This window comes from Lutibacter holmesii, from assembly GCF_042679665.1.
Lineage (GTDB): Bacteria > Bacteroidota > Bacteroidia > Flavobacteriales > Flavobacteriaceae > Lutibacter > Lutibacter holmesii.
In genome coordinates this window covers 1-57,671 of record NZ_JBHTMV010000002.1, presented here as the reverse complement: position 1 = coordinate 57,671, position 57,671 = coordinate 1, and the positions used below count along the sequence as shown (strand labels likewise).

The following is a 57,671-nucleotide window of genomic DNA, read 5'->3' as shown; positions in this document are numbered from 1 at the left end:
TAGAAAGTTCTAAGTATTTAAAAGCTGTAGAACGCGTAGAAGAAATAAAAGGATTTTATTCAAGCTTAATTGCATACTGTCTTGTAATACCTTTTTTAATGTATATTAATTTTACGTATGTACCACAATTTCATTGGTTTTATTTCCCAGCAATGGGATGGGGAATAGGTTTAATATTTCAAGGTTTTAAAGCCTTTGCATACAATCCTTTTTTGGGAAAAGGTTGGGAAGAGCGTAAAATTCAAGAATATATGAATGAAGATAAAAAACAATATTGGGAATAAACCAATTATATATTCATAAAGCCAAATAAAATAAAAGGTTATTCAAAATATAGAAATTTAACAAGCTAAAGGTATTTTCCTAAAGCAAAAAGAGATATAAAAATGAAAAAGTATTATACAGAAGAAGATAAATATATACGTGCAAAGAAAAAGGTTGATAACATTAAAGGATTTTATGCGAATTTATTAGCATATTGTTTAGTAATTCCTTTCTTATTTTTTATAAATTATATGACATCACCAGGTTATTATTGGTTTTATTGGCCAATGGCAGGTTGGGGAATAGGTCTTTGTTTTCATGCATTTGGTGTGTTTGGAAATAATTTAATCTTTGGAAAAGATTGGGAAGAGCGAAAAATTCAAGAGATAATGAATGAAGATAAAAACAGAAAACTTGATTAAGATGGAAAATTCAAATTTAGAAGAACAAAAATATATACGTGCAAAAAAACGTGTAAAAGCAATAAAAGGTTTTTATGTTCACTTAACGGTTTATATATTAGTGAACCTATTTTTAGTGGTTACAAAGTCATTCTCAAGTGGAGGATGGGAAACTTTTTGGCAATGGCAAACTTATAATACAGCCGTTTTTTGGGGAATAGGTATAGTTTTTCATGCTTTTAATGTTTTTGGAATGCGCTTTTTATTAGGAAAAGATTGGGAAGAGCGTAAAATAAAAGAAATAATGGATAGAGATAAAAAGGATTTTTGGGTTTAAATTTTACATTAAAACACAATATTCAAAAAAACACAATAGGAATGGAAGTAGTAATTATTGAAGATGAGAAGCCAGCAGCTCGCAGATTGGGTAGAATGTTAAATGAATTAGGTATTGAACCTTTAATTATGTTGCATTCTGTTGAAGAAGCTGTAAATTGGTTTAGCGCCAATGAGCATCCAGATTTATTGTTTTTAGATATTCAGTTATCTGATGGTTTGTCATTTGAAATATTTGAAGAGGTTGAAGTAAAAAGTGCTATAATTTTTACAACTGCTTATGATGAGTATGCGTTAAAAGCTTTTAAATTAAATAGTATTGATTATTTGTTAAAACCTATTGATAGTGATGAATTGGAAAATGCTGTAGCAAAATTTAAGAAATTACAAACCAATGATTCTCCACAAAATTTTGATTTAGAGCAATTAAAATTATTAGTGGCACCTTCTCAAAAAAATTATAAGAAAAGGTTTACCGTTAAAATAGGGCAACATTTAAAAATGATTTCTGTAGATGCAATAGAATGTTTTTACAGTGAAAATAAGGCAACTCATATTCATACAATAGATAATAGAAGTTACTTAATTGAAGCTACCTTAGATCAATTAGATAATAAGTTACAGCCAGAAACTTTTTTTAGAGTAAGTAGAAAGTTTGTAGTAAATGTAAATGCTATAAAAGATATTATAGCATATTCAAATAGTAGATTAAAATTACAGCTTCAAACTTACAATGAAAGTGATATCATTGTAAGTAGAGAGCGTGTAAAAGATTTTAAAAATTGGTTGGAATAAGCGCAATTTAGAATACGTTATTTAAACATATCCATTCCAGGAATATTTGGCATTCCATCCTTTGCAGCTGCAGCTAACTCAGCTTCATTTACCGTATTTGCTTTGTCCAAAGCTTTGTTTAAAGCAATAACCAAATAATCTTCAATTTCTTCGTTATCAGTTAAACTAGCGTCTATAGAAATATTTTTTACTGTTCTATTCGCAGTTACAGTTACTTTTACCAAACCATTACCGGCTTCGCCATCAATTAAAACAGTATTTAATCTAGCTTTTGTTTCTTCTATATTTTTTTGAGCATCTTTTAATTTGCTCATCATTCCAGATAAATCTCCAAACATTTTATTAAATTTTTAACAAGTTACGCTGACAAATATAGTATTTTTGCAGCTTAGCAAAATTTAAAAATGACTGGACATAAATTAGCAATGCCAAAGGCCGAAAAAATTGCAAAGAAGTTAGAAATTCATGGTGAAGAAAGAATTGACAATTATTATTGGTTGAATGAAAAGGAAAATCCTAAAGTAATAGATTATTTAAATGCTGAAAACGCTTATTTTGATGAGCAAACAAAGCATACTAAAAATTTTCAAGAAGACTTATTTCAGGAAATGAAGGCGAGAATTAAGGAAGATGATGAGTCTGTTCCGTATAAAAAAAACAATTATTTCTATATAACTCGTTTTAAAAAAGGAGATCAATACCCAGTTTATTCACGTAAATTTCAAAACTTAGAAGCTAAAGAAGAGGTTTTATTTAATGTAAATGAATTGGCAAAAGGGCATAATTATTTTCAGTTAGGCGGACTTTCAGTGAGTCCAAATAACAAATTAGCTGCTTTTGGAACCGATGTGGTTAGTAGAAGACAATACACCCTTCAATTTAAAAATTTAGAAACAGGTGAAATTTATCCTGAAAAGATTGAAAACACTACAGGAAGCGCTTCTTGGGCAAGTGATAATAAAACAGTTTTTTATACTTTAAAAAATCCAGAAACATTACGTAGTGAAAAAATAGTGCGTCATATTTTAGGTACAAATCCTTCTGAAGATGTTGTTGTTTTTGATGAAAAAGACGAAGCTTTTAGTGTATATGTGTATCGTTCTAAATCTGAAAAATTTATTGTAATTGGTTCATACAGCACTGTTTCAACAGAATATCAAATTTTAGAGGCTGAAAATCCTACAGGAGAATTTAGAGTTTTTCAACCTAGAGAGCGAGATTTAGAATATAGCATTGCGCATTATGGGAATGATTTTTACATTATGACCAATAAAGACAAAGCAATCAATTTTAAGTTAATGAAAACCGATGATACTGTTACATTAAAAGAAAATTGGGTTGATGTTATTCCGCATAGAGATGATGTGTTGTTAGAAGATATTTCTATATTCAAAGATTTTTTAGTGTTAGAAGAGCGTTCAAATGGTTTGAATAAAATTAGAATTATTCGATGGGATAAAACAGAAGATTTTTATTTGCCTTTTGATGAAGAAACATATTCTGCCGGAGTTTATTCAAATCCTGAATTTGATACAAATGTTATTCGTTATAGTTATAATTCTATGACAACACCTAGTTCGGTAATTGATTTTAATGTAGATAATAGATCTAAAGAAATTAAAAAAGAACAACAAGTTTTAGGAGGAAACTTTGATAAAGGAAATTATAAAAGTGAGCGTTTGTGGGCAACTGCTAAAGACGGAACTAAAGTAGCAATTTCTTTGGTGCACCATAAAAACACACAACTTTCAGAAAATACGCCAGTGTTGTTATACGGTTATGGATCTTATGGTCACACAATTGATGCTGGTTTTAGTTCTACACGTTTAAGTTTGCTAGACAGAGGTTTTGTTTATGCAATTGCCCACGTTAGAGGTAGCGAATATTTAGGTAGAAATTGGTACGAATCCGGAAAGTTATTAAACAAAAAAAATACTTTCACAGATTTTATAGACTGTGCAGAATACTTAATTGCTAAAAAATATACTTCAAGCAAACATTTATATGGTTATGGAGGTTCAGCTGGAGGTTTATTAATTGGAGCAGTTATTAATATGAAACCAACATTGTTTAATGGTGTTGTAGCTGCTGTTCCTTTTGTTGATGTAGTTACAACTATGTTAGATGATAGCATTCCATTAACTACAGGTGAGTATGACGAATGGGGAAATCCAAATGATAAAGAATACTACCAATACATGAAAGAGTATTCGCCTTATGACAATGTTTGTGAACAAAATTACCCAAATATGTTGGTAACAACAGGTTTGCATGATTCTCAAGTACAATATTTTGAACCTGCAAAATGGGTAGCCAAATTAAGAGAGTATAAAACAAATAACAATTCATTATTAATGCATATTGATATGGAAACTGGGCATGGTGGTGCTTCAGGTCGTTTTGATGCTTTAAAAGAAACAGCAAGAGATTATAGTTTTATTCTTGATTTAGAGATGAAATAAGCTTTAAAAAAAAAACGTTAAATTTGCACGTTGTAATAATTTGATGGAATTTAAGACTTTTTGAATTTTACACGTTATAATTAAATTATTAAAAATGACAAGAAATACTGGAATACATAACAATATTTTAGAACTTATTGGTAATACTCCACTTATTAAACTTAATAAAATCACAAAAGATCTTCCTGGTAATTTTTATGCAAAGTACGAAGGGTTTAACCCTGGACATTCTATGAAAGATAGAATTGCGTTGCATATTATTGAAACAGCTGAAAAACAAGGGATTTTAAAAGAAGGAAGTACAATTATTGAAACCACTTCTGGAAATACAGGTTTTAGTGTAGCTTTAGTTAGTATTTTAAAAGGTTATAAATGTATTTTGGCTGTAAGTTCTAAAGCGGCTTCAGGAAAAATAAATATGCTAAAAGCTATGGGAGCTAAAGTATACGTTTGCCCTGCACACGTAAAAGCTGATGACCCAAGATCTTATTATGAGGTTGCGAAGAGGTTGCATTCAGAAACTGCAAATTCAGTGTACATTAATCAGTATTTTAATAAATTAAATGCCGAAGCACATTATAGTTCAACAGGCCCTGAAATTTGGGAGCAAACCAATGGTGAAATTACACATGTAGTTGCTGCTAGTGGAACTGGAGGAACTATTTCTGGAGTAGCTAAGTATTTAAAAGAACAAAATCCGAATATAAAAATATTAGGTGTTGATGCTTTTGGATCTATTTTAAAGAAATTTCACGAAACAGGAGAATTTGATAAAAATGAAATTTACCCTTATAGAATTGAAGGTTTAGGTAAAAATTTAATACCATCTGCTACAGATTTTGAAGTTATTGATGTGTTTGAAAAGGTAACCGATGAGGCTTCAGCTCACAGAGCACGAGAATTAGCAGTAACCGAAGGTTTATTTACAGGATACACAAGTGGTGCTATTATTCAAGCAACAACACAATACGCTGATCAAGGGTATTTTAATAAAAATTCAAAAGTGGTACTAATATTACCCGATCACGGTTCAAGATATATGGAAAAAATATACTGTGATGATTGGATGAAAGAACAAGGTTTTTTTGATTCACAAAAGCAAGCCCACGAAGTTGTGGAATACGTAAAGTAACTATTTAAAAAAGTATAAAAAAAGGTTAAAATTAAATTTTTAACCTTTTTTTTTGTCACTTTAACATTTGATAGCATAAAAAAAATCACGTAATTTGCATGTTCGTAAGTATGTGTATTTTATGATACTTATGTTAAATATTTATATCAATGAAAGATTTATTTGAAAGAATAGTAAAAGATAAAGGTCCATTAGGTAAATGGGCAAAACAAGCGGAAGGATATTATGTGTTTCCTAAGTTAGAAGGGGAAATATCTAACAGAATGACGTTTAATGGTAAAAAAGTTATTACTTGGAGTATTAACGATTATTTAGGTTTAGCAAATCATCCAGATGTTAGAAAAGCTGATGCTGAAGCTGCAGCTGAATATGGAATGGCTTACCCAATGGGTGCTAGAATGATGTCTGGTCACACAAAATATCATGAACAATTAGAGAAAGAGTGTGCTGAGTTTGTAGATAAAGAGGCGGCGTATTTAGTGAATTTTGGTTATCAAGGTATGGTTTCTGCTATTGATGCTTTAGTTAGTAAAAATGACGTGATTGTTTATGACATTGATTCACACGCTTGTATTATTGATGGAGTAAGATTACATCACGGTAAAAGATTTACTTACCAACATAATGATATTGAAAGTCTTGAAAAGAATTTACAAAGAGCAACTAAAATTGCAGAAGATAACAATGGAGGTATTTTAGTAATATCTGAAGGTGTTTTTGGAATGCGAGGTCAACAAGGTAAATTAAAAGAAATTGTTGGTTTAAAAGACAAATATAACTTTAGATTATTAGTTGATGATGCTCATGGTTTTGGTACTTTAGGAGAAGGTGGTAGAGGTGCAGGTTTTGAACAAGGTGTTCAAGATGGTATTGATGTGTACTTTGCTACATTTGCAAAGTCTATGGCTAGTATTGGAGCCTTTTTTGCTGCTGATAAAGATATAATTCAATATTTACAGTACAATATGCGTTCTCAAATGTTTGCAAAATCTTTACCAATGACATTGGTGAAAGGTGCTTTAAAACGTTTGGATATGTTAAGAACAATGCCAGAGTTAAAAGAAAAACTTTGGGAGAATGTAAATGCACTTCAAAACGGATTAAAAGAAAACGGATTTAATATTGGTCAAACAAATACTTGCGTAACACCTGTATTTTTAGAAGGTGATATTCCTGAAGCTATGGCTATGGTGAATGATTTACGTGAAAACTATGGTATATTTTGTTCAATTGTTGTGTATCCAGTAATTCCAAAAGGATTAATTATTTTAAGATTAATTCCTACTGCTACTCATAATTTAGAAGATGTAAGAATTACTATAGAATCTTTCTCAGCAATTCGCGAGAAATTAGAAAAAGGAATTTATAGACGTATTGCAGCTTCTATGGTGTAATTGTTTAAAATAATAGTACTAAAAAAGCCTTTTAGAATTTAATTCTAAAAGGCTTTTTTTTATGATTTTTATGAAAGATTAATATCCTTCAGAAATATTTTTAAGTGCGCTTTTGCTTAAAATTTTAATTTTTTTACCAATTAAATCAATTACTCCATCTTTCTTTAAATTTGAAAGTAATCGAATGGCAGATTCTGTAGCTGTACCAATAGTATTGGCAATTTCTTCTCTTGTTAATACCACATCAATGCAACCTTCACTGTCAACACCAAAAATTTCATCTAAATGAATCAAAGTTTCAGCTAATCTATCTTTTACCGGTTTTTGAGCCATTTGAGAGATAGATGTATTTGCTTCATTTAATTGTTGCGATATATTTCTCATTAAATTTAGCGAGAAATTATTATTTTCTTTAATTGTATCAAGTATATCTCCTTTAGGAATAAAGCATACGTGCATATCTTCCAACGCAATAGCATTTAAACCAACTAGCTCTTCACTTAAAATAGAACGATGACCTAAAATATCACCACCTTTAACAAATTTTATAATTTGCTCTTTTCCATTTGTGTTAAGCTTGGTTAATTTTCCTTTTCCATCTTTTATACAATACAATCCATTTATAGAGTTTCCTTCGGTCATTAAATTTTCACCTTTTTTTATAACCAGTGAAGTTTTATGTCCAGAGAATTTCTCTAACTCATCATTTGTTAGTGTTTTTAGCGCGTTAAATCGCTTAATGATGCATTGTCTGCATTTTGAAGGCATATAAATTGTGTAGTTTTAGTAGAACAATGGCACAAATGTAATAAAAATAATGATATTTATCATACCTATAACCGATTAATTGAATAGATTTGTTGTTGAAATTTTAGATTTAATGAGTAAGACAAATTGTTTTCATTGCGGGTTAGATTGTGGGAATAAACCAATTGTTTTTGACAACAAAAATTTTTGTTGCAATGGTTGTAAAACAGTTTATGAAATACTGAATGCAAGTGAATTAAGTTGTTATTATGATTTTGAGGCAACGCCAGGAACAATTCCTTCAGAAATTAAAGGAAAATATAATTATTTAGAAAATGAAGAGATTGTTGAGAAATTATTGGAATTTAATGATGGAGAAACATCAGTTGTTGAGTTTTATATTCCAAGTATTCATTGTAGTTCCTGTATTTGGGTGCTCGAAAATTTAAGTAAATTAAATGATGGTGTAACCACATCAATGGTAAATTTTCCAAAGAAAATTTTACGTGTTACCTTTAAAAATAAAAGAACAACTATAAAACAAATAGTTGAACTTATTACTTCAATAGGTTATGAACCTTATATTAGTTTAGAAGACGCTGATTCAAAAAGTAAAAAGGTTGATAAAACATTAATTTACGAAGTCTCTATTGCGGCATTTTGTTTTGGAAACATTATGTTACTCTCTTTCCCTGAATATTTTCAAGTGGATGGGTTTTGGTTAGAAAAATACAAATACTTATTTAGGTATTTAATGTTTACAATGTCTGTTCCAGTGGTTTTATATTCGGCAAAAAGTTATTTTATATCGGCTTATAAAGGTATAAAGCACCAAGTTTTGAATATTGATGTGCCAATTGCAATAGGAATTACCGTACTTTTTGTAAGAAGCTCAATTGAAATATTTTTAGATATTGGAAGTGGTTTTTTTGACAGTTTAACTGGGTTGGTTTTCTTTTTACTATTAGGAAAGTTTTTTCAACAGAAAACATATAATTTTTTATCGTTTGAAAGAGATTATAAATCGTATTTTCCAATTGCAGTTACAAAAATTATTGAAGGTTTAGAAAAAAGCATTCCGGTAAAGGATATTGAAAAAGGAGATCGTTTATTAATTAGAAATGAAGAGTTGATCCCTGTTGATGGAATTTTAATAAATGGAACTGCTGAAATTGATTATAGTTTTGTAACTGGTGAATCTGTTCCCGTTACAAAACAATCTGGTGATAAGTTGTTTGCAGGTGGAAAACAAACTGCAGGAGCTATTGAGATGGAAGTAATTAATACGATGTCTCAGAGTTATTTAACTCAGCTTTGGAGTAATGATGTATTTAGTAAAACCAATGAAATTACTTTAAAAAACATAACAGATACGATAAGTAAATATTTTACCATTGCAATTTTAACCATTGCTTTTTTTGCAGGTATATTTTGGTATGTTTATGATGCTTCTATGGCTTTTAATGTGGTTACAGCTGTGTTAATAATCGCTTGTCCATGCGCGTTAGCTTTGTCTGCTCCATTTGCTATTGGAAATATGTTGCGAATTTTTGGGTATAAAAAATTCTACTTAAAGAATGCGGAAACAATTGAGAATATTTCTAAAATTAGTACTATTATTTTTGATAAAACAGGTACAATTACGTCTAGTGATAAAACACAAATTACGTTTTTAGGAGATAATGAATTAAGTATTGAAGAGTTAAGAATTATTAAAACTGTACTAAGAGCATCTAACCACCCTTTAAGCAGATCATTATATAATTTTATATCAGAAGATCCTTTTGATGAAAAACCTGAAGCTTTTGAAGAAGTTTTAGGAAAAGGAATTCAGGCAACAATAAACGGATATTCAGTTAAATTAGGTTCAGCCAGTTTTATAGGTTTAAATGCTGAGAGATTTAATGAAACAAGTATTAATATACGTATAAATAACTATTTAAAAGGAAGTTTTATATTCAAAAATAGTTATAGAGAAGGCATGAAAAATGTGTTTGAATCATTAGCTAAAACATATAAACTGGTAATTTTATCTGGTGATAATGACGGTGAAAAAATTCATTTAGAAAAAATATTACCAAAGAATACTCAATTTGAATTCAATCAAAAACCTAATGATAAATTAGAATTTATTAAAAAGAAACAAGAAATAGGAGAAAAGGTAATGATGATTGGTGATGGTTTAAATGATGCTGGTGCACTTGCGCAAAGTAACGTAGGTATTGCTATTTCTGAAGATGTAAATGTATTTTCACCTGCTTGTGATGCTATTTTAGACGCCAATTTATTTAGTAAATTACCTGAGTTTTTGCGTCTTTCAATTCAAACAATAGGTGTTATAAAAGCAAGCTTTGTGGTTTCTTTTTGTTATAATATTATTGGAATGTATTTTGCTTTAACTGGTCAATTAACTCCAGTTGTAGCTGCTATTTTAATGCCGTTAAGTTCAATATCTATTGTAATATTTGTAACAGTACTAACAAATTGGATTACTAAAAAGCTCTAAATTAGTTGATAAATGAGTGTAATTTTTGTTGTTTTTTAAATGTGATAATTATCATATTTTTTTAACAAATAAAAATTATATTTGTCTTAACTAACTATAGAACTATTAATTAAATATGGAAGTAGTCTACATAACAATAGGCGTAAGTATTATTGTTGCCGTATTTTTTTTCATTGCATTTATCAAATCCGTAAAGGCCGGGCAGTATGATGATACATATACGCCATCTGTTCGTATGCTTTTTGATGATGAATTAGTTACTACAGATAGCAAAACAGAGAACAAACAACAATCAATTAAATAATAATTAACAATTAATTAATCAAACAAGTATGGAAAAAGAACAGTTTTATTATGATAATAAAATCGTAAAAATGTTTCTTTGGGCTACAATTCTATGGGGAGTTGTAGGTATGTTAGTAGGGCTATTAGTAGCGCTACTTTTTGTTTTCCCAGGATTATTAGAATTTGCAGGAGCAGATAACGCTATTTCATGGTTAAGTTTCGGGCGTTTACGTCCATTACATACCAATGCGGTAATTTTTGCCTTTGTAGGTAATGGAATTTTCCTAGGAATTTATTATTCAACCCAAAGATTATTAAAAGCTAGAATGTTTAATGATGTTTTAAGTAGAATTCATTTTTGGGGATGGCAAGCTATTATTGTAGCTGCAGCTATTACATTGCCGTTAGGGTTAAGTTCATCAAAAGAATATGCTGAATTAGAATGGCCTATTGATTTAGCTGTTGTATTTATTTGGGTTATATTCGGAATCAATCTTATTGGTACTATTTTAAAAAGAAGACAAAGACATATTTACGTTGCAATTTGGTTTTATATAGCAACTTTAATAACCATTGCAGTGTTATATATCTTCAATAACCTTGAAATGCCAATTACAGCTTTTAAAAGTTATTCTGTATACTCCGGAGTACAAGATGCTTTAGTTCAGTGGTGGTATGGTCATAATGCGGTAGCGTTTTTCTTAACAACTCCAGTATTAGGTTTAATGTATTATTTTGTTCCTAAAGTAGCGAATAGACCTGTATATTCTTATAGACTTTCTATTATTCACTTCTGGACATTAATTTTCTTATACATTTGGGCTGGTCCTCACCATTTATTATATACGGCATTACCAGAATGGGCTCAAAACTTAGGAACAGTTTTCTCTGTTATGTTAATTTTCCCATCTTGGGGTGGTATGATCAACGGATTATTAACGCTTCGTGGAGCGTGGGATAAAGTTCGTGAAAACCCAGTATTAAAATTCTTTGTAGTTGCAATTACAGGTTATGGTATGGCAACTTTTGAAGGTCCAATGTTATCATTTAAAAATTTAAATGCAATTGGTCACTACACTGACTGGATTGTTGGTCACGTTCATATTGGAGCATTAGCTTGGAACGGATTTATGATTGCAGGTATTGTTTACTGGTTAGCTGAAAAATTATGGAAAACACCTTTATATTCTAAAAAATTAGCCAATACACATTTTTGGTTGGGAACTTTAGGTATCTTATTTTATGCAATTCCATTATATGTTGCTGGTTTTACTCAAGCCTTTTTATGGAAACAATTTAATCCAGATGGAACATTGGTGTATGGTAACTTTTTAGAAACTGTTACACAGGTAATTCCAATGTATGCAATGCGTGCAATTGGAGGAACTTTATATTTAACAGGTTTTGTGTTATTAGCAATTAACATTATTAAAACTGCTAAAGCAGGTTCAGTTGTTGAAGACGAGTTAGCTGAAGCAGCACCATTGAAAAAAATTAGTGGAAAAAGAATTGCTGGTGAAGGATTCCATACTTGGTTAGAGAGAAAAACGGTATTGTTTACTATTTTAACTACAGTAGCTATTTTAATTGGTGGTTTGGTTGAAATTGTACCATTAATTTTAGTAAAATCAAATATACCTACAATTGAGAGTGTAAAACCATACACTCCTTTAGAATTAGAAGGTAGAGATATTTACATTAGAGAAGGTTGTAACAACTGTCACTCTCAAATGATTCGTCCTTTCCGTTCAGAGGTTGAGCGTTACGGTGAATACTCAAAAGCAGGTGAATTTGTGTATGATTTCCCATTCCTTTGGGGATCTCGTAGAACAGGTCCAGATGTGCATAGAGTTGGTGGAAAATATAATGATAACTGGCACTTTAATCATATGATGGATCCAAGATCTACATCTCCAGGTTCAATTATGCCTCGTTATTCTTGGTTAATTAAAAACGACTTAAATGCTTCAAATATTGAAGATAAAATGAGTGGTTTAGTAACTTTAGGTGTTCCTTATTCAGATGAAGATATTGCTGGAGCAAAACAACAATTATTAGTTCAGGCTAAAGAAATTGAAAGCAATTTAAGACAAGATCCTGAATTTGTGAAAAATTACGGTTCTAGTAATATTCAAAATAAAGAAATTGTTGCATTAATATCATATTTACAACGATTGGGAACTGATATTAAGGCTGGTAGAACAGCACTAAAATAATTTAGGATGCTAAAATTTATTAAACATAATCTTGAAGGTATTGATGGAGTTGAAATTTACCCAATAATTTCACTAGTATTATTCTTTACGGTATTTATAACAATGATTGTATTTGTTTATAAACTACCAAAAAGAAGTATTGATGAAGTGAGCCAAATACCTTTAGATAACGAAACTAATATTAAAGAAATTAACCATGAGTAAAAGTTCAGAAAATTTATCGGGTTGGAAAAAGTTCATGAAATCCATGACAAAAGCCCACGAGTTAGGAACAGAAGAAGATATAATGTTAGACCATGATTATGATGGTATAAAAGAATTAGATAATGTATTGCCACCTTGGTGGTTGTATGGATTTTACATTACAATTGCAATTAGTATTTTTTATTATACGCAAGTTTTTTATAATTCAGAAAAATATAGTCAGTCTGAAGAATATGCTGCTGAGGTTGCACAAGGAAAAGCCGATGTTGAAGCGTATAAAGCTGCAAACCCTCAATTATTTGACGATTCAAATATTGTTGCGTTAACTGATGCTGAAAGTATTGCAAAAGGGAAAGAATTGTTTACTTCAAAAACTTGTTTTGCGTGTCATTTAAATGATTTAGGAGGAAGCATTGGACCAAATTTAACTGATAACAAATGGATTTTAGGAGGAGATGTAAAAAGCTTATTCAATACAATTTCTAAAGGAGGTAGACCAGGTAAAGGTATGATTGCTTGGGAATCTACAATTTCTAGAGAAGAACGTATTCAATTAGCGAGTTATATTATTTCTATGCAAGGAACAACTCCTGCAACTCCAAAAGCTCCTGAAGGTGATATTATTTGGCCTGAAGAGTAAAAAATTGATTCACAAAAGTGAGCTAATTTTATAATTAGTAAAAAAAGGAATGGCGAGTTAGTTTTATTAAATTAATTCTCGGTATTCCTTTTTTTTGTGACATAAGTATCTAAAGTAGTCAAATAATCATGATAAATTTGGCAATCATAATTTTAAGAGTTTGAAATTAAATATGGAAAAAGATCAAAAAGAAGTATTTAGAGATTCTATCGCAACAATTGATGAATCTGGAAAAAGAAATTTTATTTTCCCTAAAAAACCAAAAGGAGATTTATATAAATATAGAACTTACGTAAGTTGGGTTTTATTGGCTTTTTTATTAGCTGCCCCTTTTATTAAAGTAAAAGGGAACCAGTTTCTATTGTTTAACGTGATAGAGCGTAAATTTCATATTTTTGGTTTTCCTTTTTGGCCACAAGATTTTCATTTATTGGTAATTTCAATGCTTGTAAGTGTTGTTTTTGTAATATTATTTACAGTTGTTTTTGGAAGGATTTTTTGTGGTTGGATGTGTCCACAAACCATTTTTATGGAAATGGTTTTTAGAAAAGTAGAATACTTAATTGAAGGAGACAGATCAAAACAAATTAAATTAGAAAAACAAGAATGGAATGCTGAAAAAATTAGAAAACGCGTGTTAAAATGGTTTGTGTTTTTTATCATCTCATTTGTTATTTCAAATGTGTTTTTAGCTTATATAATTGGTTCTGACGAAGTACTTTCTTACATTACACAAGGTCCAATGGCTAATATTGGTACACTTTTAAAATTATTAATTTTTACTGCCGTTTTCTATTTTGTATTTGCTTGGTTTAGAGAGCAAGTTTGTATTATAGTTTGTCCTTACGGAAGACTTCAAGGTGTGTTGTTAGACAATAAATCTATAAATGTAGCTTATGATTTTGTAAGAGGAGAAGGAGAGAATGGTCGTAAAAAATTACGAAAAGATGAAGACAGAGATAATCTTGGTATAGGTGATTGTATTGATTGTAAGCAATGTATACAAGTGTGTCCTACAGGAATTGACATTAGAAATGGAACTCAATTAGAGTGTATTAATTGTACAGCTTGTATTGATGCTTGTAATGAAATTATGGATAAATCAGGTTTTGAAAGAGGCTTGATTCGTTATGCTTCAGAAGATGATATTGAGAAAAAAGAAAAAATAAAATTAAATGCACGTTTAATTGCTTACTCTGCAATTTTAACCATTTTAATAGGTGTGTTAGTTACAATGTTATTTTTACGTACTGATGTTGAGGCAACCATACTTAGATTACCAGGACAAACTTTTCAATCAACTGAAAACGCTATTAGAAATGTGTATACTGTAAAGTTTATTAATAAAACTACTGAAGATATTAACAATGTTTCAATCAAGTTAATTTCTCACGAAGGAGAAGTTCAAATGGTTGGAGGCCAGGTTAGTATAGAAAAACAAGGTTTAAAAGAAGGAACTTTATTTATAGATATTGATAAAAAAGATTTAAATTCGTCAAAAGAAAAATTAAAAATTGGGATTTATTCAGGAGATAAGTTAATAGAAACTACATCTACCAATTTTATGGGTCCTTTAATTATAAAATAATTTGTAAAAAGTGATACTTTTTACATTCGTATTAACGTTAATAAAATAAAACATATGAAATTCAAAATAAGTTGGCCAACAGGTATTATTATTGCAATTGCTTCATTTGTTATTTTTATTCTTTCTTTTGTGTATAAAGTAACTTTTTTACCAGAATATGATCATCATTTAGTTTCTGATGATTATTATATGGAAGAGTTAAACTATCAACAAGAAATTGATAAACAAAATAAAGGAATTGATTTAGAAGAAAATGTAACACTTACAAAAGTAGATAAAGGTTTATTAATTTCTTTTCCTTCAGAATTTGATTATTCTAAAATTTCTGGAAATATTGATTTTTTACGCTTGTCTAATGATAAAATAGATTTTTCAACACCAATTAAATTATCATCAAATGATTTGTTAATTGAAGATAAAAATTTAGTGGAAGGAAGATGGGATGTTAAAATAGAATGGACAGTAAATGATGTTACTTATTTGTTAAAAGAAAAAATTAACTACTAATATGCTTTGGACAGCATTGCTATTAGGTTTAGCAGGGAGTTTCCACTGCATTGGTATGTGTGGTCCAATTGCGTTTGTTTTACCGGTAGATAGAACAACAAAATCTAAACTGTTTTTTCAAATATTTTTATACCATTTTGGCCGGTTGTTGAGTTATTCAATTATTGGTTTATTATTTGGTTTTATAGGTAAAGGACTATACTTCGCTGGTTTTCAGCAACGTTTATCTATTTTAATGGGGATAATTATGATTGCTTTGGTAATTATTCCAGTTTCCATATTTAATAAGTTCAATTTTTCAAAACCTTTGTACCAATTAATTGGTAAGGTGAAGCAAAAGTTAGGACTTTATTTAAATAAAAAATCTAACAAAGCAATTTTTTCAATTGGTTTTTTCAATGGCTTTTTACCTTGCGGTTTAGTGTATATGGCGCTAATAGGTTCTATATCAACAGGAAATGCACCCGAAGGTGCGTTGTATATGTTTTTATTTGGTTTAGGTACAATTCCTTTAATGACAGCAGCAGTTTTATTAGGGAATTTTGTAAATTTATCTATTCGAACAAAAATTCAGAAAGTAATTCCTGTTTTTGTGGTTATTATTGGATTATTGTTTATTTTGCGTGGACTAGGATTAGGAATTCCTTACATTTCCCCTTCAGATGCAAAATTGCAAATTTCTAATAATCCAGCAGATTGTGTAACTATTGAAAAGAATGAATAATGCCAGATACGCCAAAATTAACACTTGAAGATTTTCAAACAGCAACTACAAATAAAGAGTTATTAGATATTATTGCTAAAAAAAACATTTCTATAGATAAGGTTGAAAAGAAATTGTTTTACGAAGATCAATTACAAAAACTTCAAATAGAATTGGTAAAATTGCAGCGTTGGGTTGTAAAAAATAATAAACGTGTTGCCATTATTTTTGAAGGTCGTGATGCTGCCGGTAAAGGAGGAAACATAAGACGATTTACAGAACATTTAAACCCAAGAGCAATGCGAGTAGTTGCGCTAACTAAGCCAACTGAAATTGAGCGTGGTCAATGGTATTTTAGACGTTATGTAAAAGAATTACCAAATGCAGGAGAAATTGTTTTTTTTGATAGAAGTTGGTATAACAGAGCTGTTGTTGAACCTGTAATGGGATTTTGTAATGAAGACCAGTATCAAAAATTTATGGTACAGGTTTCAGAATTTGAACATATGCTGTATGAAGACGGCTTGGTGTTAATTAAGTTTTGGTTTTCAATTTCAAAAGAAGAACAATTAGAAAGATTCAACTCAAGAATTGCAACACCTTTAAAACGTTGGAAATTTAGTCCGGTTGATAGAAAAGGGCAGGAGCTATGGGATAAATACCACCATTATAAAGAGCAAATGTTTAGTAAAACCCATACAAGTTACAGTCCTTGGGTAACCGTACAGGCCAACGACAAAAAAATTGCGCGTTTAGAAAGTATTCGTTACGTTTTATCGCAATTTAATTATGAAGGTAAAGAAAAAGCCTTAACTACGGTATTGCCAGATCCTAATATAATTACAAGATATTTTCGTTCATCTAAACAAATTGATTAATTATGGAAGAGCAATTTAAATTAACACAAGAGGACGTTGATATTTTAAATACCAATAAAGGAATAAAAGCAATTCTATCTAAAGAACCTTACAATTTAGAAAGAGCTTTAAGGTATGTAAAGTATGAAAAGAAATTAAAAAAACTTCAAATAGAATTAATAAGGCTTCAATCTTGGGCAATTGAAAAGAATGAGCGAATAATAATTATTTTTGAAGGTAGAGATGCAGCCGGAAAAGGTGGTGCAATTCGTCGTGCTACTGAAAGAATGAATCCACGTCATTTGCGAATTGTGGCCTTACCTAAACCATCACAAGATGAAAAAACACAATGGTATTTTCAAAGGTATGTTAATCAATTTCCTAAAGCAGGTGAAATTGTTTTTTTTGATAGAAGTTGGTATAATAGGGCGGTAGTTGAACCTGTTAATGGGTTTTGTACACCTGAAGAATATGAGATTTTTATGGAACAAGTAAATGATTTTGAGCGAATGATTACCGCATCAGGTATTCGCTTGGTAAAAATTTACATGTCTATTTCAAAAAAGGAACAAGCCAAACGTTTTGAAGATATTAAAAATAACCCACTAAAACAATGGAAAATGACTGAGGTTGATGAAAGAGCTCAGGAGTTGTGGGATGTGTATACAGAGTATAAAAAGAAAATGTTTCAAAATACAAAAAAAGGAACTTTACTACCTTGGAAAATAATTAGAGCAAATAGAAAAACGTATGCTAGAATAGCTTCTATTAGTCATATTCTAAAAAGTATTCCTTACGATAAAAACAAAAAAATATAAAACAAAAAACCAGCTAAATTGTAGCTGGTTTTTTTGTTTTTATAGGTTGTAAATGTTTAAATCATTTTAAAATCTAACAATAATTCACCTTCAATAGAAGCTTGTAAATGATCGCCTTTAAAAATTTGACCTGCGCCAACTGCAGGCGTTCCTGTGAAAATTAAATCATTTGGCTCTAATGTCATATATTTTGATACAAATGCAATTATTTCAGCAAAGTTATAAATCATTAAACTAGTATTCCCCGTTTGTTTATTTTCATTATTAATTGATAAATCAAAATTAATATCATTTAAATCGGTAAAATTAGTTACTGGTTTAAAAGATGAAATTGGTGCTGCTCCATCAAAACCTTTAGCTAGTTCCCAAGGTCCTTTGGTAGCTCGTACGTCATTTAAAACATCTTTTGCGGTATAATCAATTCCAACTCCAATTTCTGAAATATATGATGCTGCATTGTTTTCATCAATATTTTTTCCTTTTTTTCCAATTTTAATAACCAATTCAACTTCATATAATAAGTTTGTTGTAAACGAAGGGTATTCAACATTCTCGTTGTTGAACACTAAACTTGAAGTTGGTTTTGAAAAAATAAGTTGTTTCCCTGTTTTTAGGTCTTTAATTTGATCTTGACTAGTTACATAGTTTTTACCAATGGCTAATATTTTCATTTTATTAAAGTATTTGGTTAAGTTTAATTGTATTTTTTATGAAGTTATAAAAGTAGTAATTATAGAATTGATTCTTCAAAAAAAAGCTGTCTGAAATACAATTTTTTCAGACAGCTTTTAGTTATTTTTTTTGATATTAATCTTCAACCAATACCCATTCACCTTTTTGAATTAATGGTATGGCTTGTTTGTATTTAAGAGATTTATTTTCACCACTCATAACGTTTTTAATAGTCACTTTTTCGTTTCTACCAATTTTACGTTCTGTTCTAACAATAGTTTCAACCACTTGCTGTTCTTGTGTTTGATTTGTTTGAGTTTCTTCAGTTGGGCTTTTAAAATCAGCTTTACTAAGTTGTACTTTTTCTCTTTTTTGCTCTCTAGCTTGTGATACTTGATTTGCATCTTGCGATGGTAATTCACCTTTAAATAAAAATGATAATACATCTTTATTTACTTTGTCAAGCATACCATTAAACAATTCAAAAGATTCAAATTTGTAAATTAATAGTGGATCTTTTTGTTCGTAGGTTGCATTTTGAACTGATTGTTTCAATTCATCCATTTGACGTAAATGATCTTTCCATGTATCGTCAATAATAGCTAAAGTAATATTTTTCTCAAAGTCTTTTACCAATTCTTTACCTTCAGATTCGTATGCTTCTTTAAGATTTGTAACTACTTTTAGTTCTTTAGTTCCATCTGTAAATGGAACAACAATACGTTCATATTTATCACCTTGATTTTCATAAACATCTTTAATAACCGGATATGCCATTTTAGCACTTCGCTCTAACTTTTCTTTATAATGTTTGTAAACAATATCAAAAAGCTCATCGGTTAATTCTTGTTCAGATTTTGATTTAAATTCTTCTTCAGAAAAAGGAGAACTAGTTCCAGAGAATAAAATTAATTCGAATTCAAAATTTTGATAATCGCTAGTTCCTTTGTTTTCACGAACTAATAAATTACAAGTGTCATATACCATGTTTACAATATCAACTTGTAAGCGTTCACCGTACAAGGCGTGTCTACGACGTTTGTAAACAACTTCACGCTGAGAATTCATAACATCATCATACTCTAATAATCGTTTACGAACTCCAAAGTTATTTTCTTCAACTTTACGTTGTGCACGTTCAATAGATTTAGAAATCATAGAATGTTGAATAACTTCACCTTCTTCTAAGCCCATTCTATCCATCATTTTGGCAATTCGTTCTGAACCAAATAAGCGCATTAAGTTGTCTTCTAAAGAAACATAGAATTGAGATGAACCTGGATCTCCTTGACGTCCAGCACGACCACGTAATTGGCGGTCTACACGTCTAGAGTCATGACGTTCAGTACCAATAATTGCTAAACCACCTGCTGCTTTTACTTCGTCAGATAATTTAATATCTGTACCACGACCAGCCATATTTGTTGCAATAGTTACAACACCTGGTTGCCCTGCTTGCGCTACAATATCAGCTTCTTTTTTATGTAGTTTTGCATTTAAAACGTTGTGGCTTATTTTTCTAATAGAAAGCATTCTTCCTAATAATTCAGAAATTTCTACAGATGTAGTACCAACTAATACTGGTCTACCTGCATTTACAAGTTTTTCAACTTCATCAATAACCGAATTGTATTTTTCACGTTTTGTTTTAAAAACTAAATCGTCTTTATCTTTTCTTTTTAAAGGAACATTTGTTGGAATTTCAATAACATCTAATTTGTAGATGTCCCAAAATTCTCCAGCTTCAGTAATCGCAGTACCCGTCATACCTGAAAGTTTACGGTACATTCTAAAGTAATTTTGAAGTGTTACAGTAGCATAAGTTTGGGTAGCATCTTCAATTTTTACATTTTCTTTTGCTTCAATTGCTTGGTGTAAACCATCAGAATATCTACGGCCATCCATAATACGACCCGTTTGTTCATCAACAATTTTAATTTTATCTTCCATTATTACATACTCAACATCCTTTTCAAATAGGGTGTATGCTTTTAATAGTTGATTCATTGTGTGAATACGTTCACTTTTTATGCTAAAATCTTTGTATAATTCTTCTTTTTTAGCAGTTGCTTCTTCAACACTTAAATTGTCGTTTTCAATTTTACCAAGTGCAGTACTTAAATCTGGTAAAATAAAGAATTGCTCGTCACCATCACTTCCTGATAAAAATGAAATTCCTTTATCAGTTAATTCAATTGAATTGTTTTTTTCATCAATCACAAAATACAAAGCCTCATCAATTTTTGGCATTTCGCGATTGTTATCTTGCATATAGTAATTTTCTGTTTTTTGTAGAAGTTGTTTTATTCCTTCTTGACTTAAAAACTTAATTAAAGCTTTACTTTTTGGTAATCCTCTAAATACGCGTAGTAATAAAAATCCACCTTCTTTGGTATCACCTTCGTTTATTAATTTTTTAGCTTCAACCAATACACCTGTTAAGTAATTACGTTGAGTTGAAACAATTTTATCTACACTAGGTTTTAATTCATTAAATTCATGACGTCCTGCATTTGCTGTTGCTCCAGAAATAATTAAAGGAGTACGAGCATCATCAATAAGCACAGAATCTACCTCATCTACAATTGCGTAATTGTGTGGGCGTTGTACCAAATCATTTGGTGAATGCGCCATATTATCACGCAAGTAATCAAATCCAAATTCATTGTTTGTTCCGTAAGTAATATCAGAGTTGTACGCTTTTCTTCTAGCGTCAGAGTTTGGTTGGTGATGGTCTACGCAGTCTACACTTAATCCGTGGAATTCAAAGATTGGCCCCATCCAAGCTGCATCACGTTTTGCTAAATAGTCGTTCACTGTTACAACGTGTACACCTTTTCCTGTTAAAGCATTTAAATAAACTGGCAATGTTGAAACCAATGTTTTACCTTCACCAGTCATCATCTCAGCAATTTTACCTTGGTGTAATACAGATCCACCAATTAACTGCACATCATAGTGAATCATATCCCAGGTTACTTCTTTACCTTGAGCATCCCAAGTATTTGCCCAAATAGCTTTTTCATTATCTAAAGTAATATTTGATTTTGTTGCTGAAAGTTCTCTATCAAACGGAGTTGCAGTAACAACAATTTCAGTATTTAATGTAAAGCGTTTTGCCGTTTCTTTTACTACAGCAAAAGCTTCTGGCATAATTTCTTTCAAAACTACTTCAGAAGCTTCATATGTTTTATTCTCTAAAGTATCAATTTCAGCATAAATTTCTTCTTTTCTATCTACATTTGCTTCAAGTGCTTCTTCTTTTAAAAGATTAATTTGTGAGGTAAATGTGCTTGTAGCGTCCTTTATTTTTTGTTTAAATTCAACTGTTTTTAACCTCAATTCATCATTACTAAGCGCTGTCATTTCTTTTTCAAAAGCATTTGTTTGCTCAACTATTGGCTGTAATAATTTTAAATCTTTTTTGTATTTGTCTCCAACAAATACTTTTAGAATGGAATTTATGATACTCATAATTTTGTTGTCCTATTTTTAGTATTTACACTTTGCGAAAGTGTAAATTAATATGTTAATTTTATTGTAAGCGAATTTAAAATAAATAGTTCAAATTCTATTTGATTTTTTTGTTTAATAAGCAAAAAAAAAGCCTCTTTAGAGACTTTTTATTTTTTTCTGTTTCCTTAATATTCATCTTCATTCCAAAGATAATCTTCTTCAGAAGGGTAATCAGGCCAAATTTCAAGGATTGTTTCAAAATTTTCTTCCGCATCCTCAATTTCTTGAAGATTCTCCACAACTTCTAAAGGCGCTCCTGTTCTTATTGCATAATCAATCAACTCATCTTTTGTTGCCGGCCAAGGTGCATCTGCTAAATAAGATGCCAATTCTAACGTCCAATACATACTTTTGTATTATTAATAATTTGTGCAAAAATAATTTTTTTAGTCATAAAAGCAAGTAAAATTTGCTTTTTTTTCAAAATAAAAAAGAACTTATTTTTTTTTCTCAGGAACCCAAGGAATTTCCTGTGATTTAGTATCAAGTGTCAATTTTCGTGCCAATACAAATAGATAATCTGAAAGTCTATTTAAATAAATTAATATTTGGGGATTTATTGTGCTTTCATCGCTTAATTGTGTTGTAATTCTTTCGGCTCTACGACAAATACATCTTGCAATGTGACAATATGACACTGTTGTATGTCCGCCAGGTAAAATAAAATTTGTCATTGGAGGTAGCACCTCGTTCATAACATCTATTTCATTTTCTAATAGTTCAATTTTATCACTATTTGTTTTTTCAATATTTAAGCGTTCCTTACCACTTTTTAATAATTCTTTTTCGGGCGGAGTTGCAAGCATTGCTCCTAATGTAAATAATTCGGTTTGTATTTGAAGAAGTATTTTAGAAGTATGGGTGTCTATTTGTTGATCTCTCACTAAGCCAATGTAAGCGTTTAACTCATCAATAGTACCGTAAGCTTCAATTCTTAAATGGTATTTTGGAACTCTTGTACCTCCAAATAATGAAGTTTTTCCTGTGTCTCCTGTTTTAGTGTATATTTTCATAACACAAATGTAAAAATATAATGGGAAAAGAAATGTAAATTCTAAATTGAATTATTAGCATCTTATTCTAAAATCTTGCTTTTTTAATTCTTTTCTAAAAAATACAAATCCCCAAAAAAAAGTGTCAATTGTCACAGTAACTTTTGGATGTTTTTTTATTTCACACCAAGCTTCATTCATTTCTTTTGACCAGTTAATATCATCAAAAATAAAAACAGAATCGTTGTGAATAGCTTGTAAACATTCTTCAAAATAATTTAGAGTTGGTTCTTTTTGATGATTTCCATCAAAATAAATAAAATCGAATTGTTTATTTTTTATGCAAGAAGAAAGTGTGTCTTTAAAATTACCTGTTACTAGTTGAATGTTTTGTAGTTGATATTTATGAAAAAGATCTTGTGCTATTTTTGCAGTATTTGGGCAACCTTCTAAACTTGTAATTTTTGAAGAAGGGTTTGCAATGCTTAATGTTGAAGTACCTAAACCTACCGAAGTTCCTATTTCTAACATGTTTGAAAAATTAAAATAAGAAACAAATCTTATAAGAAGTAGCCCTTTTTTTTGATTGATACCAGCAATTTTAGCAATATCAGTAACTTTTCGTTTATTATTTTTAAAAACTTTTGATCCTTTGCCAAAATCCGTAACCGTAATTACTTTATTGTTTTTATAAAGAGTACTTCTAATTTTTTTAAACGATGTAATTTTTGAAGGATTCGTTTTTTTATAAAAACATTTGGTAACCAAATTAAACACAAAAGGTGAGTGTACCCCGTGTTGATTGGTTGATTTTATTAAAAATGTTAGATATGATTTTATTTTAAACCACATATAAGTTTATATTTACTGCGAAAATAGTTCAAAAATTATTTTAATAGGCTATTTAAAATTATATTTGCTATACCCACATTATTTTTATGAAGAAATTATTTTTATACGTTTTTGTTTTAAGTTTTTTATCATCGTGTATTTCATCTAAAAAACTAACTTATTTTCAAGGTGAACCTGCTGAAAAATCTGACCTTTATAGATTAAATAATGAGCCATACAGGTTACAAGTAAATGATGTTTTATATATTGATATTAAAGCTGAAAATCCTGAAATTGTAGCATTATTTAAAAATAGTGAAAGTTCTACAACTACTGAAGGAGGAGAAGGATTGTATTTTACAGGATATACGGTAGATAGACATGGGAATATTCGTATTCCGTACATTGGTGATTTAAATGTTTTAGGATATACTGAAAAAGAAGTGCGTGAAAAAATTGAGCAAGAGTTATCAAAATATGTGAAAAAAGTTGAGAGTTTATTTGTTACTGTAAAATTAGCAGGTATTAATTTTGTAATTTCAGGTGAAGTTGGTTCGCCAGGAACTATTAATTTAGCTCAAAACCAAGTATCAATAGTTGATGCTATTGCAAGTGCAGGTGATATTACAACATATGGAGATAGAGAAAACGTAGTAGTGGTTAGAAAAACATTAGACGGAGTTCAAAAATTTAAAATTAACTTGTTAGAAATTGATGTTTTTGAATCTGAAAATTTTTATGTAAAACCTAATGATGTTATTTACGTTGCACCTTTAAAGCAGAAAACTTGGGGATTTGGAGCTACAGGTCTTCAAACATTTACAACACTTGTAACGGTTTTCTCATTTATTACAACAACTATTTTATTGATTCAAACTTTTTAGCATTGCATGGAAAATCAATTTAAATTTATGCAAAACCCGAAAGAGCATATTTCGGATATTAAAGATTACATATTTAGGGTTTTGGCTAATTGGAGATGGTTTTTATTATCAATTATCATTGCCTTTGGAATTGCATATTATTATAATATTTCTGCACCAAGACTGTATGGATTATCTTCTACTATCGCAGTTAAAGAAAAAACAAATCCGTTATTTTCAACAGGTACTAACATTGCTTTTAATTGGGGAGGTGTAAGTGATAAAGTTGAATCTATTAGAAAAGCCTTAACCTCAAGGTCTCACAATGAGAAAGTAGTAAAAAAATTAAACTTTTATATTGATTATTTAGAAGAAGGACGTTTTAGAAAAGAAGATGTATACGGAAAAACTCCGTTTGAACTTATTTTACAACCTAATCAATATCAATTATTAAATACGCTTATAAAAATTGATTTTATAGATGATAAAAGTTTTAATTTAACAATTGATTTTGGCGAAAATGCGTCGGTTGATTTAATTAATTATAAAGACGAATCAAGGAAAAAATTACCGGTAAGTGAATCACAATTTTCTCAAGTTTTTTTGGTTGATGAGTACATTAATTTACCGTTTTTAAAAGGGCAAATTTTAAAGGTTGAATCTGTTACTCCAATTGCAGGAAGTTCTTATTTTGTTCAATTAAACTCAATAAGTCAAGTTACAGGGAAATATCAAAATGTTAGAGCTAAAGGTTTATCTGGAACATCATTAATTCAATTATCGTTAACAGGAACAAATAAAAATAGAATTGTTGATTATTTAAATACGACTATTGAAGTTTTAGCTGAAGATGAATTAGCACAAAAAACAAATTATGCTAGAAGTACTAAAGCTTTTATAGATGCTCAGTTTAAAAATACTTCAGACAGTTTAAAATTGATTGAGTATAATATTGGAAAGTTTAAAAAAGAGAATTCAATTTATGATTTATCAGCGCAAGGAGGTTTAATTTTTGATCAAACTACTGGTTTAGATGAAATGAGTAAACAGCTGAAAGATAGGATTGTATATTTTGAAAACTTAGAAGAATATATTGAGTCACATTCAAATTACGCTAAAATTCCAGCACCTGCAATTATAAATATTGAAGATGCTTCTATTGCTACAATGATGGGAGAATTAACACGTTTGTCTATCAAAAAAAATCAATTAGCAACAGAAGTTACAGCCAATCACCCTTCATTAAAATTAATAAATGCAGAAATTGAAACAGCACGCAGTGTATTGTTAGAAAATTTATCTTCGTTAAAAAACACTACTATTATTAGTTTAAATAATAGTAAAAAACGACTGAATAGTTATAATTATGAATTGGATAAATTGCCTAATAAAGAGCAAAAATTACTAAATTTTGAGCGTAAATATTCTTTAACTGAATCTAATTTTGTGTTTTTAATGCAAAAAAGATATGAAGCTGATATTGCAATTGCTGCAAGTGTTTCAGATATTACAGTGTTAGATTCAGCAAAAGATACAGGGCAAGGTGCAATTTTACCTCGTTTGCAGTTTAATTATATGATTGCTTTATTGTTAGGTATAATTTTGCCATTGTTTGTAATTGTTGCAATTGAAATATTAGATAGTAAAATTCATACTGTTGAAGAAATTGAACGAATTTCACCTATTCCAATTTTAGGAGTTGTGGGGCAAAGTACTGCAGAAAATAATTTAGCGGTGTATTTAAAGCCTAAATCTTCAGTAGCCGAATCTATACGGGCATTGCGTTCAAATATTCAATTTCTGTTTCATAGAGACTCAAAAAATAAGTCTAAAACAATTTTGGTTTCTTCATCAATTAGTGGAGAAGGAAAAACATTTGTTTCTATAAACATGGCTTCGGTATTTGCAATGGGAGGCAAAAAAACCATTCTTGTAGGGTTAGATTTAAGAAAGCCTAAAATTGTACAAGATTTTGATATTACAAATGATATTGGAGTGGTAAATTATTTAATAGGTGAAGCAAATATTGATGAAATTATTCAAAAATCTAAAATTCCAAATTTAGATGTTATTCCTTCTGGGCCTATACCACCAAACCCTTCTGAATTATTAATTAGTCAAGATACTGATGAGCTTATTAATAAATTAAAATTAGAATATGACTATATAATTTTAGATACGCCTCCAATTGGTTTGGTTAGTGATGCTATTGAACTTGTAAAATATGCTGATGCCACAATTTATGTAGTTAGACAAAATTATTCAGAAAAAGGAATGCTAAAATTAATTAATGAAAAGCATTTTAAAGAAGAAATTAAAAACGTGAGTATTGTTTTGAATGATTTTAGAGTAAAAGCTAAATACGGTTATGGATATGGCTATGGTTACGGCTATGGAAAATATTCCAATGCATATCATGAAAATGAAAAACAATCATGGTACAAAAAATGGTTCAAAAAATAAAAAAATCTTAAATAGGTTTACCTTCAATATAAACACTTTCAATTTGATGATTTCCAAATGAGTAAGGAATAAATTCAAAACTAGGAATTTGTTTTGTAACTATAAAGTTAGCTTTTTTTCCTTTGCAAATACTGCCAAGTGATGTTTCTAAATTCATAGCATAAGCACCGTTTATTGTTGCGGCATTAATAGCTTCTTCTGGTGTCATTTTCATTTTAATACAAGCAGTAGAGACTACAAAATTCATATTGCCAGAAGGCGTAGAACCCGGATTGTAATCAGAGGCTAATGCAAGTGGTAATCCTGCATCAATCATTTCCCTAGCAGGTGTGTACGGAATCCCTAAAAAATATGAACAAGAAGGCAAAGCAACAGGCATTGTTTGGGTGTTTTTTAAACTTTCAATGTCTTTAATTCTCATTTCTTCAAGGTGATCAACAGAAAGAGCTTTAAATTTCACGCCAGATTGTACGCCGCCAATTGCATGAAATTGATTTACATGAATTTTAGGTTTCAACCCATATTTTTTTGCAGCAGCTAATAAAAGCTCAGTATCTTCAACAGAAAAATATCCCTTTTCACAAAAAACATCTACAAATTCAGCTAAATTTTCTTCAGCAACAGCAGGAAGTATTTCTTGTATAACCATATTTAAATACCCTTTTTTATCATTTTTGTAAGCCAAAGGCAATGCATGTGCAGCTAAAAATGTTGCTTTGATAGTTATTGGGTAATTTTTGTTTAATTTTTTTATTACGCGAAGCATTTTAACTTCAGCCTCTTTGGTAAGTCCGTAACCCGATTTAATTTCAACAGCACCAGTTCCTAATTGCATAATTTCTTCTAAGCGTTGCGCAGATTGTTGATAGAGTTCTTCTTCTGAAATTTGTTGTAGTTTTTTAGCAGAGTTTAAAATACCACCACCTCTTTCTGCTATTTCTTTATAAGTTAAGCCGTGAATTCTATCTGTAAATTCTTGTACTCTATTTCCTGCAAATACTATGTGAGTATGGCTATCACACCACGTAGGTAAAACTATTTGGCCTTCAAGGTTGATACAATGGTCAGGCTTTTGTGGTGGAAGATTTGTCATTTCACCAAAATCAATAATAGTAGCATCCTCAATTAATAAATAAGCATTCTTAATTGTTGGAAGTTGTTTCATAGCTTTTCCAACTACCATTTTTTTTGGCGAATTTTCAACTTGAATAAGCTCTTTTATATGTGTAAATAGTGTAATCATACTTTTAAAATAGAGAATCAAAGGTACCTATATTTTACAACATATTTATTTTCAAAATTATTTTAAAAAAAGTTGACAAATGTCAATAAAAAATAAGGGTTAAAATTGGTTAACCAATTTAATATGGGTTATATTTGCGTAAAAATTATATTATAATGAATAAAGCAATATATATTGCAACAAGTGAAGCTAATAGCGGTAAATCAATTGTTGCATTAGGGTTAATGAGTATGTTACTTGGTAAAACTGCTAAAGTAGGATATTTTAGGCCAATAATAGACGATGTGGAAAAAGGAAAAAATGATAACCACATTAATACTATTATTTCTCATTTTCAATTAGATATTGAACCTCAAGAAGCATTTGGATTTACTAGAAAACAGTTTATTAGTAAGCGTAATAAAGGAAAAGAAGGGGAAATTTTTGATACCATTATTGATAAATACAAGGCCTTAGAAGAAAAGAACGATTTTGTACTTGTTGAAGGTACTGATTTTTCTGGAGAAGGAAGCGCTATTGAATTAGATGCGAATATTGAAATTGCTAAGAATTTAGGAATTCCAGCAATTATTGTGTCAAGCGGAGTAGGTAAAACTTTAAATGATTTTGCTGAAGGTTTAAACTTAGCATATGATTCATTTAAAGAAAAAGAAGTTGAAGTTATTGCTGTAATTGCAAATAAAGTTAAAGAAGAAAACATTGGTGCTGCCCAAGATGCTTTAAAAGAAATTTTACCTTCAGATGTTTATGTTGGAGTAATTCCATTAATCAAATCATTAAAAAATCCTTCTGTAAAAGAAATAGCAACGGCTATAGATGCTGAAATTTTATTTGGAGAAGAACACATAAATAATGAAACAGATAGTTTTACGGTTGGAGCAATGCAATTAAGAAATTATTTAACTCATTTAAAAAAGGATAATTTAATTATTACACCAGGTGATAGAGCAGATATTATTTTAGGAGCCCTACAAGCTCATATTTCTTCAAATTATCCATCACTTGCAGGTATTGTTTTAACTGGAGGAATTAAACCAGAGGAACCTATTGTAAAATTAATAGAAGGTTTATCTCAAGTAATTCCGGTTTTATCTGTAAAAGAGGGAACTTTTGGTACTGCTAATAAAATTGGATCGGTACGTTCTCATATGTATGCTGATAATATCAAGAAAATTAATACTTCATTACATACATTTGAAAAGTATGTTGAATTAGATAAATTGACTGAAAAATTAGTGACATTTAAAAATGATGGAATTACTCCAAGAATGTTCCAATATAATTTAGTGAAACGTGCAAAAGAAGTACGTAAACATATTGTGTTGCCAGAAGGTTCTGATGATAGAATTATAATAGCAGCTGCAAGGTTAATAGAAGCAAATATAGTTGACTTAACAGTTTTAGGAGATGCTGATAAAATTTCTGCAACAATTACTCGTTTAGGATTAAATGTTGATATTGAAAAATTAAATGTAATTAATCCTGTAGAGTCTGAATATTACCAAGATTTTGCACAAACTTTATTTGAAATTAGACAAAAGAAAGGAATGACCATTGATATTGCAATGGATAAAATGGCTGATGTTTCTTATTTTGGAACAATGATGGTGCAAAAAGGATTGGCAGACGGAATGGTTTCAGGAGCTGCACATACAACAGGTCACACTATTTTACCAGCATTACAGTTTGTAAAAACAAAACCAGGAGTATCAGTAGTATCTTCTGTATTCTTTATGTGTTTAGAAGATAGAGTATCTGTATTTGGAGATTGTGCAATTAACCCAAATCCAAATTCAGAACAATTAGCAGAAATTGCAATTTCTTCGGCAGATTCAAGTATTAACTTTGGAATAGATCCAAAAATTGCAATGTTATCTTATTCTTCAGGTTCTTCAGGAAAAGGAGAAGATGTTGATGTTGTAAGAAAAGCAACAGAAATTGTAAAAGAAAAACGTCCAGATTTAAAAATAGAAGGACCTATTCAATACGATGCAGCTGTAGATGCTAGAGTTGGGAAAAGTAAATTACCAGACTCTGAAGTTGCAGGACAAGCAAACGTATTAATTTTCCCTGACTTAAATACAGGAAACAACACATACAAAGCAGTACAACGTGAAACAGGAGCATTGGCAATTGGACCAATGTTACAAGGTTTAAACAAGCCGGTAAACGACCTTAGTAGAGGTTGTACTATTGACGATATATATAACACAGTAATTTTAACAGCAATACAAGCACAAGGAGAATAATGAAAGTATTAGTAATTAATTCAGGAAGTTCATCAATTAAATATCAATTATTTGACATGCCATCTGCAACAGTAATTTGTTCAGGATTGGTAGAGAGAATTGGATTAGCAAACCCAGAAATTCACTACAAATCAGACAGTCAAGATATTGATGAAATTTGTGAAATTCCAAACCATCAAAATGGTTTAGAGAGAATCGTAAAGTTTTTATTAGATGAAAAAGTAGGAGTAATAAAATCTACTTCTGAAATAGATGCAGTTGGACATAGAGTAGTACACGGAGGATCAACTTTTTCAAACACTGTTGTGATTGATGGTAAAGTAAAAGATAAAGTAAAAGAATTATTTCCTTTAGCTCCTTTACACAATCCAGCAAATTATGAAGGAATAGTAGTTGCAGAAAAAATGTTCCCTGATGCAAAACAAATTGCTGTATTTGACACCGCTTTTCACCAAACAATGCCAGAGAAAGCATACAAATATGCAATTCCAAATAAATTATGTAACGTAAATAAAATACGTAGATATGGTTTTCATGGAACAAGTCATAAATATGTAACTGAAAAGGCAATTGAATATTTAGGAGCTGAAAATTCAAAAAAAATTATCACTATTCATTTAGGTAATGGTTGTAGTATGGCAGCTGTTGAAAATGGAAAAAGTGTTGATACTTCTCTAGGTTTTGGACCAAATGAAGGTTTAATTATGGGAAGTAGAAGTGGAGATGTTGATCAAGCAATTATATTTCATTTAGTAAAAAACTTAGATTACAGTATTGATGAGGTGAGTCATATGTTAGATCGCGATAGTGGTATGACAGGATTAACTGGTTACAGTGATTTAAGAGATATTGAATCATTAGCTGAAGAAGGAAATAAAGACTGCCAGTTAGCCTTAGATATGAGTGCTTATAGAATTAAACAATATATTGGTAAATATGTTGCTAGTTTAAATGGAGTGGATGCAATTGTATTTACTGCAGGTATTGGTGAGAATTCTATTTTAGCTAGAAAAAATGTGTGTGTAGACATGGATTTCTTCGGAATTGAATTAGATCAAGATAAAAACAATTCAAGACCAAAAGAATTAACTGAAATTCAATCAGCTAATTCAAAAGTGAAAATTTTAGTAATTCCTACAAATGAAGAGTTGGAAATTGCAAAGCAATCTTTTGAATTAATTAAATAATTACTTTAATAAGTAAGTATAAAAAAAGCGTTAAAATAAATTTAACGCTTTTTTTGTGCTTTATAATTATTGAAGTTTATTTCACATCCATTAACTCAACATCAAAAATTAAGGTTGCATTTGGAGGAATAACACCACCAGCACCTTGGCTTCCGTAAGCTAAGTTTGAAGGAATTACAAAACGAGCTTTGTCTCCAACTTTTAATAATTGAATACCTTCATCCCAACCAGGAATTACTTGACCTACACCAATAGTAAAATCAATTGGTTGTTTACGTTGGTATGATGAATCAAAAACAGAACCATCTGTTAATTGACCTTTGTAATGTACAGAAACTCCACTTCCTTTTGTAGCTTGTTTTCCTGAACCTTCTTGTAAAATTTTGTAACGCAATCCGCTAGGTGTTTCATCGTATCCTGCAGCAATTTTATCCATTGCTTCTTTCGCAGCTAATTTAGCAGCTTCTTCTCTTTTAGCTCTAGCACCTTCAAACACTCTAAATGCTTCAATAGCATTAAAGTTTTCAGCAGCTTCACCAACTCTTACAATTTCAAGAGCATCTATAGTGTCACCTTGTGCAATAGCATCAACAATATCTTGACCTTCAACAACTTTTCCAAAAACAGTATGTTTATTATCTAACCAAGGAGTTGCTACATGTGTAATAAAAAATTGTGATCCGTTTGAAGCTGGACCAGAATTTGCCATAGATAATATTCCCGGAGCATCATGTTTTAATTCAGGATGAAATTCATCATCAAAACTATAACCAGGAGATCCTGTTCCTGTTCCTTGCGGACAACCACCTTGAATCATAAAATCAGCAATTACTCTATGAAATTTTAACCCATCATAATAAGGAGTTCCTTGAGGTTTTGATTTGTTTTCTAAATTCCCTTCAGCTAAAGCAACAAAGTTACCTACGGTTCCAGGTGTTTTTTCTAATTCTAAATTTACTAGTATCACACCTTTAGAGGTGTTAAATTTTGCGTATAATCCGTTTTCCATGTTCTTATTTTTAAACGTAGCAAAGATACATACTTTCATTAGATTTAAAAGAATAGATATCCTAATTTGTTGTTAAGGCTTTTGTAATTAGTGTTTTTAATATATAATTAAAATTTATTGGACAAGTGATGTCGTGTATTGGCATGATAATCTGCTCTATATTTGTTGTGTAATTAATTTTACAAGTTTTTCATAAATAAAGTATAGTTTGATTGTTACTGCTCAGCTCCTCATAAGGCTGAGCAGTTTTTTTATGAATTTAATTAACGTAGAGCATTATTATTTACGCAATTATCAATTTTTAATTGCTTAATTTTGCGTTAAATTAAGAATTAAGTATGAAGAAATTTTTATTAAAAAATAGTGCTGTTTTAGTAATTGCTATAATTTTTAGCTTTGTTTCTTGCAGTTCATCAAGTGAGGAAGTAGAAGAGGTTGTTATAGTAGAAGAAGAGACTGAAGTGGTTGATGAAATTTTACCGCCTGTTGTTGAAGAGTCTACAATTGTGTGGAAAAATTGGTATTTATCAGTTCCTATAGATAGAGGAAATGGTAAAGCAACTTCTATTTATTATGAAGCTATTGAAGCAGATGCCTTAACAAGTACACAATCCAACTATTTTTATAAAAATGATGATGGAAGTTATTCTATGTATACAAAATTTACTGGTTTTACAACTTCTGGTGGTCCGTACGGTTTAGATGAAGGAAAATATTGTAGAACTGAATTACGTGAGTATTGGCAAGGAAATCAAACTACTTCTGATAATTGGTCTATGTCTACTGGAACACATATTTTAGAGTCAACTGCTGCAGTTGAATATTGTGAAGGTAGTGGTCAAACTTACGTGGCTCAAATTCATGGAATTGAAACAGATGGTGTAAATGGTTCTCCGGCAACTGTAAAAGTGCAATGGAAAAATGGTGATATTGTTATAGAATATTATGTGAAACCAAGTGCAGGAGAAGATTGGACAAGTAAATTTGATGAGAAAATAACCATTGGTAAGGTTGACAATGAAGTGTTTACTATAAAAATAAAGATTGAAGATGGTAAACTATATTATGGTTTAGTGTGTGAAGCTAAAAATTTAGATACAGATTATACTTTTGTTTTTGATTATGTTGGAAATGGTTATGTACACGATAATTATTTTAAAACAGGAAACTACTTTAAATGGAATAAAGATTATACGCAATCTTCAAAAGTAATACTTTATAAAGTGTTAACTTCTCATACTTAAAAACACCTTAAAAAGAATAAAAAAGCCTGTATTCAATTATGAATACAGGCTTTTTTATGAGTAGATGTATTTTATAATTCCTTTAAAATAATTTCAATAGCTTTATCTAATTGTGGATTATTTCCATCTAATCTATCCTTAAAGTTTTTTTCTACAAAAACATCAGGAGAAACACCTTCAGTTTCTAAGTTTTTCCCATCCAACGTATAACAGCCCCAAGCAGGTAACCTGTAATATGAACCATCAACTAAATTTCTACCAGTTGTAAAAATAATCCAGCGGTACGTTTCTGTACCAACAATAGTTCCTAGTCCTAATTCCTTAAAAGCAGCAGCTGTCATTTCTGCATCAGATAATGACTGTTCATTAATTAGTAAAACAATAGGTCTGCTTCCATAATCAAAGTTTGGTTGTCCAGAAATTTTTCCTTCTCTATATTTCCAATGTAAATATTTTTTCTGACTTAAAAATTGAATTACAGGATCGTGTACATTTCCACCTCGGTTGTATCGTAAATCTAAAATTAGCCCATTTTTATAGGCTTCTTTTCCCATTAAATCTTGCTTAAATTTCACTAACTCAGCATTAGACATATTTTTCATATGTACATAAGCAATTTTATTATCAGATTTTGTATCTACATATTGCTGATTATTATCTTGCCATTCATCATAAATTAAATCTTTTACTTTTTTGCTTGAAGCAGGATGTAGATTTACATTGAAATTACTATTGTTTCTTCTGAAAGTTAGCATTATTTCACTTGAAAGTTCAGGAGAAGAAAGTAATTTTTCTCTATTTTCAGACGGATTAATAATAGATCCATTTATTGCAATTAATTTATCACCTTTTTGAATGTCTATGTTTGAATAATCAGCAGGTCCTTGTTTTACAATTCGTTCTACAATAAACGGATTTTCATTGTTAAAAATAATTCCTGTTGCCAATGTTTTTGTTCCGTGATAAACTTTTTCTTCGTCACCGTTTGAAGTAAAACCAAAGTGAGAAGTATTTAATTCACCAAGCATATCATTAAAAATTAATCGTAAATTGGCTCTACTTGTTACAAAAGGTAAGTAAGTGGCATATTGATCTCTTAATTTACCCCAATCTTGTCCGTGGAAGTTTTCATTATAAAAGCTCTCTTCAATACCCGCCCAAGCTTCGTAATACATTTGGGTAAACTCTTTAGAAAGTGATTTGTTAAATTGGTAATCAATTTCAATAGCTGTTAACTTATTTTTGTCAATGTCTAGTGTATTTATTGTTCCATTAATAAGTAGGTAATTTCCTTTTTTTGAAGTAACTAATTGGTAATCTCTAATTCTTTTATCGCTTACTTTTTCAGTTTTATTTTTTTCAAACGGAGTTAAAGTGGTTTTCCATAATTGTGGTTTTCCTTCACTATGATTTGAAATATACATTACAAAAGTTTTGTCATCTTTTTTAAGAACACTTGGGTTTTCTTGTTCTCCAAATCTTGGACTAACAGATTTCAAACGTTCCATAATGTCTGTTGCGTTTATGTGAACAACAGGTTTTTCCTTTTTAGAAGTATCTTCTGTATTTTTGTCTTTGTCTCCTTCTTTTTTATCCTCATTTTTAAATAATTCGTCATATTTTTCAGCTTTAAAAGGAGTATTATATTTATCTAATGCCATTTGATAAATTTTACCATCTTTTGTCCCATAAGGGAAACCAGGTTGTAATCTGTCTGAAGCAAAATATAAATATTTCCCATCAGGAGCCCAAACAGGAGAAGATTCTGAAACCTTTGTATTTGTTAAGTTTGTAGTTTTCTTTGTTTTTAGGTTGTAAACAAAAATTTCATTTTCAAAATCAACCTTAGTATTGTAAACAATGTAGTTATCGTCTGGTGAAAAGGTTGGTGTTGAATTGTAAAATCCCCAAAGTTCATCATCAACAATTACGTTAGATTTAAAATTAGTTAAATCCATAATGCAAACTTCATTTCTTCCGCTTAAATAAACAGCTTTGGTACGTTCACTATTCAGTGAAATTTGTCGATTATTCTTAGTGTTTTTTGTTAACTGTTTTCCATTAGAAAAACCTTCAGCATCAATTGTAAACCAATTGTAATATCCTTTGGTAGATTGCGAAAACAGTAATGTTTTATTGTTTTTTAACCATTTAACCTCTTTTACAGCTTCCTCTTTTAATGTAGTTAATTCTTTAATGAATTTTCCTTTAATATCAGATACAAATAGTTTACCTCTTGAAACAAACGCTATTTTTTTCTCATCAGGAGAAACATCAAAATAAGTAATTTCATCTTTTACGTTATACATTTGATTTTTTTCTAATGTATTATTTGTAAAAATATGAATGGATGGAGTAGATGTTGTTCCACTTGCCACATCGTAAACTTGAATTTGATAATTATTTCTGAAGACAACTTTTTCACCATTAGCACTTACTTTTGGCCACATAATTGAAGAATTAAAGCTAGTAAGTTGTTTTTTTACGCCATTTTTTAAGGTGTATAAATTATATTCACCATTGGCTTCATCAGATTTGAAATAAATGGATCCATTTTTATCAAATGTGGCACCAAAATCTTTTCCTTTATAATTTGTGTGCTTTTTGAATTCCTGTGATTTTAAATTGTACGATTTAATATCTGGATTGTAGGCTCCTTTGTAGCGTTTTCTGTGTGCAAATAAATTACTTTCCCAAGATTCATTAAAATACAATTCATCCGTTTTTGGGTTTTCAACAAGGTTGTGAACGGTATTAAAAAATTGATTAAATAATCGGGTAGGAGTTCCTCCAGTTTTTTGAATGCTAAATGTTGCTACGTTATTAGATCTGGTTGAAGAAAAATAAATGGTATTATTATCCCAACTCCATGATGAAACAATATCATTACTTTCATGGAAAGTAAGTTGTTGAATATTTCCACCATTTAAAGGCATTATATAAACATCACTATTTCCATATTGAGTGCTAGAGAACGCCAACCATTTTCCGTCAGGAGAAACACTAGGGTTTGTTTCATTACCTTGCATAGCAGTTATTCTATAGGCATTTCCACCTTTTGTAGGAACCTTCCATAAATCACCTTCATAGCTAAAAATAATTGTTTGAGCATTTGGTGTAAGTGTTGGGTTTAAAGTAAAAAATGTTTTGGTGGTTTGTGCTTTTCCATTAAAAAATATATTTAAGAAAACAAGTGCACATAATAGAGTTTTAAAATAATTCATAAGAGTTGTTGAATGAGTGTATGTAGTTTTAAATTTAATAAAAAATCCACCAATTGGTGGATTTTAATAGTGAGTATAAAGTTAGTTATTTGACGTTTGCAACAATAACTGGTTTGTTTACAGTATTTATTTGTTCAATTTTTTGAGCATCGCTTGTAAGTCCACATCCTCCTTTTTTTGCTTTACAACTTGTAAAAGTTAGTGTAATTAAAAAAACGGCCAAGATGTATAAAATTCCTTTTTTCATTTTATTTGAATTAAATAATTGAACGTTGAAGATACAAAAATATTTTTATTGACTTAATTTATTTAACGTGTAAATTATTAATTCTTCAACAGGTTTGTATGGATTTTCGCTAAATGTACCATTAGCTCTATTTGCAATAATTGCATTCATAGAGCAAGCGTGGTGTCCTAATAATTTTGATAAACCATAAATAGCTGAAGTTTCCATTTCTAAATTGGTAATTTTTACTCCGTTATACTCAAAACAATCAATTTTACTATTTAATTTAGGATCTTCAATAGGTAAACGTAATACACGACCCTGAGGACCGTAAAAACCTACAGCGGTAGCTGTTACACCTTTGTAAACTTTATCGCTAGCTAATTTTTCTTCAAGCGTTGCACTGTTTTTTACAATGTATGGTCTTGCTTTTCTTGAATTCCAATTGGTGTGTTTTATAAAAGCGTTTTCAAAATCAGTTTCTAAAATATGTTCGCAGTCATATGAGTGAAGCATTCCATCTAAACCTAACCCAAATTTTGCTAAAACAAAGCTGTCAACAGGAATGTTCTCTTGTAAAGAGCCAGAAGTACCAATTCTAACAATATTTAGTGGAGTATGTTTTTCTTTAATAATTTTTGTGTTTAAATCAATATTAAATAACGCATCTAATTCATTAATTACAATATCAATATTATCTGGACCTATACCTGTTGAAATAACAGACATTCTAGTTCCTTTATATGTTCCTGTAATGGTTCTAAATTCTCTTTTTTGAGTTTCAAATTCAATAGAATCAAAATGTTTTGAAACTTTAGGAACTCTATTTTGGTCGCCAACAAAAATGATGTTTTCGGCAACATTTTCAGGTTTTAAATTTAAATGGTATATGCTACCATCTGGGTTCAGAATTAGTTCTGAGGGTGCTATTTTGTTCATATATTATCCGCCAACGCGTTTTATATTATATCCTTCTTTTTTAAGGATTTCCATTATTTTATCTCTATAATTCCCTTGAATTATAATTTCAAAGTCTTTCACACTTCCACCAACACCACATTTGGTTTTTAATAATTTACCCAATGCTTTTAAATCGTTTTCTTCACCAACAAAACCGGTAATTACAGTAACGGTTTTACCACCTCTTCCTTTATTTGAAAAATGTGCTTCTAAAAATTGTTTATTTGGTGCTAAAGTTTCTTGTGTCTCATTTGTATTTAGTTCAAATTCATCATTTGTAGAAAATACAAATCCGCCTAAATCTTCTAGACTGCTTAATTTTTTTTTACCCATATTGTTTTTAAAAAAGGAGTACTAAATTAAGGAATTTAAAGTTACTTTTTAATTTTATTCCAAATAAAAAGTAATATTGCTAATAATTCAAATAGCAAACCTGTTGCCATAATTATATTTGCTTGTTCCCAATTGAAAAATTTAGAAATGGCTCCAACTATTAATAAAAAAACACCAAAAGTGAATATTGAAATTACTTTTTTTGAAATCATTTTAGCAAGCCTAATTCTCTTAAACGTTCATTTAAAAATTCGCCAGCTGTAATGTCGTCATAAACTTTAGGGTGCGTATCTGTAATACATTCAGGTAAACAATTTAGTGACATTTCACTAATTGGATGTGTGAAAAATGGAATTGAATACCTTGGTTTTTCCCAGTCTTCTCTTGGTGGATTTACAACACGATGAATAGTTGATCGTAGTTTGTTATTTGTTAATCGCTCTAACATATCACCTACGTTTATAACTAATTGTTCAGGCAATGCTGTTACTCCAATCCATTCACCTTGTTTGTTTTGAACTTCTAAACCTGAAGCTGATGCTCCCATTAATAGTGTGATTAAATTAATGTCTCCGTGTGCTGCAGCTCTTACAGCTCCTTTTGGTTCACCTTGAATAGGAGGATAGTAAATTGGGCGTAAAATGCTATTCCCATTATTTACGTATTTATCAAAATAAAACTCATCTAAACCAATATATAATGCTAAAGCACGTAATACATATATTGCAGTTTTTTCAAGCATTTTATAAGTTTCCATTCCTACTTTATTAAAATTAGGAACTTCATTTACCAATACATTTTTAGGATAAGTTGCTTTTAATTCATCATTATCAACTACTTCTTGTCCAAAATGCCAAAACTCTTTTAAATCGCCTTCTTTTTTTCCTTTTGCACTTTCTTTTCCAAACGCAGTAAAACCTCTTTGACCTCCAATACCGTCAATTTCATAAGATTCTTTTATTTCAGAAGGTAAATCAAAAAATGCTTTTACTTCTTTATATAAATTTTCTGAAAGTTCATTGGTTAAAAAGTGCCCTTTTAAGGCAACAAAACCTATTTCTTCATAAGCTTCACCAATTTCTTTTATAAATTTTTGTTTTCTTTTAGGATCTTCTGAAATGAAATCAGATAGATCTACACTTGGTATTTTTTTCATAAAATAAAAATTATTCAATTTTTAAAGCTACAAAAAAATAATTACTTGCGTGCGTAAGGTATTAAGTAGCTTAAGGTGTAATTAAATCCAAATCCCATATTGTTTAAAGAAACTTTGTAGAAACCTGGTATATATAAGTTTTTAAAATTATCAGGATCTTTACTGCTAGTTATTGCTTTGAAACTAAGGCTAAAGCCCATATATAAATTTTTTAAAGTCTCAACTTTAATTCCAACTATAAATTCCGCCCATTGCGCATTTACTCCATTAAATTCAGTGTTTGGTTCTTTGGTTTCAGGTGTGAAATAAGTACCGTAAATATTAGGTGTATAGCTGTTCACTTTGTGTTCAAAAAAACTAATTCCGTATCTTACTCCTACAAAAATTTCATTTGTCATTCCAATCCAGTTGTCATATGCATTGTAATTTGCACCAATTTTTACGTAAGAACCTTTTGTGGTGAAATTTAAATAATCTTCAATGGTTGTTTTGTTATCATATCCAAATTCTACTGCAGCATAAAAATCTTTGTACACTCTAGCATCAGCAACAATTTCAATACCTTTATAATCATTTTCAAAAAATGTAGTAATAGGTTTACTAATATCTACACCAAATCTAATGCCATAAACTTGTTTAGTTTTAACAGTATCAAGTTCTTGGTCTTGTTGTGCATTTACTATAAAACTAGTAAATAATAGGCTAATGAAAAATAGTAATCGCTGCAATTGTATCATTATCTATAGTGGTATAATTAAATTCAATATTTTTAATCCAGTTATTGGTGTTACTTTCTAATTCTAAATCTTCAAATATGGTTTTATAACCGCAAGATCTACCAACAAAAATATCTGATCTGTTGTAATTTAGATTCATTTCATCTACAACTGCATTTGCTGCTAAATTATATAAAGTAACATCTTCATTTAAATCTAACGGAATGTATAAAGAGTCAACTGTTGAACTTGTAAGGTAAAGGTCTTGGTCTTGAGCCCAAACAGAATCTAGTGTTACACTTTTGTATTCATCTTGATCTTCATAATCATTAAAACGAATTAATAAAAACGGAGTTGTTGCATCAATACAAATATCATCTTGTTCGCAACTTGTAATTGCAAATAAGCTAATAATGATTAATAAAAGTGATTTTTTCATTGTTTTATTTTAATTCTAAAAGTACTACATTTTCCACGTGGTGCGTTTGAGGAAACATATCTACAGCTTGCGTTTTTACAATAGTATATTGTTCTTTCATTAAAGCTAAATCACGCGCTTGTGTGGCAGAGTTACAACTAACATACACAATTCTTTTAGGTGAAATTTCTAAAATTTTAGCAACAACATTTTTATGCATTCCATCTCGTGGTGGATCAGTAATAATTACATCAGGCTGTCCGTGTTTTGAAATAAATGCATTGTTAAATACATCTTTCATATCACCTGCATAAAACTCAACGTTTTCTATACTATTAAATTGTGCGTTTAATTTAGCATCTTCAATAGCTTCAGGAACAGCTTCAACACCAATTACTTTTTTAGCCTTTTTAGCAACAAATTGGGCTATAGTTCCGGTACCTGTGTAAAAATCGTACACAACTTCATTTCCACTTAAATTAGCAAAATCACGCGTAATTTTATACAATTCATAAGCTTGAGTAGAATTAGTTTGGTAAAATGATTTTGGTCCTATTTTAAACTTCAAACCTTCCATTTCTTCAAAAATATGATCTCTACCTTTAAATAGAATAATATCTTGATCATATAAAGTATCATTTCCTTTTCCGTTAATTACATATTGTAACGAGGTTATTTGTGGAAATTTTTGTGAAAGTGCATTTAATAATGCTTCACGTTTTACTTTATCTTCTTTAAAAAATTGAATGACTACCATAATTTCACCTGTTGATGAAATTCTAAGCATAATGGTACGTAATAAACCACTTTGTGCTCTTGGATTGTAAAATTCTAAATTATTGTCTATTCCAAAGTTTTTAATGAAATTTCTAATATCATTTGAAGGGTCTTCTTGTAAATGACATTTTTTAACATCTAAAATTTTATCCCACATTCCTGAAATGTGAAATCCACAAGCATTTCTGTTATCAATTTCTTCATCAGAATTAATTTCTTCAAGTGTTAACCAACGGCTATTTGAAAAAGAAAATTCCATTTTATTTCTATAGAAATACTGTTTTTCACAACCTAAAATAGGAGTAACTTCAGGTAATTCTAAATGACCAATACGAACAAGATTATTAGTTACTTCATTTTCTTTATAGGCAAGTTGATGCTCATAGGCCATATTTTGCCATTTACAACCACCACAGTTTTCAAAATGCTCACAAACAGGTTCAGTTCTTTTATCAGAATATTTATGAAATTTTATACCTGTACCTTCATAATACGCTTTCCTTTTTTTACCAGTTCTAATGTCTACAACATCACCAGGAACGGTGTTTGTTAAAAAAATAACACGTCCGTCTGGTGCTTTTGCAACAGTTTTACCTCTTGCACCTGCATCAATAACTTCAATGTTTTCAAAAATGGTTGGTGTTTTTTTTCTTCTTGCCATGTTGCAAATGTACTATTATTTAACATAAAAAAAGCACCTCTTTTAAAGAGATGCTTTTGATTTTTTTGAAAATGTAAAATTATTTTACACTTCTCATATATGCAGCTATTGCAGCTAATTCATCACCTGATAAATCTTTTACAAAACCATCAAGGTTTGCTTTCATAATTGCAACTTGACCAGGATCAGTATCAACAATTGCTTCAGCTTCTCCTTTTAAGAATTTTACAATGTTTCCTTTTTGATCTGCGTATACTTTATTAATGTCTTTTATTGATGGTCCAATTACTTTTGCATCAGCTTGGTGACAAGTAGCACACGTTTTTTCAGTAAATAATTTTTTACCTAATTCAAGATTATCAACAGCAACTTCAGCTTTTACTTCTTCTTTTACAGCTTCTACCTTTGGTGCAACTTCGCTTTTAACTTCTTCTTTCTTTTTTTCTCCACAGCTAGTTAAAAAAAGAGCGATTAATCCAAGTACTAATACAGATTTTTTCATTTTTATAATTTTTATTAATTGTTTCAACAAATTTATTAAATAATTTTTTGGTCTGTGTAATTTATATAACAAATTTCTATCTTTTTTTAGTAGCTCCTTTTTTTGTGTTTAATATTTTGTAATTTGCCGTTTTAAATAGGATGATTTCTCTCCTGAAATGAGGAATTGATAATTTTCAATTTAAAATTTTTTAAGATGGTTTCAGAAAAAATATCATCACAACAAGCAATTGATTTAGAGAACAAGTACGGAGCGCACAACTATCATCCACTTCCTGTGGTTTTAGATAGAGGAGAAGGTGTGTATGTATGGGATGTTGAAGGAAAACGTTATTACGATTTTTTATCAGCTTATTCAGCTGTAAATCAAGGGCATTGTCATCCTTCAATAATTGGAGCGTTGACAGAGCAAGCAGGTAAATTAACTTTAACATCACGAGCTTTTTACAATGATGTTTTAGGGGTTTATGAAAAATATGTAACCGAATATTTTGGTTATGAGAAAGTATTACCAATGAATACCGGTGCAGAAGCTGTTGAAACGGCAATTAAACTATGTCGTAAATATGCATATGAGAAAAAGGGAATTCCTGAAAATGAAGCTGAAATAATTGTTTGTGAAAATAATTTTCACGGACGTACTACAACTATTATTTCTTTTTCAAATGATGAAGATGCTCGAAAAAACTTTGGACCATTTACCAACGGTTTTATTAAAATTGGATATGATAATTTACAGGCATTGGAAAATGCTTTAAAGTCAAGTGCTAATATTGCCGGGTTTTTATTAGAACCAATACAAGGTGAAGCTGGAGTTTATGTACCTTCTGAAGGTTATTTAACAAAAGCAAAGGCATTGTGCGAAAAATACAATGTTTTATTTATTGCTGATGAAGTACAAACAGGAGTTGCAAGAACAGGTAAATTATTGGCTGTTAATCATGAAAATGTACAACCAGATATTTTAATTTTAGGAAAAGCAATGAGTGGTGGTGTGTATCCAGTTTCTACAGTATTTTCTAGCAATGAAATTATGGATGTAATTAAACCAGGACAACACGGATCAACGTTTGGAGGAAATCCTTTGGCTTGCGCCGTTGCAATTGCAGCCTTAGATGTTGTTAAAAATGAAGCTTTGGCAGAAAATGCTGAGGAATTAGGACAACTTTTTAGATCTGAATTGAATGCATTTATTAAAACCAATAGTTTGGTGAAATTGGTGCGTGGTAAAGGTTTGTTAAATGCAATTGTAATTAATGATACTGAAGATAGTTCAACTGCTTGGGATATTTGTTTAAAATTACGTGATAATGGTTTATTAGCAAAACCTACACATGGTAATATTATTCGTTTTGCACCACCTTTAGTAATGACAAAAGCACAGTTGTTAGACTGTGTGGCAATTATTAAAAAAACTATTATGGAGTTTTAGCTTTATAAACAATCATAAAAAAAAAGCAGCCAATTGGCTGCTTTTTTTATTTTATCCTTTTCTTCTTCTTGAAGATTTGTCAGTTCTTTTTCTTCCAAAACCGGCACTTAAATCTCCACCAGATTTACGATCTTTACTTCTAGATCTTCCACCGCCGCTTCTTGAGTTTCTATTACTTCCTTCTTTTTTATCACTTCTAAATCTTTTTCCTCCGCTACGACCAGAACGTTTTTTTTCTGTTTTTTCAACGTTTACGCTACGTCCTTCAAATTCTACATCACCTTCTTGAAAAGATTTAATAGTTTCTTCTTGATAGTTTTTATCTAATTCAAAAAATGAAAAAGTATCTAAAATTTCAATTTGACCAATTTCAATATTTTTAGCAATTTGTTGGTCGTTAATTAAACCAATAAGTCTTGCAGGGTTTAATCTATCTTTTCTACCAATATTAATAAAGAAACGCGACATATTTTCATCATCTCTTGATCTTCCACGGCTATCTCTATCTGAAGATCTTCTCATTTGATCACTATCGTTCAAATCAGGAGCATTTTCATAATATGTTAAAAAAGTATTGAATTCTAAAGAAACAAATCTTTTAATTAATTCTTCACGATTTAAGCCTTCTAATTTTTCATAAATTGAAGGTAAAAAGTCATTAATTTCGGTTTCGTTTACTTCAATGTCATGAACTTTGTCAATTAATTTAAACAATTGGTTTTGACAAATTTCTTTTCCTGTTGGTACAGGTGTATTAATAAATTGTTTTCCTATAATTCTTTCAATAGGGCGTAGTTTACCTTTTTCACGCGCTGTTACAATTGCTATTGAAATACCTTCTTTACCAGCACGTCCAGTTCTACCACTTCGGTGAGTGTAAGATTCTACTTGATCTGGTAATTTATGGTTAATTACGTGTGTTAAATCGTTTACATCTAAACCTCTTGCAGCTACATCAGTTGCAACTAAAATTTGTAAATGTTTTTTACGAAATTTACCCATTACACTATCACGTTGAGCTTGAGATAAATCTCCGTGTAGCGAATCAGCATTGTATCCATCTTTTATAAGTTTATCAGCTACTTCTTGTGTTTCTCTACGAGTTCTACAAAAAATAATACTATAAATATCAGGGTTTACATCAGCAATACGTTTTAATGCATTGTATCTGTTTCTTTCTGAAACCACATAATATTGATGTGATACTTGATCAGATCCTTTATTTTTTTGACCAGAAGTAATTTCAATAGGATTTGTCATATAGTTTTTAGCAATACTTTCTACTTCTCTAGGGAAAGTTGCTGAAAACAATAGCGTTTGTTTAGTGTCTGGTGTAACTTCTAAAATTTTATCTAATTCATCTTTGAAGCCCATATTTAACATTTCATCAGCTTCATCTAATACAAGCCATTCAACGTTAGATAGTTTTAGTTGTCTTCTGTTAATTAAATCAACAGTTCTTCCTGGTGTTCCTACAACAATGTGTACACCTTTTTTTAATTTTCTTATTTGCTCTTCAATATTTGCACCTCCATAAACAGCAGCTACTTTAAAACCTTTTACATGTTTAGCAAAATCTTCAATGTTTTTTGCAATTTGTAGCGCTAATTCACGTGTTGGAGATAAAACAATAGCTTGCGTATTTGTGCTATTTGTATCAATTTGTTCTAAAATAGGTAAACTAAAAGCGGCTGTTTTTCCTGTTCCTGTTTGTGCAAAAGCTTTTAAATCTTCTTTAGAAGCTAATACTTGTGGAATTGCTTTTTCCTGAATTTCTGTAGGGTTTTCATAACCCAAGTTGGTAAGAGCCTTAATGATATTTTCATTAAGCCCTAGGTCTTTAAATGTTGTCATTCTGTATAAATTATTGATTTACAGATGCCCATCTATAAACCGGTTAAAAATCGTGCAAAGGTACACTTAAATTCATGGCAAACTACAAAAAACTAATTTTTTTGTAATTTATTTAATTCTTTGTCTAATTTTTTGGAGTCTAAATACGTAAAACCATTCATAACTTCACCATTATTATTTATAATAATAATTCGAGGATATTGGCTAGTTAAAAAATTATTGGCGTAGCTAGTTGAAGTTAACTTGTATTGTTTTTTACTATTTAAATTTTTTAGTTTTGGTTCTGTATTTACGTTGATGTATGCTGGCTGCATTTGAATTCCAATAAATTCAATTTTAGGATATTTTTGTTCTAAATATTGAATTCTTGATACCAAATAATCTGAAGACATAAATTGTGTAGACCAAAAATAGATGACTGTTTTTTTATCGCGAATAATAGTTTTTATACGTTTCTTTTGTTGGTTGTAATTAACAACTTCAAAATTAGGTAATTGCTCTTTATTTTGAACAAATTTGCTATCGTTCACTAAATTATTTACTTGATTAAGGTATTCTTCATTGGTGCAATTATTTAAAAATATTGCTAATTTTTCGCTATTAATAGTACAAGTAGTTTCACTTTTTAGAAAATCATTTACTACAATTCTTTTTAAAAGTGTATTTTTTATAGTTTCTGATGCTATGTTTTCAGAAATAGCGTTTAAAACATTGATAGTTAAATCATTTTTTAGAGAATCTGTTTCTTTTAATTTATTTCCTAAATTATATAAACGACTCACAATATAATTTTGATAAGGATAAAATGATAAATATTTATTTTCGTTTAAATCAATATGTTCTCTAAAGTTATAAAACTCGTTAGAGACAGTAGGTAAGTGGTTAAGTTTGTGGGCTTTTTTATAGTAATATGGGTAAACTTCTTTTAACCTGTATAAAGGGTAATGTATTGCTATGCTTGTTAAGTTCTCAAAACCTTCTGAGATTGCTAATTCTTCTTGTGCAAAAGATTGATAAATAAATTCACGTTCTTGCGCTAGTGATTTTAATTTTGATTCAAATTGTGTTTCATCTAAATTAAAATAAGAGTACATTTCTTTTTCTTCTTTTTCATTTTGAAGAAATAGATTGATTAAAAACTCATTTTTTCGGGCTCCTTTCCCACTAAAAACAAGTGATTCATCAAAATCCCAAGAGTTTAAACGTACTAAAATGCTATCAGCAGGTTCTATATAAATGTATTGAAATTCTAAACCGTGTTTAAAAGTATACAGTCCTTCGGTGAAATTATCCATTTTAGCCATAAATTGGTTTTCTTGGTCTAAAAGTAAAGTATCTATAACCTTGTCATCTTTTAAAAAAAGAACAAATTTAGTTCTAGGATTTACAATTTCACCTCCAAAATATGTAGTAGCCTTTTTCTCTTCAGTTGGTTTACAACTAAAGATAAAAATTGTAACAAAAAAACTTATAAAATACTTCATTTGATTTGGGTTAAAACAAAAATACATTTAACTGCATAGTTTACTTGTTAATGAGATGTTAAATAACTTAAAGGGTTGCATAATAGATTTAAAATTAACTTCAATTTAACGGCTTGATAGTGAATTGAATTTACTACTTTTGCGAAAAATTAAAAATAATATTTAAGTATGCTTTCAGTATCTAATTTATCTGTTCAATTCGGTAAACGTGTTTTATTTGATGAAGTTAACACAAAGTTTGTAATAGGTAACTGTTACGGAATTATAGGAGCCAACGGTTCAGGAAAATCAACATTTTTAAAAATTATTTCAGGAGAAATAGAGCCTACATCAGGTAGTGTAAGTTTAGAGCAAGGCAAGCGTATGTCTGTTTTATCTCAAAACCATTATGCTTTTGATAAATATACAGTGTTAGATACTGTAATGTTAGGAAACAAAACGTTGTATAATATTAAGAATGAAATGGACGCTATTTATGCTAAGGAAGATTTTTCTGAGGCTGATGGTATTAAAGTAGGTGAGCTTGGTGTTGAATTTGAAGAAATGGGCGGATGGAATGCCGAGAGTGATGCAGCAACATTATTATCTTCATTAGGTATAAAAGAAGACTTGCACTATACATTAATGAGTGAGTTAGATGGGAAATCTAAAGTACGTGTGTTATTGGCGCAAGCTTTATTTGGTAATCCTGATGTGTTAATTATGGATGAGCCTACCAATGATTTGGATTTTGAAACCATTGGTTTTTTAGAAAATTTCTTAGCAAATTATGACAATACAGTTATTGTAGTTTCACATGACCGTCACTTTTTAGATGCTGTTTGTACACATATTTCTGATATTGATTTTGGAAAAATAAATCACTATTCAGGAAATTATACTTTTTGGTATGAGTCAAGTCAATTAGCAGCTAGACAAAGAGCACAACAAAATAAAAAAGCAGAAGATAAAAAGAAAGAATTAGAAGAATTTATTCGTCGTTTTTCAGCAAACGTTGCAAAATCTAAGCAAGCAACAAGTCGTAAAAAAATGATTGAAAAATTAGATGTTGAAAGTATTAGACCTTCAAGTAGAAGATATCCTGCAATAATTTTTGATAGAGATAGAGAAGCAGGAGACCAAATTTTAAATGTAGAACATTTATCTAAATCTACTGAAGAAGAGGTTTTATTTAACGATATTCATTTTAATTTAAATAAAGGAGATAAAGTTGCATTAATTTCTAGAAACTCTAGAGCTGTAACAGCGTTTTATGAAATTTTAAACGGTAATGCTAATGCTGATAACGGAAAATTTCAATGGGGAGTTACAACAACACAATCTTACTTGCCATTAGATAACGCTGAATTTTTTAAAGACTCATCATTAAATTTAGTTGATTGGTTACGCCAATATGCTAAAACTGAAGAGGAGCGTGAAGAGGTTTACTTAAGAGGATTTTTAGGTAAAATGATTTTTAGTGGAGAAGAAGCCTTGAAAAAATGTAACGTACTTTCTGGAGGGGAAAAAGTAAGATGTATGATGAGTAGAATGATGATGATGAGAGCCAATGTTTTAATGTTAGATGAGCCTACAAATCACTTAGATTTAGAGTCTATTCAAGCATTTAATAACTCACTTTCAAACTTTAAAGGAACTGTAATTTTTACAACACACGATCACGAGTTTGCTCAAACAGTAGCAAATAGAGTTATTGAAATTACACCAAAAGGTGTTATTGATAGATATTCAACTTTTGATGAGTATTTAGATGATCCAAAAATTAAGGTGTTAAGAGAAAAAATGTACTCTTAAACAATATATTTTCATAAAAAAAAGCTACATTTTGTAGCTTTTTTTTATGTTTATTTTTAAAGTTTTATTGTCCTTGCATTTTTTTTCTTCTGCCGTATTCTTGTAAAATACGTCTATTAAAATCTTTTTCAGCCTTATATAATTTTATAATTTTTTTAGGAGGAAGCACTTTAGACAATTCTTGAGTCATTTTAATTTTATTATCAGAAATGTTCTTTTCAAGTTGTGTGGCTTCAGCAATAAGTTCATTTGCTTCTTCATTTGAAATAACATCAATTCCACCTTTATTTTTTAAATCTCTAAATAGGGTAAACTCTAATTTCATTTTGTCATCTTTAATTTTGTTATTATATAAATTATAAATAGGCCAAAATTTTTCAGCTTCTGAAGGCGTTAAACTTAAAGCTTCAGTAATAAAAGAAGTTTTTAATGATTTTATTTTTTCACGGTTTTTATGTTGTGAAAATACTGAAATTGTTATCAATAAAAATAAAAGAGTATATATCGTTTTTTTCATAAAAAGGGTGTTAATTTTCGTACATAAGTAATTCTAAATCTTCATCAGATAAATAATCAAATGCTTCGTTATTGGTAAAAATTGAGTTTTCGTCATTTGTTGCTAATTCAATATCTGAAAAAGCAGTTGCTAATAAATCGGTATCTGCATCAACAATTCCTTGGTCAATTAATGCTTCAATTTCAGCAATGGCTAAAGAGTCAAAAGAAACAGTTTCTTGGTTTGTATTTAAAATAAAAATGAATAGAAGTGAAGCTGCAATAGCAATTGGAGCTACATATTTTGTAATATTTTTAAGTGTATAAACTTTTTTGGTTGCAGTTAATTTAGAGATTACGGTGTCTTCTAAAGAGTCAAAATAGTCTGAGGGAATATTGTTGCTATTTTCTTCTTGAATAGCTTCAGCCTTTAGTTTTGTTAAAACAATATCTTCAAGGTTGTTAAAATATTCTTTTGGGGTCTCAAATTTTTGTTCATTTAAGGTAGCGTTAAAACTAGAAGTCTTCACTTTTGTTAAAACATCATTTTCTACAGTTTCAAGATAAGTGTCGGGTATCAAAAAACCTGACTTTCTAGAAATCTTACTTAATGTTGGTGCAATTGTATGTAACTTAGTTGTGTTCATGATTATTATCAATTAGACTTCATTTTAAGTGAAAAGTTTAATTTGTAGTTAAGTATTTTTCAATTTTTTTAACAGCATGAAAATAGGAAGCCTTTAATGCTCCAACTGAGGTTTCTAATATTTCTGACATATCGCTGTATTTCATTTCATCAAAATACTTCATATTAAAAACTAACTGTTGCTTTTTAGGTAATGTTATAATTGCTTTTTGAAGTTTTTGTTGAATTTCATCTCCAGAAAAATAAATATCATTTGATAATTCATTTACTAATTGGTTTTGAAGTTCACTAATATCAACGTGCTTTTTTTTAGCTTTTGCATTTATAAATGTAATAGATTCATTGGTTGCAATTCTATACATCCAAGAAAATAACTTACTTTCTTCGTTAAATTTATGAATGTTTTTAAAAACTTTGATAAAGGTATTTTGAAGTACATCATCTGCATCATCATGAGAAATCACAATTTTACGAATATGCCAATACAATCGTTTTTTGTACAACGACATTAAATTTCTAAATGCTTGTTCTTGCGTTTTAGGATTTTTAAGTTGCGCCACTAATAATTTATCGTCTATCACTCATTTAGAATTTTGTTGTTAGACAATGAAATGTTGTAAAGGTTTAATGCGCTGTAAAGATTTTTTAACTCTTTTTAGAAAATTTTCTTCTGGAATACCCAAAAAGGCGTTCTTCTTTAATAATATCAGCAATTCCTTTAGGTAACATTTCTTCCCAACCATGTGTTCCGTTTGAAATCATGTCTAGAATAGTTCTTGAAAACACATCTAAAATATCCGGATCGTAATCTTTAATATCAATTACTTTTCCGTTGTATTTAAAGAATTTATACAATTCTTTCATACGTGGATGTACTTTTAAGTTTTCACTAGTTTTTATTTCTCCAGTGCGTTGGTCTTTTAAAGGATATAGGTAAACTTTTAAATCTTTAAAGAATAATTTACCAAAAGCCTCTAAAATTCCACCACTTAAATTACGATAGTATTTTTCATCAAATATTTGTACAAAATTGTATACACCCATTGCTAAACCAATACGTGCTTTTGTAAATTCAGAGAAATATTCAACCAATTTATAATATTCTTGGTAGCTAGTAATCATTACATTTTGACCTAATGAACAAAGTAATTCTGCTCTGTCTAAAAAGTCTCGTTCATCAATTCTACCTTCGTTACTTAAATTTGTAAGTGTTATTTCAAATATAATTTTGGTATTTTTTTTATCAACCCTGTTTTCTTTCAAAAACATTTCTTCGGCCAATTTATACATATCCATATTCACTTTTGTTACAGGTCTAAAACTACCACGTAACGCTAAAATATTTGCTTTGTACAATTGTTGTGCTGGTAATAAGTTGTTACCGTCAGGTCCAAACATTACTGCATTTGTCATGCCGTTTTTAACTAAAAGTAGACTCATTAATCTGTTATCAACATATGAGAATCTAGGTCCAGAGAAATTAATCATATCAATTTCTAATTGCACAGGGTGTAGGTTGTCTAAAAGAGATTTTAAAAGTTCTTTTGGTTTATCGTTTAAATAATAAGCGCCATAAATTAAGTTAACACCTAAAGTACCTAAGGTTTCTTGTTGTAATTTGGCATCGGTTTCTTTAAATCGAATGTGTAAAATAATTTCATTGTAATCTTCTAAAGGATCTAATTGAAATTTGATTCCTACCCATCCGTGACCTTTAAATTTTCTCGCAAAATCAATAGTAGTTACTGTGTTTGCATATGAAAAGAACATTTTGTCAGGGTGCTTATGTCTACTCAGTCTGTCTTCAGTTAATTCAATTTCATAACTCAACATTCTTTGTAAACGATCTTCAGTTACGTATCTTCCATCATCTTCAACACCATAAACCGCATCTGAAAATTCTTTGTCGTAAGCACTCATTGCTTTTGCAATAGTTCCTGAAGCACCACCTGCTCTAAAAAAATGACGAACTGTTTCTTGTCCGGCTCCAATTTCTGCAAACGTACCGTAAATATGTTTGTTTAAATTAATTTTTAAAGCCTTTGCTTTGCTAGGAAGCACATCGCTAAATTCAGTATCACCTTTTAATTTAAGAGCCATTGTTAGTTTTTTTAGTTATACAAATCTACTAAAATTTGATATGATTGTTAACTTTTATATACAGAAAGAGGGTAAATATTATGTATTTACCCTCTTTTTATGAAATCCTTAAAAATTTATTACATATTTTTAAGTTCTGTTACTAATTTAGTTAGTGCGTCTTTTGCATCACCAAATAACATATTTGTTTTTTGATTGAAGAATAGCTCATTTTCAATACCAGCGTATCCTACATTCATACTTCGTTTGTTTACAATAATATGTTTTGCGTTTTCAACATCTAAAATTGGCATTCCGTAAATTGGACTTGCAGGATCATTATGAGCTGCTGGGTTAACTACATCATTTGCTCCAACAACTAATACAACATCAGTATTAGGGAATTGAGGATTGATGTCGTCCATTTCTACCAATTTATCGTATTCTACATTACTTTCTGCTAATAAAACATTCATATGTCCTGGCATACGTCCCGCAACAGGATGAATTGCATATTTTACACTAACACCTTTTGAAGTTAGTAATTCTTCTAATTCATGAATTACGTGTTGTGCTTGGGCAACGGCTAATCCATAACCAGGAACAATAACAACATTACTTGAGTAGTTAAGTAATACAGCAGCATCACTTGCAGTTGTTTTTTTAATTGTTCCACCTGTTTTACTCGCTGATCCTGCAGCAGCATCTGATCCTCCAAATGCACCAAAAATTACACTTGCAAGTGAACGATTCATTGCTTTACACATAGCAAAAGTTAAAATTAAACCTGCAGATCCTACTAAAATACCACCAACTAACATTACCATATTTCCGTATAAAATACCTGTAATTGCTGCGGCAATACCTGTTAAAGAGTTTAATAATGAAATAACAACAGGCATATCTGCACCTCCAATTGGAGCTACAAATAAATAACCATAAATTAATGAAGCTACTAACAACGCATAAATTAAAAGTGAGCTGTCTGAATTCATTACAACAATGTATGAAGCAAATGCAACCAAGACTACAAATAAGGCGTTATTTATAAGGTTGTATTTAGGTAAACGTAGATCTTTCATAGATCCATTTAATTTTGCCCAAGCTACCAAACTACCAGTAAATGTTATACTTCCTATAATAATTGCAGAAACAATGGTTGAAATTATAGCTACAGAGGCTTTGTCAGCTTCTGGAACTCCAATATTTTTATTGAATTCAACCAAACCAATTAATAATGCACTTGCACCACCAAATCCGTTAAATAACGAAACTAGTTCAGGCATTTTTGTCATTTCAACTTTCATGGCAATTACCCAACCAATAATACCTCCAACTACAATTGCAGCACCAATTAATGCATAAATTATTGTTGGAACTTTATGTTCGTTTAAAGCAATTGTTCCAATTATGGCAATTCCCATTCCTAATGCCGAAATCAAATTTCCTTTTTTAGCAGTTGCTGGGTGTCCTAAATTTTTTAAACCAACAATAAATGTAACTGTTGCAATTAAATATATGATACTTAAATAAATACTCATTATTTTTTCTTTTTAAACATTTGTAACATTCTGTCAGTAACAGCAAATCCACCAACAACATTAATAATTCCTAAAACTACGGCTACAAAACCTAAGGCTAAAGCTAAATAATCTTCAGGATCAGCTTGTAACATTACTATAATTGCACCTACAATTACAACTCCACTTAAAGCATTTGCACCCGACATTAAAGGTGTATGCAATACTGTTGGAACATTTTTAATTAGTTCAACACCAATAAATATTGCTAATATTAAAATATATAAAAGCTCAAGGTTTTGACTTATAAATTCTATAAATTGATTCATATATAAACTATTTAATTTTTTCTAATTTTTCCTTCATGTACTATTAAAGTACCATCTGTAATTTCATCTTCTAATTCCCATTTAAAGGTGTTGTTTTCTGTAAGATGAACTATAAAGTTGTACATGTTTTTTGCAAATAAATCACTTGCGTTTGTAGAAACACTTTCAGGTGAAATAGTAGTACCTATAACTTTTACACCGTTTTGCACTACAGTTTCATTTATTTTGCTCAACTCGCAGTTTCCACCTTGGGCTGCAGCTAAATCAATAATTACCGCACCATTTTTCATTTGGTTTACTTGGTCTTCTGTAATTAATACTGGAGCTTTTCTACCTGGTACCATTGCAGTGGTAATAACTAAATCGGCTTTAAATAATGAAGTATTTACAGCTTCTTTTTGTCTTCTTGCATAATCTTCTGAAGCTTCTTTAGCATAACCACCTTCAGACTCTTCACCTTCATTATCAACACTAATAAATTTTGCGCCTAAAGATTCGGCTTGTTCTTTGGTTTCAGTTCTAATATCTGTAGCTTCAACAACAGCACCTAAACGTTTTGCGGTTGCAATTGCTTGTAAACCTGCCACACCAATTCCGTAGATTAACACTCTTGAAGGCGTAATTGTACCAGCAGCAGTCATCATTAATGGGAAAATTTTAGTCATTTCATAAGCTCCTTTAATAACGGCTTTGTATCCGGCTAAGTTATTTTGAGAACTTAAAACGTCCATATCTTGTGCTCTGGTAATTCTAGGCATAGCATCCATTGAAAATGCTGTTGCACCTTTTGCTGCAATTGCTTCAATAAGCTCTGAGTTAGATTTGTGATACAATTGACTCATTAATATTTGCCCTTTGTTTACTAATTTTAAGTCTTCAGTGTCAAAAGGGTTAATTTTAATAAGAACATCACATTCTTTAAAAACTTCATCTCTTTTAGCTATGGTTGCACCTGCAGCTTCATATTCAGAATTTTTAAAAGAAGACAAAACTCCGGCGTCTTCTTCAACTATAAATTCAAATCCTTTTTCTATGAGTTGTTTGGTAATATTTGGTGAAATTGATACCCGTTTTTCACTTTTTTGGGTTTCTTTTAATATGCCTATTTTCATAAGTTAATTATTTATCTTCTATATATGTTTTTTAAAATTTTGGCTTAAAAACTTAAGTGCATTATACAACGTAGTGTTTAATAGAGTGAAATTATAATGACTTTTAATTTCTAGATCAAATGTAAAACTAATTGTTTTAATTTTTAAAAAAGTTGATAAAAATCACAGATTAATAAAATGTATGAAAAATAAAGGTTTTTATAAGGATAATGCAATAAGTGAGGGAATAATAATGCTAAATTATTATTTTTATAAAATATGTTTAATTTGAGGAAGTACATTATTTAATAATATATTTGTAAGTACAAATTAATTGTAAATAATGAAAATAACTTTTTTAGGAACTGGTACATCACAAGGTATTCCTGTAATTAGTAGTACACATCCGGTATGTTTGTCTACAGATAAAAGAGACAAAAGATTACGTGTTTCAATTTTAATAGAGTGGGAAGATTATACATATGTTGTAGATTGTGGTCCTGATTTTAGGTATCAAATGTTGAGAGCAAATGTTCAAAAAATTAATGGAGTACTTTTTACACATGATCATGCTGATCATGTTATGGGAATTGATGATTTACGTCCGTTTAGTTTTCAATTAGGAGCTGTACCTGTTTATGCCCAAAAAAGAGTCTTGAAAAGTTTAAGTGAAAAGTTTGATTATATTTTTAATGATGAAAATAAATATCCGGGAGCACCAAGTGTTGTGCAACATGAAATAGATTCTGAGCCTTTTAAATTATTTAATTTAGAAGTGACACCAATAAAAGTGTTGCATGGGAAATTAGAAATTTTAGGTTATAAATTTAACAACATTGCTTATTTAACAGATGTTAAAACTATTGTTTTAGAAGAAAAAGAAAAATTAAAAAACTTAGATATTTTAATTATTAATGCCATACGATTTGAACCACATCATTCACATTTAAATTTAGAAGAAGCTTTAGCGTTAATTGAAGAGTTGCAGCCTAAGAAAACATATTTAACACACATTAGTCACCATTTAGGTTTCCATGCAGAAGTAGAAAAAATATTGCCAACCAATGTATTTATTGCGTATGATGAGTTGGTGTTAACTGTTTAAGTTTTAATGGTCTAATTGGTAAATTTTTTGAATTTCCTTTAAAATATCTTTAAAGTTTATGTTTAAATCAATTAAGTTTCCTGTATGAATATCAAAAACCCAACCGTGAACTTTAACAGTGTTTTTCATCATTGCTAGTTGAACATCTGAAGTTTTTATAACATTAATACATTGTTCACGAACGTTTAATTCAACCAAACGTTTGTATTTTTCATCTTCACAAGAAATTGCATTTAGTTCTGTACTATGCATTCTAAAAACATCTCTTATATTTCTTAGCCACGGATTTAAAATACCTAAATCTTTAGATTGCATTGCGGCTTTTACACCGCCACATTCATAATGGCCACAAACAATTATATGTTTAACTTTTAAAACTGTAACAGCATAATTAATTATTGACATGGCACTTACGTCAAGGCTAGATACCATATTGGCAATATTCCTCATTACAAAAACATCTCCAGGTTCTGCACCCATTAATTCTTCAGAAGAAACTCTGCTATCTGAACAGCCTATATATAGAATATCAGGTTTATGGTCTTTTGATAATTGAGTGAAATAATTTTGGTTTTCTCCTAGCTTTTTAGCTGCCCATTGTTTATTATTTCTAATTATTTGTTCAATTTTCATATGCTAAAGAGTTAATTACTTAGATACAATATGTAAATTCCTGAAATAGGTTGACTAAAAATTAAACACTTTTAGTTAAACTATGGACACAAGCAAAAAACAACCCTGCCGAA

Annotated in this window: 54 protein-coding genes (1 of these 54 running past the window's edge); 25 read left to right on the top strand and 29 right to left on the bottom strand. The window is 29.9% G+C overall.

Going from position 1 to position 57,671, the window contains the following annotated elements:
* The 4 genes from ACFQ5N_RS01415 to ACFQ5N_RS01400 all read left to right on the top strand — a co-directional run.
* Nucleotides 1–284, top strand: the 3' portion of a protein-coding gene (locus tag ACFQ5N_RS01415) for a 2TM domain-containing protein (RefSeq protein WP_386807113.1). 1,060 nt of this gene lie to the left of the window's left edge; 284 of the gene's 1,344 nt are visible here — the last part of the coding sequence; the start codon falls outside the window, past its left edge; it ends in the stop codon at nt 282–284.
* Between the two features lie 102 nt (nt 285–386).
* The gene (locus ACFQ5N_RS01410; RefSeq protein ID WP_386807112.1) at nt 387–686 is read left to right on the top strand and encodes a 2TM domain-containing protein; all 300 of its coding nucleotides are present in this window, start codon (nt 387–389) and stop codon (nt 684–686) included.
* Nucleotide 687: 1 nt separating this feature from the next.
* Nucleotides 688–1,002 (top strand): 2TM domain-containing protein, encoded by a 315-nt coding sequence (locus ACFQ5N_RS01405; RefSeq protein ID WP_386807110.1) that lies wholly within the window; start codon nt 688–690, stop codon nt 1,000–1,002.
* Nucleotides 1,003–1,043: 41 nt separating this feature from the next.
* Nucleotides 1,044–1,796, top strand: a complete 753-nt coding sequence (locus ACFQ5N_RS01400; protein WP_386807108.1) for a LytR/AlgR family response regulator transcription factor — start codon at nt 1,044–1,046, stop codon at nt 1,794–1,796.
* A 17-nt stretch (nt 1,797–1,813) separates the two neighbouring features.
* On the opposite strand, the gene ACFQ5N_RS01395 is transcribed toward ACFQ5N_RS01400, so the two are convergent.
* Nucleotides 1,814–2,134: a YbaB/EbfC family nucleoid-associated protein gene (locus ACFQ5N_RS01395; RefSeq protein WP_386807106.1), complete on the bottom strand. Its 321-nt coding sequence runs from the start codon at nt 2,132–2,134 to the stop codon at nt 1,814–1,816.
* A 66-nt stretch (nt 2,135–2,200) separates the two neighbouring features.
* Here ACFQ5N_RS01395 and ACFQ5N_RS01390 point away from each other — a divergent pair, with 66 nt between their 5' ends.
* From ACFQ5N_RS01390 to ACFQ5N_RS01380, 3 genes are all read left to right on the top strand, one after another.
* Nucleotides 2,201–4,258: a S9 family peptidase gene (locus ACFQ5N_RS01390; RefSeq protein WP_386807104.1), complete on the top strand. Its 2,058-nt coding sequence runs from the start codon at nt 2,201–2,203 to the stop codon at nt 4,256–4,258.
* A gap of 94 nt (nt 4,259–4,352) precedes the next feature.
* A complete protein-coding gene (locus ACFQ5N_RS01385; RefSeq protein WP_386807102.1) occupies nt 4,353–5,390 on the top strand; it encodes a PLP-dependent cysteine synthase family protein in 1,038 nt (345 codons plus the stop codon).
* Between the two features lie 149 nt (nt 5,391–5,539).
* A complete protein-coding gene (locus ACFQ5N_RS01380; protein ID WP_386807100.1) occupies nt 5,540–6,784 on the top strand; it encodes an aminotransferase class I/II-fold pyridoxal phosphate-dependent enzyme in 1,245 nt (414 codons plus the stop codon).
* Nucleotides 6,785–6,862: 78 nt separating this feature from the next.
* Here ACFQ5N_RS01380 and ACFQ5N_RS01375 read toward each other — a convergent pair whose 3' ends face one another.
* Nucleotides 6,863–7,552 carry a Crp/Fnr family transcriptional regulator gene (locus ACFQ5N_RS01375; RefSeq protein WP_386807099.1) on the bottom strand — a complete coding sequence of 230 codons (690 nt, stop codon included), beginning with the start codon at nt 7,550–7,552 and terminating at the stop codon, nt 6,863–6,865.
* 112 nt (nt 7,553–7,664) lie between these two features.
* Here ACFQ5N_RS01375 and ACFQ5N_RS01370 point away from each other — a divergent pair, with 112 nt between their 5' ends.
* From ACFQ5N_RS01370 to ppk2 (ACFQ5N_RS01325), 10 genes are all read left to right on the top strand, one after another.
* A complete protein-coding gene (locus ACFQ5N_RS01370) occupies nt 7,665–10,037 on the top strand; it encodes a heavy metal translocating P-type ATPase (protein ID WP_386807097.1) in 2,373 nt (790 codons plus the stop codon).
* A gap of 115 nt (nt 10,038–10,152) precedes the next feature.
* Nucleotides 10,153–10,341, top strand: a complete 189-nt coding sequence (gene ccoS / locus ACFQ5N_RS01365; RefSeq protein WP_386807095.1) for a cbb3-type cytochrome oxidase assembly protein CcoS — start codon at nt 10,153–10,155, stop codon at nt 10,339–10,341.
* A gap of 28 nt (nt 10,342–10,369) precedes the next feature.
* On the top strand, nt 10,370–12,538 hold the full coding sequence (ccoN, locus tag ACFQ5N_RS01360; protein ID WP_386807093.1) for a cytochrome-c oxidase, cbb3-type subunit I: 2,169 nt from the start codon (nt 10,370–10,372) through the stop codon (nt 12,536–12,538).
* A gap of 6 nt (nt 12,539–12,544) precedes the next feature.
* A complete protein-coding gene (locus ACFQ5N_RS01355) occupies nt 12,545–12,742 on the top strand; it encodes a CcoQ/FixQ family Cbb3-type cytochrome c oxidase assembly chaperone (RefSeq protein WP_386807091.1) in 198 nt (65 codons plus the stop codon).
* A complete protein-coding gene (locus tag ACFQ5N_RS01350) occupies nt 12,735–13,382 on the top strand; it encodes a cbb3-type cytochrome c oxidase N-terminal domain-containing protein (RefSeq protein WP_386807090.1) in 648 nt (215 codons plus the stop codon). Before ACFQ5N_RS01355 ends, ACFQ5N_RS01350 begins: the two co-directional genes overlap by 8 nt.
* A 172-nt stretch (nt 13,383–13,554) precedes the next feature.
* Nucleotides 13,555–14,970, top strand: coding sequence for a cytochrome c oxidase accessory protein CcoG (gene ccoG, locus ACFQ5N_RS01345; protein WP_386807089.1), 1,416 nt, complete (start codon nt 13,555–13,557; stop codon nt 14,968–14,970).
* A gap of 54 nt (nt 14,971–15,024) precedes the next feature.
* Nucleotides 15,025–15,477 (top strand): FixH family protein, encoded by a 453-nt coding sequence (locus ACFQ5N_RS01340; RefSeq protein ID WP_386807087.1) that lies wholly within the window; start codon nt 15,025–15,027, stop codon nt 15,475–15,477.
* A gap of 1 nt (nt 15,478) precedes the next feature.
* Entirely contained in the window at nt 15,479–16,201 is a 723-nt protein-coding gene (locus ACFQ5N_RS01335; RefSeq protein ID WP_386807085.1) for a sulfite exporter TauE/SafE family protein, read from the top strand.
* Nucleotides 16,201–17,058 carry a polyphosphate kinase 2 gene (ppk2, locus tag ACFQ5N_RS01330; RefSeq protein ID WP_386807083.1) on the top strand — a complete coding sequence of 286 codons (858 nt, stop codon included), beginning with the start codon at nt 16,201–16,203 and terminating at the stop codon, nt 17,056–17,058. Before ACFQ5N_RS01335 ends, ppk2 (ACFQ5N_RS01330) begins: the two co-directional genes overlap by 1 nt.
* A gap of 2 nt (nt 17,059–17,060) precedes the next feature.
* Complete coding sequence (gene ppk2, locus ACFQ5N_RS01325) at nt 17,061–17,855, top strand: polyphosphate kinase 2 (protein ID WP_386807081.1); 795 nt, start codon at nt 17,061–17,063, stop codon at nt 17,853–17,855.
* A gap of 56 nt (nt 17,856–17,911) precedes the next feature.
* On the opposite strand, the gene ACFQ5N_RS01320 is transcribed toward ppk2 (ACFQ5N_RS01325), so the two are convergent.
* The 5 genes from ACFQ5N_RS01320 to ACFQ5N_RS01300 form a co-directional block, all read right to left on the bottom strand.
* Nucleotides 17,912–18,526, bottom strand: a complete 615-nt coding sequence (locus ACFQ5N_RS01320) for a fumarylacetoacetate hydrolase family protein (protein WP_386807079.1) — start codon at nt 18,524–18,526, stop codon at nt 17,912–17,914.
* A gap of 136 nt (nt 18,527–18,662) precedes the next feature.
* The gene (gene secA, locus ACFQ5N_RS01315; RefSeq protein ID WP_386807077.1) at nt 18,663–22,001 is read right to left on the bottom strand and encodes a preprotein translocase subunit SecA; all 3,339 of its coding nucleotides are present in this window, start codon (nt 21,999–22,001) and stop codon (nt 18,663–18,665) included.
* Nucleotides 22,002–22,168: 167 nt separating this feature from the next.
* Nucleotides 22,169–22,390 (bottom strand): DUF2795 domain-containing protein, encoded by a 222-nt coding sequence (locus ACFQ5N_RS01310; protein ID WP_089381154.1) that lies wholly within the window; start codon nt 22,388–22,390, stop codon nt 22,169–22,171.
* A 90-nt stretch (nt 22,391–22,480) separates the two neighbouring features.
* The gene (locus ACFQ5N_RS01305) at nt 22,481–23,056 is read right to left on the bottom strand and encodes a cob(I)yrinic acid a,c-diamide adenosyltransferase (RefSeq protein ID WP_386807074.1); all 576 of its coding nucleotides are present in this window, start codon (nt 23,054–23,056) and stop codon (nt 22,481–22,483) included.
* A 54-nt stretch (nt 23,057–23,110) separates the two neighbouring features.
* Nucleotides 23,111–23,887 carry an O-methyltransferase gene (locus tag ACFQ5N_RS01300; RefSeq protein WP_386807072.1) on the bottom strand — a complete coding sequence of 259 codons (777 nt, stop codon included), beginning with the start codon at nt 23,885–23,887 and terminating at the stop codon, nt 23,111–23,113.
* A gap of 86 nt (nt 23,888–23,973) precedes the next feature.
* On the opposite strand from ACFQ5N_RS01300, the gene ACFQ5N_RS01295 reads away from it, so the two are divergent.
* Together ACFQ5N_RS01295 and ACFQ5N_RS01290 are read left to right on the top strand one after the other, a co-directional pair.
* Complete coding sequence (locus ACFQ5N_RS01295) at nt 23,974–24,750, top strand: polysaccharide biosynthesis/export family protein (protein ID WP_386807070.1); 777 nt, start codon at nt 23,974–23,976, stop codon at nt 24,748–24,750.
* 6 nt (nt 24,751–24,756) lie between these two features.
* Nucleotides 24,757–27,192, top strand: a complete 2,436-nt coding sequence (locus ACFQ5N_RS01290) for a polysaccharide biosynthesis tyrosine autokinase (RefSeq protein ID WP_386807068.1) — start codon at nt 24,757–24,759, stop codon at nt 27,190–27,192.
* A 7-nt stretch (nt 27,193–27,199) separates the two neighbouring features.
* Here ACFQ5N_RS01290 and hutI read toward each other — a convergent pair whose 3' ends face one another.
* Nucleotides 27,200–28,435: an imidazolonepropionase gene (gene hutI / locus ACFQ5N_RS01285; RefSeq protein WP_386807066.1), complete on the bottom strand. Its 1,236-nt coding sequence runs from the start codon at nt 28,433–28,435 to the stop codon at nt 27,200–27,202.
* 155 nt (nt 28,436–28,590) lie between these two features.
* Here hutI and pta point away from each other — a divergent pair, with 155 nt between their 5' ends.
* Both pta and ACFQ5N_RS01275 read left to right on the top strand, forming a co-directional pair.
* Entirely contained in the window at nt 28,591–30,684 is a 2,094-nt protein-coding gene (gene pta / locus ACFQ5N_RS01280) for a phosphate acetyltransferase (RefSeq protein WP_386807064.1), read from the top strand.
* Entirely contained in the window at nt 30,684–31,871 is a 1,188-nt protein-coding gene (locus tag ACFQ5N_RS01275) for an acetate/propionate family kinase (RefSeq protein ID WP_386807062.1), read from the top strand. Before pta ends, ACFQ5N_RS01275 begins: the two co-directional genes overlap by 1 nt.
* Nucleotides 31,872–31,947: 76 nt before the next feature.
* On the opposite strand, the gene ACFQ5N_RS01270 is transcribed toward ACFQ5N_RS01275, so the two are convergent.
* Nucleotides 31,948–32,880: a peptidylprolyl isomerase gene (locus tag ACFQ5N_RS01270; RefSeq protein ID WP_386807060.1), complete on the bottom strand. Its 933-nt coding sequence runs from the start codon at nt 32,878–32,880 to the stop codon at nt 31,948–31,950.
* Between the two features lie 338 nt (nt 32,881–33,218).
* On the opposite strand from ACFQ5N_RS01270, the gene ACFQ5N_RS01265 reads away from it, so the two are divergent.
* Nucleotides 33,219–34,124 (top strand): polysaccharide lyase family 7 protein, encoded by a 906-nt coding sequence (locus ACFQ5N_RS01265; RefSeq protein ID WP_386807058.1) that lies wholly within the window; start codon nt 33,219–33,221, stop codon nt 34,122–34,124.
* 71 nt (nt 34,125–34,195) lie between these two features.
* Here the strand turns inward: ACFQ5N_RS01265 and ACFQ5N_RS01260 are convergent, their stop codons facing one another.
* From ACFQ5N_RS01260 to ACFQ5N_RS01215, 10 genes are all read right to left on the bottom strand, one after another.
* Nucleotides 34,196–37,348: a S41 family peptidase gene (locus ACFQ5N_RS01260; RefSeq protein WP_386807056.1), complete on the bottom strand. Its 3,153-nt coding sequence runs from the start codon at nt 37,346–37,348 to the stop codon at nt 34,196–34,198.
* A gap of 85 nt (nt 37,349–37,433) precedes the next feature.
* Nucleotides 37,434–37,595, bottom strand: coding sequence for a hypothetical protein (locus tag ACFQ5N_RS01255; RefSeq protein WP_386807054.1), 162 nt, complete (start codon nt 37,593–37,595; stop codon nt 37,434–37,436).
* Nucleotides 37,596–37,640: 45 nt separating this feature from the next.
* Nucleotides 37,641–38,513 (bottom strand): nucleoside phosphorylase, encoded by an 873-nt coding sequence (locus ACFQ5N_RS01250; protein ID WP_386807052.1) that lies wholly within the window; start codon nt 38,511–38,513, stop codon nt 37,641–37,643.
* A 3-nt stretch (nt 38,514–38,516) separates the two neighbouring features.
* Nucleotides 38,517–38,867, bottom strand: a complete 351-nt coding sequence (locus tag ACFQ5N_RS01245) for a translation initiation factor (protein ID WP_386807051.1) — start codon at nt 38,865–38,867, stop codon at nt 38,517–38,519.
* A gap of 41 nt (nt 38,868–38,908) precedes the next feature.
* On the bottom strand, nt 38,909–39,079 hold the full coding sequence (locus ACFQ5N_RS01240) for a gliding motility protein GldL (protein ID WP_386807049.1): 171 nt from the start codon (nt 39,077–39,079) through the stop codon (nt 38,909–38,911).
* The gene (locus ACFQ5N_RS01235) at nt 39,076–40,023 is read right to left on the bottom strand and encodes an isopenicillin N synthase family dioxygenase (protein ID WP_386807047.1); all 948 of its coding nucleotides are present in this window, start codon (nt 40,021–40,023) and stop codon (nt 39,076–39,078) included. The genes ACFQ5N_RS01240 and ACFQ5N_RS01235 overlap by 4 nt, the downstream gene beginning before the upstream one ends.
* 41 nt (nt 40,024–40,064) lie before the next feature.
* Nucleotides 40,065–40,760, bottom strand: a complete 696-nt coding sequence (locus tag ACFQ5N_RS01230) for a DUF6048 family protein (protein ID WP_386807045.1) — start codon at nt 40,758–40,760, stop codon at nt 40,065–40,067.
* Nucleotides 40,726–41,178 carry a DUF6452 family protein gene (locus tag ACFQ5N_RS01225; protein WP_386807043.1) on the bottom strand — a complete coding sequence of 151 codons (453 nt, stop codon included), beginning with the start codon at nt 41,176–41,178 and terminating at the stop codon, nt 40,726–40,728. Before ACFQ5N_RS01225 ends, ACFQ5N_RS01230 begins: the two co-directional genes overlap by 35 nt.
* Nucleotides 41,179–41,182: 4 nt before the next feature.
* Nucleotides 41,183–42,595 (bottom strand): 23S rRNA (uracil(1939)-C(5))-methyltransferase RlmD, encoded by a 1,413-nt coding sequence (gene rlmD / locus ACFQ5N_RS01220; RefSeq protein WP_386807041.1) that lies wholly within the window; start codon nt 42,593–42,595, stop codon nt 41,183–41,185.
* A 79-nt stretch (nt 42,596–42,674) separates the two neighbouring features.
* Nucleotides 42,675–43,097 carry a c-type cytochrome gene (locus tag ACFQ5N_RS01215; protein WP_386807039.1) on the bottom strand — a complete coding sequence of 141 codons (423 nt, stop codon included), beginning with the start codon at nt 43,095–43,097 and terminating at the stop codon, nt 42,675–42,677.
* 195 nt (nt 43,098–43,292) lie between these two features.
* Here ACFQ5N_RS01215 and rocD point away from each other — a divergent pair, with 195 nt between their 5' ends.
* Nucleotides 43,293–44,528: an ornithine--oxo-acid transaminase gene (rocD, locus tag ACFQ5N_RS01210; RefSeq protein WP_386807037.1), complete on the top strand. Its 1,236-nt coding sequence runs from the start codon at nt 43,293–43,295 to the stop codon at nt 44,526–44,528.
* Between the two features lie 51 nt (nt 44,529–44,579).
* On the opposite strand, the gene ACFQ5N_RS01205 is transcribed toward rocD, so the two are convergent.
* Together ACFQ5N_RS01205 and ACFQ5N_RS01200 are read right to left on the bottom strand one after the other, a co-directional pair.
* Complete coding sequence (locus ACFQ5N_RS01205) at nt 44,580–46,382, bottom strand: DEAD/DEAH box helicase (RefSeq protein WP_386807035.1); 1,803 nt, start codon at nt 46,380–46,382, stop codon at nt 44,580–44,582.
* Between the two features lie 92 nt (nt 46,383–46,474).
* Nucleotides 46,475–47,866, bottom strand: coding sequence for a TlpA family protein disulfide reductase (locus ACFQ5N_RS01200; protein ID WP_386807033.1), 1,392 nt, complete (start codon nt 47,864–47,866; stop codon nt 46,475–46,477).
* A gap of 168 nt (nt 47,867–48,034) precedes the next feature.
* On the opposite strand from ACFQ5N_RS01200, the gene ACFQ5N_RS01195 reads away from it, so the two are divergent.
* The gene (locus tag ACFQ5N_RS01195) at nt 48,035–49,660 is read left to right on the top strand and encodes an ABC-F family ATP-binding cassette domain-containing protein (RefSeq protein ID WP_386807031.1); all 1,626 of its coding nucleotides are present in this window, start codon (nt 48,035–48,037) and stop codon (nt 49,658–49,660) included.
* 64 nt (nt 49,661–49,724) lie between these two features.
* Here the strand turns inward: ACFQ5N_RS01195 and ACFQ5N_RS01190 are convergent, their stop codons facing one another.
* From ACFQ5N_RS01190 to ACFQ5N_RS01160, 7 genes are all read right to left on the bottom strand, one after another.
* On the bottom strand, nt 49,725–50,177 hold the full coding sequence (locus ACFQ5N_RS01190) for a sensor of ECF-type sigma factor (RefSeq protein WP_386807029.1): 453 nt from the start codon (nt 50,175–50,177) through the stop codon (nt 49,725–49,727).
* Nucleotides 50,178–50,187: 10 nt separating this feature from the next.
* Nucleotides 50,188–50,802 (bottom strand): hypothetical protein, encoded by a 615-nt coding sequence (locus tag ACFQ5N_RS01185; protein WP_386807027.1) that lies wholly within the window; start codon nt 50,800–50,802, stop codon nt 50,188–50,190.
* Nucleotides 50,803–50,839: 37 nt separating this feature from the next.
* The gene (locus ACFQ5N_RS01180; RefSeq protein ID WP_386807026.1) at nt 50,840–51,382 is read right to left on the bottom strand and encodes an RNA polymerase sigma factor; all 543 of its coding nucleotides are present in this window, start codon (nt 51,380–51,382) and stop codon (nt 50,840–50,842) included.
* A 64-nt stretch (nt 51,383–51,446) separates the two neighbouring features.
* A complete protein-coding gene (locus ACFQ5N_RS01175; protein ID WP_386807024.1) occupies nt 51,447–52,901 on the bottom strand; it encodes a TonB-dependent receptor in 1,455 nt (484 codons plus the stop codon).
* Between the two features lie 119 nt (nt 52,902–53,020).
* The gene (locus tag ACFQ5N_RS01170) at nt 53,021–54,421 is read right to left on the bottom strand and encodes an NAD(P)(+) transhydrogenase (Re/Si-specific) subunit beta (RefSeq protein WP_386807022.1); all 1,401 of its coding nucleotides are present in this window, start codon (nt 54,419–54,421) and stop codon (nt 53,021–53,023) included.
* A complete protein-coding gene (locus ACFQ5N_RS01165; protein ID WP_386807020.1) occupies nt 54,421–54,729 on the bottom strand; it encodes an NAD(P) transhydrogenase subunit alpha in 309 nt (102 codons plus the stop codon). The genes ACFQ5N_RS01170 and ACFQ5N_RS01165 overlap by 1 nt, the downstream gene beginning before the upstream one ends.
* 11 nt (nt 54,730–54,740) lie before the next feature.
* Complete coding sequence (locus tag ACFQ5N_RS01160) at nt 54,741–55,841, bottom strand: Re/Si-specific NAD(P)(+) transhydrogenase subunit alpha (RefSeq protein WP_386807018.1); 1,101 nt, start codon at nt 55,839–55,841, stop codon at nt 54,741–54,743.
* Between the two features lie 322 nt (nt 55,842–56,163).
* Between ACFQ5N_RS01160 and ACFQ5N_RS01155 the strand changes: the two genes are divergently transcribed.
* Nucleotides 56,164–56,925 carry an MBL fold metallo-hydrolase gene (locus tag ACFQ5N_RS01155; RefSeq protein WP_386807017.1) on the top strand — a complete coding sequence of 254 codons (762 nt, stop codon included), beginning with the start codon at nt 56,164–56,166 and terminating at the stop codon, nt 56,923–56,925.
* Nucleotides 56,926–56,928: 3 nt separating this feature from the next.
* Here ACFQ5N_RS01155 and ACFQ5N_RS01150 read toward each other — a convergent pair whose 3' ends face one another.
* A complete protein-coding gene (locus tag ACFQ5N_RS01150) occupies nt 56,929–57,558 on the bottom strand; it encodes a carbonic anhydrase (RefSeq protein WP_386807016.1) in 630 nt (209 codons plus the stop codon).
* Between the last annotated feature and the right edge of the window lie 113 nt (nt 57,559–57,671).

Bases quoted from the DNA above. Each gene is read 5' to 3' on its own strand.
- ACFQ5N_RS01410 (WP_386807112.1), top strand. From the start codon at position 387: ATGAAAAAGTATTATACAGAAGAAGATAAATATATACGTGCAAAGAAA.
- ACFQ5N_RS01405 (WP_386807110.1), top strand. From the start codon at position 688: ATGGAAAATTCAAATTTAGAAGAACAAAAATATATACGTGCAAAAAAA.
- ACFQ5N_RS01400 (WP_386807108.1), top strand. From the start codon at position 1,044: ATGGAAGTAGTAATTATTGAAGATGAGAAGCCAGCAGCTCGCAGATTG.
- ACFQ5N_RS01395 (WP_386807106.1), bottom strand. From the start codon at position 2,134: ATGTTTGGAGATTTATCTGGAATGATGAGCAAATTAAAAGATGCTCAA.
- ACFQ5N_RS01390 (WP_386807104.1), top strand. From the start codon at position 2,201: ATGACTGGACATAAATTAGCAATGCCAAAGGCCGAAAAAATTGCAAAG.
- ACFQ5N_RS01385 (WP_386807102.1), top strand. From the start codon at position 4,353: ATGACAAGAAATACTGGAATACATAACAATATTTTAGAACTTATTGGT.
- ACFQ5N_RS01380 (WP_386807100.1), top strand. From the start codon at position 5,540: ATGAAAGATTTATTTGAAAGAATAGTAAAAGATAAAGGTCCATTAGGT.
- ACFQ5N_RS01375 (WP_386807099.1), bottom strand. From the start codon at position 7,552: ATGCCTTCAAAATGCAGACAATGCATCATTAAGCGATTTAACGCGCTA.
- ACFQ5N_RS01370 (WP_386807097.1), top strand. From the start codon at position 7,665: ATGAGTAAGACAAATTGTTTTCATTGCGGGTTAGATTGTGGGAATAAA.
- ccoS (WP_386807095.1), top strand. From the start codon at position 10,153: ATGGAAGTAGTCTACATAACAATAGGCGTAAGTATTATTGTTGCCGTA.
- ccoN (WP_386807093.1), top strand. From the start codon at position 10,370: ATGGAAAAAGAACAGTTTTATTATGATAATAAAATCGTAAAAATGTTT.
- ACFQ5N_RS01355 (WP_386807091.1), top strand. From the start codon at position 12,545: ATGCTAAAATTTATTAAACATAATCTTGAAGGTATTGATGGAGTTGAA.
- ACFQ5N_RS01350 (WP_386807090.1), top strand. From the start codon at position 12,735: ATGAGTAAAAGTTCAGAAAATTTATCGGGTTGGAAAAAGTTCATGAAA.
- ccoG (WP_386807089.1), top strand. From the start codon at position 13,555: ATGGAAAAAGATCAAAAAGAAGTATTTAGAGATTCTATCGCAACAATT.
- ACFQ5N_RS01340 (WP_386807087.1), top strand. From the start codon at position 15,025: ATGAAATTCAAAATAAGTTGGCCAACAGGTATTATTATTGCAATTGCT.
- ACFQ5N_RS01335 (WP_386807085.1), top strand. From the start codon at position 15,479: ATGCTTTGGACAGCATTGCTATTAGGTTTAGCAGGGAGTTTCCACTGC.
- ppk2 (WP_386807083.1), top strand. From the start codon at position 16,201: ATGCCAGATACGCCAAAATTAACACTTGAAGATTTTCAAACAGCAACT.
- ppk2 (WP_386807081.1), top strand. From the start codon at position 17,061: ATGGAAGAGCAATTTAAATTAACACAAGAGGACGTTGATATTTTAAAT.
- ACFQ5N_RS01320 (WP_386807079.1), bottom strand. From the start codon at position 18,526: ATGAAAATATTAGCCATTGGTAAAAACTATGTAACTAGTCAAGATCAA.
- secA (WP_386807077.1), bottom strand. From the start codon at position 22,001: ATGAGTATCATAAATTCCATTCTAAAAGTATTTGTTGGAGACAAATAC.
- ACFQ5N_RS01310 (WP_089381154.1), bottom strand. From the start codon at position 22,390: ATGTATTGGACGTTAGAATTGGCATCTTATTTAGCAGATGCACCTTGG.
- ACFQ5N_RS01305 (WP_386807074.1), bottom strand. From the start codon at position 23,056: ATGAAAATATACACTAAAACAGGAGACACAGGAAAAACTTCATTATTT.
- ACFQ5N_RS01300 (WP_386807072.1), bottom strand. From the start codon at position 23,887: ATGTGGTTTAAAATAAAATCATATCTAACATTTTTAATAAAATCAACC.
- ACFQ5N_RS01295 (WP_386807070.1), top strand. From the start codon at position 23,974: ATGAAGAAATTATTTTTATACGTTTTTGTTTTAAGTTTTTTATCATCG.
- ACFQ5N_RS01290 (WP_386807068.1), top strand. From the start codon at position 24,757: ATGGAAAATCAATTTAAATTTATGCAAAACCCGAAAGAGCATATTTCG.
- hutI (WP_386807066.1), bottom strand. From the start codon at position 28,435: ATGATTACACTATTTACACATATAAAAGAGCTTATTCAAGTTGAAAAT.
- pta (WP_386807064.1), top strand. From the start codon at position 28,591: ATGAATAAAGCAATATATATTGCAACAAGTGAAGCTAATAGCGGTAAA.
- ACFQ5N_RS01275 (WP_386807062.1), top strand. From the start codon at position 30,684: ATGAAAGTATTAGTAATTAATTCAGGAAGTTCATCAATTAAATATCAA.
- ACFQ5N_RS01270 (WP_386807060.1), bottom strand. From the start codon at position 32,880: ATGGAAAACGGATTATACGCAAAATTTAACACCTCTAAAGGTGTGATA.
- ACFQ5N_RS01265 (WP_386807058.1), top strand. From the start codon at position 33,219: ATGAAGAAATTTTTATTAAAAAATAGTGCTGTTTTAGTAATTGCTATA.
- ACFQ5N_RS01260 (WP_386807056.1), bottom strand. From the start codon at position 37,348: ATGAATTATTTTAAAACTCTATTATGTGCACTTGTTTTCTTAAATATA.
- ACFQ5N_RS01255 (WP_386807054.1), bottom strand. From the start codon at position 37,595: ATGAAAAAAGGAATTTTATACATCTTGGCCGTTTTTTTAATTACACTA.
- ACFQ5N_RS01250 (WP_386807052.1), bottom strand. From the start codon at position 38,513: ATGAACAAAATAGCACCCTCAGAACTAATTCTGAACCCAGATGGTAGC.
- ACFQ5N_RS01245 (WP_386807051.1), bottom strand. From the start codon at position 38,867: ATGGGTAAAAAAAAATTAAGCAGTCTAGAAGATTTAGGCGGATTTGTA.
- ACFQ5N_RS01240 (WP_386807049.1), bottom strand. From the start codon at position 39,079: ATGATTTCAAAAAAAGTAATTTCAATATTCACTTTTGGTGTTTTTTTA.
- ACFQ5N_RS01235 (WP_386807047.1), bottom strand. From the start codon at position 40,023: ATGAAAAAAATACCAAGTGTAGATCTATCTGATTTCATTTCAGAAGAT.
- ACFQ5N_RS01230 (WP_386807045.1), bottom strand. From the start codon at position 40,760: ATGATACAATTGCAGCGATTACTATTTTTCATTAGCCTATTATTTACT.
- ACFQ5N_RS01225 (WP_386807043.1), bottom strand. From the start codon at position 41,178: ATGAAAAAATCACTTTTATTAATCATTATTAGCTTATTTGCAATTACA.
- rlmD (WP_386807041.1), bottom strand. From the start codon at position 42,595: ATGGCAAGAAGAAAAAAAACACCAACCATTTTTGAAAACATTGAAGTT.
- ACFQ5N_RS01215 (WP_386807039.1), bottom strand. From the start codon at position 43,097: ATGAAAAAATCTGTATTAGTACTTGGATTAATCGCTCTTTTTTTAACT.
- rocD (WP_386807037.1), top strand. From the start codon at position 43,293: ATGGTTTCAGAAAAAATATCATCACAACAAGCAATTGATTTAGAGAAC.
- ACFQ5N_RS01205 (WP_386807035.1), bottom strand. From the start codon at position 46,382: ATGACAACATTTAAAGACCTAGGGCTTAATGAAAATATCATTAAGGCT.
- ACFQ5N_RS01200 (WP_386807033.1), bottom strand. From the start codon at position 47,866: ATGAAGTATTTTATAAGTTTTTTTGTTACAATTTTTATCTTTAGTTGT.
- ACFQ5N_RS01195 (WP_386807031.1), top strand. From the start codon at position 48,035: ATGCTTTCAGTATCTAATTTATCTGTTCAATTCGGTAAACGTGTTTTA.
- ACFQ5N_RS01190 (WP_386807029.1), bottom strand. From the start codon at position 50,177: ATGAAAAAAACGATATATACTCTTTTATTTTTATTGATAACAATTTCA.
- ACFQ5N_RS01185 (WP_386807027.1), bottom strand. From the start codon at position 50,802: ATGAACACAACTAAGTTACATACAATTGCACCAACATTAAGTAAGATT.
- ACFQ5N_RS01175 (WP_386807024.1), bottom strand. From the start codon at position 52,901: ATGGCTCTTAAATTAAAAGGTGATACTGAATTTAGCGATGTGCTTCCT.
- ACFQ5N_RS01170 (WP_386807022.1), bottom strand. From the start codon at position 54,421: ATGAGTATTTATTTAAGTATCATATATTTAATTGCAACAGTTACATTT.
- ACFQ5N_RS01165 (WP_386807020.1), bottom strand. From the start codon at position 54,729: ATGAATCAATTTATAGAATTTATAAGTCAAAACCTTGAGCTTTTATAT.
- ACFQ5N_RS01160 (WP_386807018.1), bottom strand. From the start codon at position 55,841: ATGAAAATAGGCATATTAAAAGAAACCCAAAAAAGTGAAAAACGGGTA.
- ACFQ5N_RS01155 (WP_386807017.1), top strand. From the start codon at position 56,164: ATGAAAATAACTTTTTTAGGAACTGGTACATCACAAGGTATTCCTGTA.
- ACFQ5N_RS01150 (WP_386807016.1), bottom strand. From the start codon at position 57,558: ATGAAAATTGAACAAATAATTAGAAATAATAAACAATGGGCAGCTAAA.